This window comes from Thalassospira sp. (assembly GCF_030690045.1).
Lineage (GTDB): Bacteria > Pseudomonadota > Alphaproteobacteria > Rhodospirillales > Thalassospiraceae > Thalassospira.
On the sequence record NZ_JAUYHK010000018.1, the window covers coordinates 114,417 to 171,263 of the forward strand.

Below are 56,847 nucleotides of genomic sequence, written 5' to 3' on the forward strand. Positions count from 1 at the left end.
ATGCGGCAAAGAAATTCATCGATTATGTCCTGTCGGACAAGGGACAGGCGATGGTGGCGGCGACCTATCTGATGCCTGCCCGCAGCGATGTTGCGGCGGATCGTGCGCTGATTTCCGATTTGAAAATCCTGTCGGTTGATCCGGCTTCTGACCGGGCGGCGACACTGGCGCGGTTCAACAAGATTTTCGGGATCGAGTAACCGTTCCGTGCGACCTGATTTTTTCAAACGCGGTTTTTTTGACGGCGGCGGCTCCATTGCCGCCGTCGTTGCGCCTGTCCTGATCGTGCTGGTGGCGTTTCCGCTGTTATTTGTTTTGTTGCAGGCGGTCTTTCCCGATATTGCATTGGGGTCCTTTGCCGATCCTTTCGGGCGGTTCGTCGAAACCCTGTCGGACCCGCGTCTGGTGCGCTGGACGCTCAATACCCTGATGCTGGGCGTTTGTGTGGTGGTCGGGGCGTTTGTGGTGGCGGTGCCGCTGGGCATTTTGCGCGGATTGTTCCGGGTGCCGGGCGGCGGGTTCTGGGATCTGGTATTTCTGGTGCCTTTTACCATTCCGCCTTATATCGCCGCCCTGGGCTGGATCATGACATTGCAGCCACGCGGCTATCTTGAACAGGTTTCGGGGGTGAATGCCGGGGCATTCCTGTTTTCATTTCAGGGCGTCGTGTTTGTCATGACGCTCAATGTTTTTCCGGTGGTGTATTTCGCTGTGTCGCGCATGGTGGCGACCATTGGCGGGCGCTATGTCGAGGCGGCCCGCGTTGCCGGAAGCACACCCGTTCGCGCCTTTTGGCGGATTACCCTGCCGCTTTCGACCCCGGCGATTGCCGCCAGTCTGTTGTTGGTTTTCGCCATGGCGATCGAGGAATTCGGCACCCCGGCGGCCCTTGCCGCCCGCAGCGGCTTTCTGGTTCTTGTCACGGGCATTGAACGTCATTTGTCCGATTATCCCATCGATTTGCCCAGTGCGTCGCTGTTATCGACCATTCTGGTTTTGATGGCGATGACCGCCTTTATCATTCAGCACCGGGTGGTGTCGCGCCGGGATTTCCGGACCATATCGGGCAAGCCGGGCGCGCAGGATTTGCTGCCGCTGGGCGTCTGGCGCATTCCGGTTGTGATCCTGTTTGCCGTGGTTGGTCTGCTGGGGGCGGTAACACCGGTGGCGGCGGTTATGTTGACCGCATCGACCCGCACCATTTCCGGCGGGCTGGCGGTCGATAATTTTTCAACCGTGCATTTTGCCGAAATATTTGCCAATAGCGGCGGCGCCATGGAGGCCTTGGGCACCAGTCTTGGCCTTGGGGTGGCAGCGGCCCTGATTACCGGATTGCTGGGCACACTGACGGCCTATGTCGTGGTGCGCCAGCGTCACCTGGGCGCCCGCATTCTGGATTTTCTGACGATGATCCCCAATACCATTCCGGGCATTGTGGTGGCGGTGGGGTTGATTCTGGCATGGACGCAACCGTGGCTTCCGGCCACGCCCTATAACGGCATTGGCATTCTGGTTCTGGCTTATTGCTGTTTGTTGCTGCCTTATCCGGTGCGTTATGCCAATGCCGCCTTGCGACAGATCGGGCCCAGCCTTGAAGACGCCGCACGGGTATCGGGGGCGCGGCATATTACGGTCTTTTTCCGTATTCTGACCCCGCTGATATTGCCCAGTGTGATTGCGGCGATGTTGCTGGTTTTTGCGGTGGCGGCGCGCGAACTGGTGGCGACCATCCTGCTTGCGCCATTGGGCACCAAAACGGTGGCCTTGTTTATCTGGCGACAGTTTGAACAGGGGTCGGTCGGCCTTGGCATGGCGATGAGCGCGATGGCGATTGCCATTACCATGACCATTCCGATTGCTGTGGCGATCTGGACGCGCAAGCGCGGGCAGATGTTCTGATTGTGCAGAAAATCACTGCGTGCAAGGCTTTATCACGGCTTGATACTTGCTTCTGGCGGCCTGTGCCATTACGTTTCGGCTTGTCTTTCACATTGGACGATGTCCGACCCGGATTCGGAAACAAGGAGCGGTAATGGAGTCTGTACTTCTGCTGGTAAGCACGGTGATCCAGCTTTATATCTGGTGCCTGATCATTCAGGCGATTCTGAGCTGGCTGGTGGCGTTTAACATCGTCAATACCAGCAACCGTTTTGTCTATATGGTCGGGGATTTCCTGTATCGGATTACCGAACCGGCCCTGCGCCCGATCCGGCGTGTCCTGCCCAATCTGGGCGGGATTGATCTGTCGCCGATTGTCCTGATCCTGCTGTTGATCTTTGCCCGTAATCTGATGTTTGAACTGTTGGGGCCGGTTATTTACGGTTAAGTCCTGTGACGACAAAGCCGGTTTGCGACATTCTGCCCGATGGGTCGGGTGTTCGGCTGTATGTGCGCCTGACGCCCAGGGCTTCGGCCAATGCGATCAAAGGCATGGCGTGTGATGCCAGCGGCCAGCAACAGTTGCGCGTGATGGTGACGGCGGTGCCGGAAAACGGCAAGGCGAATGACGCCCTGATCAAATTGTTGTCCAAATCGGGAAAATGGCCTAAATCGGCCATCAACATCATCAGCGGGCATACGGACCGCAACAAGATTCTGGTGATTGGCGGCGATGCCCGTGCCGTGCAATCGCAGATCATTGAATGGACAGGCGATTAACCGATGAGCACCGCAAAAATCATTGATGGCAAAGCCTTTGCCGCACGTCTGCGTACTGATATTGCCGCCGAAGTCACCCGTCTGAAAGCCGCACACGGGGTGACGCCGGGGCTGGCGGTGGTGCTGGTGGGCGAAGACCCGGCTAGTCAGGTTTATGTCCGCAACAAGGGTAAACAGACCCTTGAATGCGGCATGAATTCGTATGAGCATAAGCTTTCCGCCGATACATCGCAGGAAGAGCTTCTGGCGCTGATTGCAAAGCTGAATGCCGATCCGAATGTGCATGGCATTTTGTGCCAGTTGCCGGTGCCAAAACAGATTGATGAAAATGCCGTTCTGGCGGCGATTGACCCGACCAAGGATGTCGATGGCTTTCACATCGTCAATGCCGGGGCGCTGGCAACCGGTGGCGATGGCATTGCCCCTTGCACGCCCTATGGCTGTTTGATGTTGCTGAAAGATACCCTTGGCGATTTGTCGGGCAAACGCGCCGTGGTTGTCGGTCGGTCCAACATCGTTGGCAAGCCGATGGCGCAACTTTTGCTGCGCGAAAACTGCACGGTGACGATTGCCCATTCGCGCACCCGCGACCTGCCCGAAGAAGTCCGCCGCGCCGATATCGTCATTGCCGCCGTTGGCCGCCCCAACATGATTACCGGCGACTGGATTGCACCGGGGGCGACCGTGATTGATGTCGGCATCAACCGCATCGAAGGTGCTGACGGCAAAATGAAACTGGTCGGCGATGTGGATTTTGACAGTGCGGTCAAGGTGGCCGGGGCGATTACTCCGGTTCCGGGCGGGGTTGGCCCGATGACGATTGCCTGTTTGCTGAACAACACCCTGATTGCGGCGTGCAAGGCCAATGGGGTGACGCCGCCGAAATTGGGTTTTGGTAACTGATCTGACGTTTGCCGGACATTATCGGGGCAGGCCGTTTGGCCTGCCCCTTTTGGTTTGGGTCACAACGGCCAGACCAGCAACAGCATCGGCACGCCCACCGCAACCACAATGATTTCAAGCGGCAGGCCCATTCGCCAGTAATCGCCAAACCGGAACCCGCCGGGACCCAGGATCAGGGTGTTGTTCTGATGGCCGATCGGGGTCAGAAAGGCGCAGGATGCCCCGACCGCGACCGCCATCAGGAAGGCATCCGGGTTGACACCCAGTTGCATAGCACTGCCAATCGCAATCGGGCACATGACCGCCGCCGTGGCGGCGTTGTTCATGAAATCGGACAGGGTCATGGTGACAATCAGGATCACGGTCAGGGCAATAATCGCATTGCCCTGCGCCACCCAATCCAGAAGCAGGCGGGCAATCAGATCGGCCGCCCCGGTGCTTTCCATCACGGATGCCACCGGAATCAGGGCCGCCAGCAAGACAATCACCGGCCAATCAACGGCATCATAAATGTTGCGCGGTGACACAACGCGCAACACCATGGCGGCCAAAACACCCCCGGCAAAGGAAATGGCCGCAGGCACCAGCCCGGCGGCGGCAAAAATCACGGACAGCGCCATAATGCCCGATGCCTTGATGGCCTGCCTTGTATCGGGAAGGCGCAAAGGCCGTTCGGCCAGCGGGACACAGCCCAGCTGATTGGCAAATTCATATAATGCGTCGGGTGATCCTTGCATCAACAAAACATCGCCCGCCTGCATTTGCATGGTGCGCAGCCGCGCCATCGACCGTTGCCCCTGCCGCGAAATCGCCAGCAAATTGATGCCGTAACGGGTACGCAGGCGGATATCGGTGGCCGAACGCCCGATAAAAGCCGAATTGGGCAATACCGCGACTTCCATCAACACAATGTCTTCGGACTGGATGGCGGGGCTTTTGTCTTGCGGCGCGTCTTCCGGTGCATCGTCTTTCTGCCCATCGTCTGGCCCGGTTTTTTCGGCGGGCTTGCCAGTATCTTTATCTTCATCGTCGCTGTTGGCGGTATTGGCCGGATCGGGGACTTCTTCTTCAAGTTTCAGGTCAAGGGCAGACAGGGCGGTGGCAATGCCTTCGGGGTCGGCTTCGATCACCAGAATATCGTGGGCGCGGACCTCGCGATACAGGTTGGGGGCCGGGATGCGGGTTTCGTTGCGGACCAGACCAATGATCTGCGCATCGGCTTTTTCCAATTCCCTGTTGATCGCCTGCAAGGTCATGCCTGCGGTTTTGCTGTTGTCGCCAACGCGGGCCTCGGTCAGATAGGCGCCGGTTTCAAAACCTTGCGCGCCGGACCGTTCGCGGGTCGGCACCAGCCAGCGGCTGAAAATCACGATGAAAACCAGCCCGGCAAGGGTGATGGCCAACCCGACCGGGGTAAAATCAAACATGGTGAAGCTGCCATCCCCCAACCGGTTGCGAAACCCGGCAACAATCAGGTTGGGCGGGGTGCCGATCAGGGTGGTCATGCCCCCCAGAATCGAGCCAAAAGCCAGCGGCATCAGGATTTTGCCCGGCGGCAGGCCCTGTTTGGTGGCAATTTGCAGGGCGACCGGCATCAAAAGGGCCAATGCCCCGACATTATTCATAAAGGCCGAGAGCAGGGCGGCCAGCAGGGTCAGGGCGGCGATGGTGACTGTCGGCCCCGCCGATTGTGGCAGGATGGTGCGGGTCAGGACATCGACCGCGCCCGATTGCTGCAAGGCGGCACTGAGCACCAGAATGCAGGCGACCGTAATCACGGCGGGATGACCAAAACCGGCAAAGGCATCGGAACCGGGCAGCAACCCGGTAATGACGGCCAGCAACAGGGCGGCCATCGCGATCATGTCGTGACGCCATTTTCCCCACAAAAACATTGCAATGCTGCTGGCAAGAATGGCAAGGATCAATCCCTGATCAAAGGTCATGGTGGCATCCGGTTATGGCCATCAAAATTGCGGTTTTCCGCATGTCGATCGCGAAAACAAAAGGGTAGGTCCGGGTATTGCGACCGGTCAAGATTATTCGGGGTTGTTTGGTTCTACTGTCAGAAATGTCAGGAGGATCTCATCGCATCCTTGTAGTTTTGCGGCATATGTGGCGGAAATCACGGGTGATTTTGTCCTGTTATCAAACCCCGTCCGAATGTCATTATCATGGTGGAACTGCGGCTTGACTGTGACCTGTATGTAACCTCCAAGGATGTGCGATGAGCAAAGAACATGATTTCACCTGCCAGATCGCCTGGACCGGCAATCGCGGCGAGGGCACGAAAAACTATCGTGGCTATGACCGGACCTGGAATGTGCAAACACCCGGCAAGCCGGTGATCAAATGCTCCAACGATCCCTTGCTGGGCGGTGATCCGACATTGCCAAACCCCGAAGACATGCTGATCGCGGCCCTGTCGGCCTGTCATATGTTGTGGTTTTTGCATCTGGCCAGCACGGCGGGCATTGCGGTGCAGGGATATGAAGACAATCCGGTCGGGGTGGGTGAAAGCAGCCCCAATGGTGCCGGGCGGTTTGTCCGCGCCACCTTGCGCCCGACGATCCGGGTGCCAAAAGGCACCGATTGCCAACAGGCCGATGCGATCCATCACGAAATTCACAAATATTGTTTCATTGCCCGGTCGGTGAATTTTCCGGTGGCGTATGAGGCGACCTATATCGAGGTTTGAGGATAATCATGTCTGAACGCAAACCGGTTGCGATAAGTGCCAGACAGGCCCGGCACCTTGCCCTGGGTGCGCAGGGATTCGAGGCAGAGGGTGGGAAGGCTGTTGATGCAAGGCGGATCATGAAGATGATCCGTAAAACCGGTTTGTTGCAGATCGACAGTGTGAATGTTCTGAGCCGTGCGCATTATATGCCGGTGTTTTCGCGCCTTGGGATTTATGACCGCGATATTCTGGATCAGCTCAGCTGGGGCCCGAAATCGCGGCGGCGGCTGTTTGAATATTGGGGCCACGAAGCATCCCTGATCCCGCTGGAAGATTATCCGTTATATCGCTGGCGGATGGAAAATGCCCGGTCGGGGGATGGCATGTGGGGCGGCATTGCGCGGGTGGCACGCGATCACCCGGAATTTGTGCGCAATATTCTGGATCACATCGCCACCAAAGGTCCGATGGCCGCCAGCGACATGGACGACGAACGCCCGGTATCGGGCGGCAAATGGTGGGGGTGGTCGAGGGCCAAGACCGCGCTGGAATATCTGTTTTGGAGCGGGCAACTTGCCGCCCGCACCCGGCGCAGTTCGTTTGAACGGGTCTATGATCTGCCCGAACGGGTGGTGGGTTCGGATTTTGTTGCGCAGCAAATCCTGCCTAGGGACGTCGCACAGCGTGCCCTGTTGCGCAAGGCGATTGCCGCAATGGGGGTGGCGACGACCACCGATTTGCGCAAATATTTCCGCATTCCGACCGATGATGCCAAACAGCGCATTGCCGAAATGGCCGAGGCGGGGGAACTGATCCCCGCCGATGTGCAAGGGTGGTCGCAACCGGGCTGGATTGCGCCGGACGCAAAATTGCGTCGCCGGGCAATTCCCAGTGCTCTTTTGGTGCCGTTTGATCCGGTGATGTGGGATCGTGACCGGGTGGAACGGATTTTCGGGTTTACCTATCGCATCGAAATTTATACCCCGGCGGAAAAACGCCAATATGGCTATTACGTGCTGCCTTTCATGCAAAATGGCGCGATGGTTGCCCGGGTGGATTTGAAGGCTGACCGGCAGGCGGGCTTGTTGCTGGTGGTTGCCGCCCATATCGAACCGGGATGCGTGCCGGGCGAGGTTGCCCCGGATTTGCATCATCATTTGCACCGGCTGGCGGTTTTTCTGGGGCTGGAAGATGTTGATATTGCCGGGGTGAATGATTTTTCGCGCTATCTGGCCGGGATCCGCAAGGCGGCGTGAAAAACGTCGGCAAAGGACGAACGGGGTGCAGGTCCCACAACCGCACCCCGTCCTTCCAAAGCCCTGACCCGGTCACCAACGTTCAGGACACCGTGACCGGACAAGTTCCAGCCGCTGTTACCAGCAGCTATAACCCCCATCTGCCAGGACGATGGAGCCGGTCATCAGGCTGGAGGCATCGGACGCCAGAAACAGCACCACCGACCCGATTTCCTCGGTCAGGCCCAGACGGGCCATCGGCGTGCCATTGATCCAGGCGTCATACATTTCCGGCTTGGATTTCACAAATTCATTCAGCGGCGTTGCGATATAGGTCGGGGCGACGGCATTGACCCGCACCCCGCGATTGCCCCATTCCGCGGCCAGCGATTTGGTCAGGTGATGAACCGCGGCTTTTGAGGCGTTGTAATAGGCCTGTTCCTGCGGCTTGTTGACGATAAAACCCGACATCGACCCGATATTGACGATGACACCGTTCTTTTTTGCCAGCATCTGTTTGCCAAATTCGCGGCAGCACCAGAACGTGCCGTTCAGATTGACATCAATGACATTCAGCCAGTGTTCGTCTTCAACTTTTTCCGCCGGGGTTTCCGACCGGGCGATCCCGGCATTGTTGACCAGAATGTCAATGCCGCCTGCCTTGGCCTGTTTTTCCGCACTCGCACGGACCTGATCGGTTTTGGTGACATCCATGATGTCGATATCGGCCTTGTATCCTTTGGATTTCAGGTAATCGCGGCCTTCTTCGGCGACGGCCTCGCTGATATCGCCAATCACAACATGCGCACCGGCTTCGGCAAGCGCTTCGCAGCAGGACAGGCCGATGGCGCGGCCGCCGCCGGTGACATAGGCGCGCCGACCGGTCAGGTCGAATTTTTTCAAATACATTTGTGTCTCGCAGTTTGCTGGTGGGCGTTTGGGCCGGTGGGTTTATGCCCGCACGGTCCGGTTTCAGTCAAAATCAGGGGGCGGTGATGGCCTGCCCGTGTGCATCGAAACGGTGCAGGCGCGTGGCATCGGGGGTCAGCCAGATGCGGTCATGTTCGCCCAGCGGCATTTCACCGGTGGCACGCACGGTCATCGGGCCGATGTCATCGGCCACCACATGCAAATAGGTTTCCGCCCCCAGATGCTCGGCGATTTTGACGGTGGCGGCGATTTCACCCGATTCCGTACTGACGGCGATATGTTCGGGCCGGATGCCCAGCGTATGGCTGTTGCGTTGCCCGGCATAGGCACCCTCGATGAAATTCATCTTGGGCGATCCGATGAACCCGGCGACGAATTTGTTGGCCGGGCGGTTATACAATTCCATCGGTGCGCCGACCTGTTCAACCCGCCCGGCCTGCAACACGACAATCTTGTTGGCCATGGTCATGGCTTCGACCTGATCATGGGTGACATAAACCATCGTGGTTTTCAGGGATTGATGCAGGGCGGTAATTTCAAGGCGCATATTGACGCGCAAGGATGCGTCCAGGTTCGACAAGGGTTCATCGAACAAAAAGGCCGCGGGATTGCGGACAATGGCACGGCCAATTGCCACACGTTGGCGCTGCCCGCCCGAAAGCGCACCGGGCCGCCGGTCCAGATAATCGGTCAGATTCAGGATATCGGCGGCATTGCGGACTTTTTCCTCGATCACTGCCTTGCTTTCGCCCGCCATTTTCAGGCCAAAGGCAATATTGTTGTAAACCGTCATATGCGGATACAGCGCATAGGACTGAAACACCATCGACAGTCCGCGTTTGGCGGGCGAGGCATCGACAACATCGGTGCCGTCAATCAGGATTTTGCCACCCGATACATCTTCCAGCCCGGCAATCAGCCGCAACAATGTCGATTTGCCACAGCCCGACGGGCCGACAAAAACAACAAATTCACCATCATTGATGTCCAGATCGACACCGGGAATGACATCCAGATTCCCGAATGTTTTTCGGACTTTTTCCAGTCGGATCGCACCCATTATGGTGTTCCTTCCTTACGATAATTCAAGGGTCCGGCCACAGGCTATTTCACCGCGCCGAAAGTCAAACCGCGCACCAGTTGCTTTTGCGAGAACCAGCCAATAATCAGGATCGGGGCCACCGCCATGGTCGAGGCCGCCGACAATTTCGCCCAGAACAGCCCCTCGGGGCTGGAATAGGACGCGATAAAGGCGGTCAGCGGGGCGGCATCCGATGTGGTCAGGTTCAGGGTCCAGAAGGCCTCGTTCCATGCCAGAATGATATTGAGCAGCATGGTCGATGCGATGCCCGGCACGGCCATCGGCAACAGCACAAAGAGAATTTCCTTGGGCATGGTGGCCCCGTCCATCCGGGCGGCTTCAAGGATGTCTTTGGGGATTTCCTTGAAATAGGTGTAAAGCATCCAGACCATGATCGGCAGGTTCATCAAAAACAGAACCATCATGATGCCAAACCGGTTATCCAGCAGGCCCCAGTCGCGGAACACCAGATAGATCGGCACCAACACCCCGACCGGCGGCATCATTTTGGTCGATAACATCCATAACAGGGCGTTTTTGGTGCGTTTGGTCGGCGAAAATGCCATTGCCCAGGCGCAGGTCACGGCAAAGACCAGCCCAATCAGGGTTGATCCCACCGACAGCACCACAGAATTCATCGCGAATTTGAAATAGTTCGACCGCGCCTGAACCTCGACATAATTGGCAAGGGTCCAGTCGAAATCGAAAAACATCGGCGGCATGCTGATGGCATCCAGTTCCGATTTGAAACTGGTCAGAACCATCCAGAAAATCGGGAAAAAGATCATCAATCCGACCAGCCAGGCAAAGACCGAAAACGCGATATGTTTCAGGGGCGATTTAAAGGTTTTTTCCATTTTCCCCTCATCTGTCCAGATTTTTGCCGATGAGGCGAACCAGAAAGATCGCGACAATATTGGCAAGGATGACCGCAACAATCCCGCCTGCCGATGCCCCGCCAATGTCGTATTGCAACAGGGCCTGGGTATAGACGAGGAAGGCGATATTGGTGGTGGCAAGGCCCGGTCCGCCGCCGGTGGTAACGAAAATTTCGGCAAAGACCGTCAGCAGGAAAATGGTTTCGATCAGGATGACGACCGTAATGGCGCGCCCCAGATGCGGCAGGGTAATGTAAAAGAAAATCGATATCGGCCCGGCCCCGTCCATCTGGGCGGCTTCGCGCTGATCACGATCCAGCGACTGAAGCGCGGTCAGAAGAATGAGAACGGCAAAGGGCAACCATTGCCAAGCGACCATGATGATAATGGCGGTCAGCGGTGCCTCGGAAAACCAGTCAATCGGTTGCAGGCCGAAACTGGTGGCGATCCAGGCGAACATGCCCGATACCGGATGCATCAAAAGATTTTTCCACACCAGCGCATTGACCGTCGGCATGATGAAAAACGGCGCGATGATCAACAGGCGTAAAATACCGCGCCCGAAAATCGCCTGATCCAGCATCAGGCCCAGCAAAATGCCCCCGACCACGGTAATGATCAGGACAGAACCCACCAGTAACAATGTATTGGCAAGAGAGGCAAAAAACGCCGGATCGGTCAGAAAGAAGTAATAATTGTCCAGTCCAGTCCATTCTTCCATTCCCGGCATCAGCAAATTATAGCGCAGGAAGGAAAAATAGATTGTCATGCCCAGCGGCACGATCATCCATAAAAACAGGATGATGATCGATGGTGCCGCCATGATGCGCCCGGTCAGGGTCGAAGACCTTGTTGACATGGTGCGCTCCCTGTTTGCAATCGTGGGACAGGGACCGGAAAGAAGGGTGGCAACGTCTGCCGCCACCCAGGCTCTCAGGTCACGAGGGAGAAGCGATCAGATCAATAATATCCGGCACGCTGCATGGTGCGGTCCGTGCTGGATTGCGCACTGGCAAGGGCATCTTCGATTGAAGACGATCCGCCCAAAGCCGCCGAAAACTGCTGTCCGACCGTGGTGCCAATCCCCTGAAATTCAGGAATGGCGGCAAACTGAACCCCGACATAGGGTTTGGGTTTCAGGGTTGAATTGATCGGATCTGCACTGTCGATTGCCAGCAGGGTTTCATCGGCAAACGGGGCGGCTTCAAGGTATTTCGGGTTGTTATACAGCGAGATGCGCGTGCCCGGCGGGACATTGGCCCAGCCTTCTTTCGATGCGACCAGTTCCAGATATTCCTTGGAGGTTGCCCATGCGATGAATTTCTGGGCGGCCTCAACCTTTTGCGAGCCGGTCGGAATGCCAAGATTCCATGCCCACAACCAGTTGGCACCGGTGCAGGTTTCGGCACAGGGGGCCTCGGTAAAGCCTACCTTGTCGGCAACGGTGGATTCTGCCGGGTTGCTGACAAAGGATGCGGCGACGGTGGCGTCAATCCACATGCCGCATTTGCCCGAATTAAACAGCGACAGGTTTTCGTTAAAGCCGTTCGATGTGGCACCGGGAGGACCATAATTGCCAAGGATATCGACATACATCGACAGGGCGGCTTTCCATTCCGGGCCGTCAAATTCCGGTTTCCATTCCTCGTTAAACAGGCGTGCGCCATAGGCATTGCCCATCGTGGTGATCAGGGCCATGTTTTCGCCCCAGCCCGCCTTGCCGCGCAGGCAAATGCCATAAACACCATTGGCCGGGTCATGCAGTTTTTTGGCGATGTCCAGGGTCTGGTCCCAGGTCAGGCGGTCGGTGATGGTGATGCCCGCCGCCTCGAACAGGTCGGTGCGATACATCATCATCGAACTTTCCGCATAAAACGGTGCAGCATAAAGTTGTCCGTCCTGACTGACGGCGGAACGAATGGCCGGCATGATGTCGGCTTCGTCATAATCCGCACCCAGTTGATCCAGCGGTGCCAGCCAGCCTTTTTCAGACCAGATCGGGACTTCATAGGTGCCAATCGTCATCACGTCATACTGGCCACCCTTGGTGGCGATGTCGGTGGTGACGCGCTGACGCAGGGTGTTTTCTTCCAGCGTGACCCATTCCAGCGAAATATCGGGATGTTTGGCGGTGAAGTCATCCGTCAGCTTTTGCATGCGGATCATATCGCCATTATTGACGGTGGCGATGGTCAGTTTGGTTTGCGCATTGGCAGTGAAAGACACGCCGCCCGCCAGTAACGCACACAGCGCTACGCCCATTACATGTTTCATGATTCCTCCCTAAAGGATTTTGTACCTGTTGGGTAACTGCGCTACCCGTTTTGATCATTTATTCAGTACGTGAACATTAGTTCAATTCAAGGATGGCTTGTCAAACAAATTCGTTGCCGCGCTGCAACACAAAAGCCCGTCAGACAGGCTGACGGGCCGCAGAAAACCGGGTATTCAAACAGCTGTGAAAAATCAGGACAGCAAAGCGATTGCCGTGGCCTCGTCGGTGATCAGGGCGGTGATCAGCTTGCCGGTCATGGCGCCGCGAATCGCTGCCACCTTTTTCTGGCCCTTGGCAACGCCGATGGTGTTTTGCGCCGGGATTTGCAAGGGCGCACTGGTCACCCGGCGATTGACATCATGATCCAGAATGGTGCCATCCCGGTCAAAGGACCAACTGATCAGTTCGCCAATGCCGCCCTTGTCTTGCAGGCTGCGCAATTCTGCCGGGCTGATGAAACCGTCAATAAACAGCGGGGCATCTTCGCCCAGATGCCCAACCCCGACAAACCGGACATCGGCCTTTGCCGCCAGATGCAGGATATTGTCCATCGGCGGCTGTTCCTGAAGGGGCTGGCGCAGGGCGGCGTTGCGCACAATCACTGGAATCGGCAACGGATAATGTGGCGCACGGGTCAGATCGGCCAGTTCGGTGACGGCATCATAAAAACTGGCCGCGCCATCGGTGGCGATGGTCCCGACCAGCGAAACAATTTTATGATGGCGGCCATCAATGCGCTGGGTCTCGTTGACCATGCCGCGCATGGCGCGGCCGGTGCCCAGTGCAATGATTTTTGGATCGGGGGACTGCAAAACACGTTCAAGCTGGGCGGCGGCGGCCTGCGCCATGCCAAACATTGCATCGGGGGCGGCCGGGTCGGTCGGCACCACATCGCAATTTTCCAGCCCGTATCGGTCGCATAATTGCGCGGCCAGTTCCATGCAACGGGCAATCGGATGATCCAGCCGGACCTTGACCAGACCTTCGCTGATCGCGGCGGATACCAGCCGCTGTGCCGACGGGCGCGAGACACCCAGTTTGGTGGCAATTTCATCCTGGGTATTGCCCGCGCAATAATACAGCCATCCGGCACGGGCGGCTTCATCCAGTCTGGCGGCTTCTTTCCGGGTACGCTTGACCATCCCTTTTCCCCGAAATCTGTTTTTATTTGGTTGTTTGCTGTTGCTTGACTAGCGTTTTTTTGCGGGAATGACCAGCAGGAATGAAACAAGCCGCCCGGAAACAGACGGCTTGTTTACGCAACAGACGATCAGGATACCGTCATTTTTTCGGCAGATATTCCGCCGCCAGCATTTCGGCGATCTGCACCGCATTCAGGGCCGCGCCTTTGCGCAGATTGTCGCTGACACACCACAGCGACAGGCCATAGGGTACGGTATTGTCCTTGCGGATGCGGGAAATGAAAACATTGTCCTCGCCCACGACTTCGTGCGGGGTGACATAGCCTTCATCCTGCCGGTGATCGACCACCGAAACACCCGGAAACGCTTTCAATGCCTTGCGGGCTTCTTCGACGGTAACGGGCATTTCAAATTCGATGGTGATGGCCTCGGCATGGCCGACAAAAACCGGGACGCGCACACAGGTGGCATGAACGGCAATATCGGGGTCCAGAATCTTGCGGGTTTCGACCGACATTTTCCATTCTTCGCGCGTGGCACCATCATCCATGAAATCGTCGATATGGGGAATGACGTTAAAGGCGATCTGTTTGGTAAAATGTTCCTTGGTCGGCAGATCGTTGACGTAAATGCCACGGGTCTGGTTGAACAATTCATCCATCGCATCGCGCCCGGCACCCGATACCGATTGATAGGTCGAAACGACCACGCGCTTGACCGGCTGCAAATCATGCAACGGTTTTAACGCCATCACCATCTGGATGGTGGAACAATTCGGATTGGCGATGATGTTCTTTTTGGCATATCCGGCCAGTGCGGCACCATTGATTTCCGGCACGATCAGGGGCACGCCCGGTTCCATGCGAAAGAAGCTGGAATTATCAATGACAACACATCCCGCCGCGGCAGCCTTGGGCGCATATTGTTTGGCGGTGGCACCATCGGCGGCAAACAGGGCGATATCGATTTTTGAAAAATCGAAATGCGCCAGATCGACCACGGTCAGATCCTTGTCGCCACAGGAAACCTCGCTGCCGATGGATCGCGACGAGGCAACGGCAAAGATTTCGTCGGCGGGAAAGTTGCGTTCCGCCAGGGTATTGAGCATTTCGCGCCCGACATTGCCGGTTGCGCCGACAACGGCGATTTTATAGCCCATCAAAAGCCTCTTTCATTCTCGGGGATGCGCCACGCCTGCACCAAAAGGTTTTTGTGCCATACGGGCGGATAATCTTGCCGAGATGTAAGCCCTGAGCCGCCCGGACGCAAGCAAGTCTTGTCGTTTTACCTCTTGAGATTGCATAAAATTGGGTTAATAATCGGTTCCGGTTGGCAGGGGCTGCGTGATTTGCAGCAGGGGATCGCATTTCCGGCATAAAGCTAAGGATTGCAGATGACATACCCGATGACACTGGACTGGAAACAAAAAAAAGTTCTGGATTTCTTTCAGACCCATATCACACGCGGGACACTGGTGTTTCGGGTGGATGGCAAGCACGAAATCGTGCTGGGCGACGGCAATTTGCCCCGCGCCGGGATCACATTGCCCGATTGGGCCGGGACCCTTAAAATGGCGATCAGCCCGGACCCCGGTTTTGGTGAAGTCTATATGCATGGCGGCTTTGATATGACATCCGACGAGCTTGAGGATGTGATCAAGGTGTTGCGCCTGAATTTTGAAGGCGGCCATTCAAAAAGCAGTTTCGGCCCGCTGATCGAACGCATTCAGGCCCTGAAATTCCAGATTGCACAATATACTTCGGTTCGCGCGGCATCGCGCCGGGTGCGGCATCATTATGATATCGGCAATGATCTTTATACCCGGTTCCTTGACCCCGACATGCAATATTCCTGCGCGTTCTGGGATGACGGGGCTCTGACCCTTGAAGAAGCCCAGCACCGCAAAATGAGCCTGACCACCCAGCGCCTGAAAATTGACAGGCCGGGTTTGCGGGTGGTGGATGTCGGTTGTGGCTGGGGCGGGTTAAGCCGCTTTATCCGCCGCCATTCCGGGGCCGAGGTGCATGGCATTACGCTTTCGACCGAACAACTGGCATGGGCGCAGGACCGCAAGGCGGAATTGCCCGCCGAATTTCATCAGGGGCTGGATTACCATTTGATGGATTACCGGCTGTATGCCGATGCCAATGCCGGGCGTTATGACCGGGTGGTGTCGGTCGGGATGTTTGAACATGTCGGGCGTCCGCAATTTCGCACCTATTTTAACAAAATCGCGCAATTGCTGAATGATGGCGGGCGGGCGGTGATCCATACGATCATCAAGCCGCGCCCGGATTTTACCTCGCCGTGGATTGACCGTTATATTTTTCCGGGCGGATATATTCCCGCCGCGCACGAGGTTCTGGCCGCCGCCGAACAGGCGGAATTGCGGGTCGAGGCCTGTCATTTCCATGATGGCAGCAATTATGCCCGCACCCTGATGGCGTGGCGCGACCGTTTCCGGGCAACAATCGATCAGCTTGACCCGCAAAAATATGACAACGAATTCAAACGCATGTGGGAATTTTATCTGGCCGGGTGCATCAATGCCTTTGACGCGGGCGACGGCGGGGGCGGTATGCGGGTCGGCCAATTTGTCTTTACCAAACCCGGTTACCGGCACACATGAAACGGCACAATAATTTTCGGGTGATCCTGTAACAAACGCCATCGCTGTCTCGTCCTGTTTGCAACGGGTGATTTTCACCTTCTGCAAACAGGAAAGATACCGTAATGAGCCGTTTTGAATTTCCCAAAGCCACGCCGAAACTGTTTCAGGCCATGTTGAAACTGGCCGATGCCCTGTCGGATAATGCAGCGATCCCGCCGGTTTTGCGCGATCTGATCGAAATCCGGGTATCGCAAATCAATAATTGTTCCCATTGCCTGCGCATGCATGCCAAAAGTTTTATCGAACATGGCGGCGACACCCGGCAACTGACGATGGTGGCGGTATGGCGCAATGCCAACGGGTTCGATGCGGCGGAACGTGCCGCCCTTGACTGGGCCGAATGCCTGACGCGCAATGCTGACAAGGACACAATTTCGCAAAGCTATCAGAACCTTCTGGCGCATTATGACGTTGCCCTGATTTCCGAAATCTCCTGTATCGTTTCGACGATGAATGCCTGGAACCGGTTGGGGATTGCACAACACGAACTTGCCTGAAAAACGGTTTTTTTGCCGGAATAATCATGATTGGCGATGTGGGTCCTTGCCCGCATCGCCGGTGCCATTTGTGGATTGACCCATGCAGGATGCGATATTCGAGGATCACCGGCCCCGTTTGATGGCGCTGTCTTACCGGATGCTGGGCAGTCATTCCGACGCCGAAGATGCGGTGCAAGATGTCTGGCTGCGCTGGCGTGCCGCCCGGCATGATGAATTGCGCGATGTCACCGGCTGGCTGGTGCGGGTCTGCGGCAATATCTGTCTGGATGTTCTGAAATCCGCCCGGCGGCAACGCGAAACCTATGTCGGGCAATGGTTGCCCGAACCATGGGTGCCCTCCATCCCGCCCGAGGCCGAAGACAACCTGATCCTGCGCGATGATTTGTCGCAGGCCTATCTTTTGATGCTGGAACGGCTTGATCCGGTGGAACGGGTGGCGCTGGTCCTGCATGAAGTGTTCGACTGGAACCACGATGCCATTGCCCCGGTGATCGATCGCACCGCCAACAATGCCCGGCAAATTCTGTTTCGCGCCCGGCGGAAAATGGCGGATGATGTTCCCGGCAGTCCGCTGCGTGCCGCCGATATCATGATGGCCGATCGTGATGATATTGCCGCCTTTGTCGAGGCGTTTGGCAGTGGCGATGTCACCCGGATCATGGCGCATCTGGCCCCGGATGTGACCCTGCATTCCGATGGTGGCGGCAAGGCATCGGCGGCGGTCAACCGGATTTACGGTGCCGATCATGTGGCACGCTTTTTTGCCGGAATCCGGCGCAAGGCCCCGGCGGGGTACATATCGGAAATCGTGCGGGGCGGGGCGGAATATTGGCTGTTATTGCGTATGAAGTCCGGCGAAATGCCGGTAACGGCCATCAGTTTCCGTCAGGATGACACCGGGTTGCATGACATTTTCATTCACCGCAACCCGGATAAAATCGCCCTGTTTGCCCGTCTTGCCGCCTGATCCTGTCAGGGATTGGCGGTAATGCCCAGTCCCAGCAATTCGGCTAGGGCGGGCGGCGGTAATTGCCCGCCTGCAAGGGCACCGATCAGCACAGGCTGTTGCGGGGCAAGGCCGATTTGCAAATGCTGCGGGGTGGCCAGCCATTCCGCCAACTGGCCCAGCGCATCGGCCAGAACCGGGCTTTGGGCAAAGGCCTGCTGGGTTTGCAAAACCGTCATCCCGGCCATCAATTGCATTTCGTCGGGTGCCATACCGTTTTGCAATGATGCCAGACCCAGCATGAAGGGCAGCAATTTTTCGCCCGACACTTCAAGATTGGCTCGGGCAAATTCAAGCTGCGTCATCACAATGATGCCCAGATTGCCAATATCGGCAACCTGCGTGTCGAGCAGGGCATGCATGGTGTCGGCAGGCAAGCCGGCCAGCACCAGTTCCAGTTTTGCCGCCCCGATATCGCGCAGTTCCAGATTGTCGATGGCATAAATATAGGTGCCGTCTTCCGGGTTCCAGACCTGATGCATTGCCATATCAAGGGTCAGAGTGTTGAGGTCGTCGATATCAAGCGTTTCCAAAATCACCGGGTCATTGGCAATCCTGTCGGGAAACCGGATTTTCAGGCCGGAAACCGTGCTATCCAATGACCGTGCATAGGCGAAACCGGCATTGGGTGGCGTTTCAATATCGCCAAATTTCCCGTCCAGAAGATCAATCATGGTGCCGAATTGCTCGTCATCGGAGATGTCGATATCGAGTTTTTCAAGGCGATAGGATTCAAACAGGGGGCGGCCCAGGGGAAAGCCCAGTTCGCCCATCGTCATTTCCTGCATGCGGGCCATTTGCGCCTCGGGATCGTTCAGGCGGCGCGTGGGAAAATGATTGTCCCATAAGGCAATCAGTTCCGGAAAATGGATGCGCCGGACATCCAGTGCCCCGACTTTCAAGGACACAGCCGGGCTTTCTTCAAGGGTGACAAGCCTGAAACCGGCCGCATCAAGTTGCCCCAGAATGCCTGCGTCCAAACCGTTCAGGGCAAATCTGCCAAGGCCAATTTCGCCTTCGGGTACGGTGATTTTCGGGTCTTGCAGGGATACGCTGGCAAAACGGATGGCCTTGATCGCGGCAATCATTTGATCCGGGTCGGGATTGGTTTGCAGATCGCGCCACATATCGGGGGTGATGTCGTGGTTAAAATCGCTGATTTCAATCTGCCCGACAGACATGCCACCACGATTACCACGATCGGCAATTGCCAGCCCGTCAAGACGGGCCATGCCAATGCTGCGCACCGTCAAATCCTTGCCGTCAAAGGCGGCAATATTGACGGTTGTGGTATCGTCAAGTGTCAGCGACAGGTCGGAAAAGGCGATTTCCCGGCACAGGGCGGCGTCGGTGGCATCAATCGTGCTGTCCAGTAACTGGCCGATCAGTTGCACCGGACCGGCACATTCGGCAAACGCGCCCTGGGCCATGTTGCCACTGACCGGTGTGGGGGCGGTTTTGCTGAAATTCCAGTCGGTAACGTTCAGGCTGCCAATCGTGTCATAGCCGATATTGGTGCCGTCCAGCCGGGCAAAGCGGTTTTGATGGACACCGTTTTGCAGGGTGACATCAATGATGTCGGCCTTGCCGGCAACATAACCCTGCGGCATCCATGTGGCGGTGTTGACCTGAACATTTTCAAGGGTGGCCTGCTTCATGGTGATTTTCAGGCCGTTGCGGGTGATGCGCGGATCATCAAGCCGCATTTTTGCGGCAATGCCGCTGCTGCCCGGTGTGATGCCGTAAAAGGCCAGCCAGTCCACGCCGTCAAATTCAATCCGGTCCGCTTCGTAATAGGAACCATCCTGATGGGCCAGTTTGATATTGTTGGCCGACAGGGTGCCACCAAACAGCGACATGCGAAAATCGGAAAATTCCCCGCGTACCTGCGATGCCGGATCGGTCAACGTCGCACGCAACTGGCTCAGCATATAGGCGGGGGCGGCAAAATGCAGACCTGCACCTACCAGTCCGGTGACGACAATCGCCCCGAGAATCAGCTCTTTTCTTCTGCTCATATGTCCGTGCTTTCCGTTGCTGTGTCGCGCAAGGGTATTTTTTTGAGGATTGCTATCCAGTTGTATGGTCTTGCCGCAATCTGTCAAGCACCCTTTCGCAAATGCGGGCAGCAAAAAAGCCGGGTTTCCCCGGCTTTTGACGTCAAAATGTTGCTGATGCGATATCGCAATCAGGCGATTTTGTTCAGTTCGCTGATCACCGATTCACCCATCACGGAGGTTGAAACCCGCGCCATACCCGGCTGCATGATGTCACCGGTGCGCAGGCCACCCTTCAGGACGTTCTGAACGGCGGTTTCGATCATGGTGGCGTCATCACCCATGTCGAACGAATAGCGCAGCATCATGGCAAAGGACAACAAGGTCGCCAGCGGATTGGCAATATCCTGCCCGGCAATGTCCGGGGCCGATCCGTGGACCGGCTCGTACAGCGCACGGCGTTTGCCATTGGCATCTGCCGCGCCCAGCGATGCCGATGGCAACATGCCCAGCGACCCGGTCAGCATGGCGGCACAATCAGACAGAATGTCGCCAAACATGTTGGTGGTGACCATCACGTCGAACTGTTTCGGGTTGCGGACAAGCTGCATGGCAGCATTATCGACATACATATGGCTGACTTCGACTTCGGGGAAATCCTTGGCGACCCGTTCGACCACTTCGCGCCACAGCACGGTGGATTCCAGAACATTGGCCTTGTCAACCGAACACAGGCGTTTGTTGCGCTTCATCGCCATGTCAAAGGCGACACGCGCAATGCGTTCGACTTCGGGTTCGGAATAAATCAGGGTGTTGAAACCAACCCGCACACCGTCGCGTTCTTCGATGCCGCGCGGCTGGCCGAAATAAATGCCGCCGGTCAATTCGCGCAGGATCATGATATCCAGACCCTTGACGACTTCTTCTTTCAGGGTCGATGCCCCGACCAGCGCATCAAAGACCAGTGCCGGGCGCAAATTGGCAAACAGGCCCATTTCCTTGCGGATTTTCAAAAGGCCGCGTTCCGGTTTGATATCAAACGGCAGATTATCCCATTTCGGACCCCCGACCGCGCCCAGCAAAACCGCATCGGCTTCCATCGCCATCGCAAGGGTTTCATCGGTCAGCGGATTGTTGTGGGCGTCAATCGATGCGCCGCCAATCAGGCCTTCGGTAACGTCAAAATTGACACCGCGTTTTTTGGTCATCCAGTCCATAACACGCTGGACCTGACGCATGACTTCGGGGCCGATACCGTCACCGGGCAGCATCAATACTTTTTTGGGGGTACTCATATCCGATACCTTCGCAATGTTATCAGCGCAGACGCGCCGGGCAGGTTATGCGGGACAAAAAGGCGGCGAAAAGAAAAACCCCTTTCGCCGCCGGGAATGAAGATTACAGCGCCAGCCAGGGCTGGCTTGCGGCCCGCTGGGCTTCAAAGGTTTTGATCGCATCGGCCTTTTGCAGCGTCAGGCCAATGTCATCAAGGCCATTCAGCAGGCAATGCTTGCGGAACGGTTCGACATCAAATGTGATGCAACCGCCATCCGGGCCATAAATTTCCTGTTTTTCAAGGTCGATGGTCACGGTGGCGTTGGAACCGCGTTCGGCATCTTCCATCAGTTTGGCGACATCTTCGGCAGGCAACCGGATCGGCAGAATGCCGTTCTTGAAACAGTTGTTATAGAAAATATCGGCAAAGCTGGGGGCGATGATGCAGCGAATGCCAAAATCCAGCAGCGACCACGGCGCATGTTCCCGCGACGAGCCACAGCCGAAATTATCCCCGGAAACGAGGATTTTGGCATTGCGATAGGCCGGTTTGTTCAGCACGAAATCGGGGATTTCATTCCCGTTATCGTCAAAACGCATTTCATCAAACAGGTTCTTGCCAAGACCGGAACGCTTGATGGTCTTGAGAAACTGTTTGGGAATGATCATGTCGGTATCGACATTGATCATCGGCAGTGGTGCGGCCACACCGGTCAGTGTTGTAAACTTGTCCATTGGCTTATCCCTTGCTTCCAAAGTCCCACGCACGTCCGAGGGCCTCGATCAGTTCGTCGGTCGGATCCACGTCATTGGCGACGAAATCCGGCAAATTGATCCCTGCGAGTTGCGGCAGCAATGTGTCAAGAATTGCGGCACGGCCATATCGCAGAACGCCATCTTCATGCATGATCAGGACTGATGCAGACATTGTTGTTTCGCCTTATCCGAGCTTGCGGACATCGGTCAGATGACCGGTGACGGCGGCCGCTGCGGCCATCGCCGGGCTGACCAGATGGGTACGACCACCGCGGCCCTGACGGCCTTCAAAATTGCGGTTGGATGTCGAGGCACAGCGTTCACCCGGTTCCAGACGATCCGGATTCATGGCCAGACACATCGAACAACCCGGTTCGCGCCATTCAAATCCGGCTTCCAGAAAGATTTCATGCAGGCCTTCGGCCTCGGCCTGTTCCTTGACCAGACCCGAACCCGGCACAACCATCGCATTGACATGCCCGGCCACCTTGCGGCCCTTGGCAATCACGGCGGCGGCGCGCAAATCTTCGATGCGGCCATTGGTGCAGGACCCGATAAACACCCGGTCGATGCGGATGTCTTCCATATTGGTGCCTGCGGTCAGGCCCATATAATCGAGCGACCGGGTAATGGCTTTTTTCTTGCCCTCATCGGTCACGTCATCGGGGCCGGGCACCTTGCCGGTCACCGGCACCACGTCTTCGGGGCTGGTGCCCCATGTGACTTGCGGCACCAGATCTTCAGCACTCAGTTCGACGATCTTGTCGTAATGGGCACCATCGTCGGACGGCAGGGTTTTCCAATAGGCAACAGCCTGTTCAAAGGCCGCACCCTTGGGCGCCATCGGGCGGCCCATGATGTAATCGAATGTGGTCTGGTCCGGGGCAATCAGGCCTGCACGTGCACCGGCTTCGATGCTCATATTGCAGACCGTCATGCGGCCTTCCATCGACAGGGCGCGGATCGCCGATCCGGCATATTCGATGACATAGCCGGTGCCGCCCGCCGTCCCGATCTTGCCGATGATGGCAAGGGTGATGTCCTTGGCGGTCACACCGGGCGGAATATCGCCTTCAACCCGCACCAGCATGTTTTTGGCCGGTTTCTGAACCAAAGTCTGGGTGGCAAGAACATGTTCGACTTCGGAGGTGCCGATGCCAAAGGCCAATGACCCGAATGCACCGTGGGTCGAGGTATGCGAATCGCCACACACCATCGTAATCCCCGGCAGGGTAAACCCTTCTTCGGGGCCGACAATATGCACCACACCCTGACGCAAATCATTCATCGGGAAATAATGAATGCCGGTGTCGCGCGCGTTGGTATCAAGGGTTTCAACCTGAATGCGGCTGTCTTCTTCCTTGATGCCCTGCGACCGGTCGGTGGTCGGCACGTTATGATCGGGCACGGCCAGGGTCAGTTCCGGATGAAGCACCTTGCGCCCGGCATTGCGCAGCCCCTCAAAGGCTTGCGGGCTGGTGACTTCATGGACGAGATGGCGGTCAATATAAATCAGGCAGGTTCCGTCATCCTGCCGATCCACCACATGACTTGCCCATATCTTGTCAAAAAGGGTTTTCGGGTTACCCATCTCGACCTCCTCTCTTAATCGATCCGTTTATGCAGCACGGCACACATCAGGGCGGCAGTTTTGGAAAATATTGTCCGGGTCAGGGGGCTGTTATCAGTCGGGCTGATATCGTATCCGCTGATTGCGGTCATGGACCGCCTGTTCCTCCGGTGCGACAGGTTGGCCTGTCTTGCGAAATATTATTATCCAGAAACGCCTGCCCTTGGCCGTTTTTGCCGCGGGACTGCTTTTATACACGCCCGCCCCCAAAGCGCAAGCGCGAGAACGGGTGTTTTTTCGGTCACCGGCACCCCAAAATAGTATTTGGAAAAATCCGGCATCTTTGGGTGGTTGTAAGGGCAAAAAACCCGGACGTCAGGATAAATCATCAATACCTGATATACGGCGTTCTGATAGAAAGACCGCATTGTTTCCGCCAAACAGACCGTGCCGGGCATGAATTTGGGGCGATTCGATAATTGCACGCAAAAAGTGTGTTGCGCATCGGGTCGTCGCCCGGTTTACCGGAGGGGTATGAAAAACGGGCCCGTTTTGCAACGGACCCGTTTGATCTGGCATCTTGCGACCCGGAACGCAGATTATTTCTGGCGTTCAGCGGCCGTCAGTTTGCCTTTGTGGCCGGTGGTCTGTTCGGCGATACGTGCCGACTTACCGGTACGACCACGCAGATAGTACAGTTTCGCACGGCGAACATCGCCACGACGCACGACTTCGATTTTGTCGATGGCCGGGGAATAGTTCTGGAAGATACGCTCGACACCTTCACCCGATGCGATTTTACGCAGGGTAAAGGACGAATTCAGGCCACGGTTTTTACGGGCGATGCAAACGCCTTCAAACTGCTGAATACGGTCACGGGTACCTTCGGTGACTTTCAGGTAAACACGAATGGTGTCACCGGCGTCGAATTCCGGGACTTCGCGTTTGGCGGAGATTTTATCAAGCTGATCTTTTTCGATCTGCTGAATGATAGCATTGGTCATGATTAAACCCTCTTTGGAATACCCCCGGCGACATACTGATCCCACAGATCAGGACGTCGTTCGCGGGTGATTTCTTCTGCCTGTGCGACGCGCCAGGCCTGTACCTTGGCATGATGACCGGAAAGCAGAATTTCCGGCACTTCACGTCCGTTCCAATTGGCCGGGCGCGTAAAATGCGGATATTCAAGCAACCCGGTTTCGAAGCTTTCCTCGTCGATGGAATCGGTTTTGCCGACCACACCGTCGATAAGGCGAATGCACGATTCGATCAGCACCATGGCCGGCAGTTCGCCGCCCATGAGGATGTAATCGCCGATGCTGACCTCTTCGGCCTGATGTTCGTCCAGTACACGCTGGTCGATACCTTCGTAACGACCGCACAACAGGATGACACCCGGCCCCGCTGCCAATTCGCGGCAGCGTTTCTGGTTCAGCATTTTTCCCCGCGGGCTGAGATAGATCAGCGGTAATTCCGGATTGGGCGTCCGGATTTCACGCAGGGCGGCGTCAACGATGTCCGGGCGCATGACCATACCGGCCCCACCCCCGAACGGATTATCGTCAACAGTGCGGTGACGGTCGGTTGCCTGATCGCGGATGTTGATCACATCAAGCGACCATTTCCCGTTTTCCAAAGCCTTCCCTGCCAAAGACTGGCCAAGAGGACCGGGGAACATTTCCGGGAAAAGCGTTGCAACCTTGGCCTGCCACACTGACATCGTTCAGGCCTCCTTTCCGCTGCCGGTCGCGGGTTCCGCGCCTGCCGCATCTGCGGTCACGGCATCAGAGTCGCGGTCGGCCTGAGGATTTTTACGGGAAGGGGGGCGGCGGGTACGATTGCCCGGTCCGTCTTCTTCCTGCAAAAGCCCCTCGGGCGGATTGACTACCAGTTTGCGTTCCGACAGGACCACGTCAGGAACCATTGCCTTGGTAAAGGGCAGAACAACGACTTTTCCCCGGCCTTCTTCCAGTGCGATTTCAATAACATCGCCTGCACCAAAATCGGCCACGCCGCGTACCGTCCCAAACACCGATCCATTCACATGGAACGCTTTCAGGCCGACAAGATCGGCAAGATAAAATTCGTCTTCATCACCCGTTTCGGGCAACGCCTCACGCGGGACATGCAGCCGGGTACCCCGCAGCCGCTCGGCACCATTGCGATCATCGACGCCGTCGATCTTGGCGATCAACTGGTCGCGAACATGTCCGACAGGGGCCAGAGTATATTTCTGTTTCCCTTTGGCGTCGAACAACGGGCCGTAGCTGACCAGATCATCCGGATCAACGGTATAGCTTTTGACGCGGACGGCACCACGCACCCCATGCGGGGCGGTGATCATGCCGACGCAGACAAAAGCGTCGCTGGATTGGGATTTACGGGTTTCAGCCATGTCGGTTCACAGATGTCCAATGTCTGATCAAAGCGTGCGTACGTCTTATTCTTCGCTGGCAGCTTCTTCAGCAGCCGGAGCAGCAGCAGCGGCGGCTGCGGCAGCAGCAGCTTCAGCAGCGTCGGCGGCTTTCTGTTCTTTTTCACGGGTACGTTCCTGGGCTTTCGCCTTCGGAGCGGACTTTTTCGGCTGTTCGGTCGGTTTGAACGCTTCGGCCAGGCCCATCTGGCCCAGGAAACGTGCAACACGATCGGTCGGCTGTGCGCCAACGCCCAGCCAATATTTTACGCGCTCTTCCTTGAAGGTTACGCGGTTACCGGCTTCCTTCGGGAGCATCGGATCATATGTTCCGATTTTCTCGATGAAGCTGCCGTCACGCGGGGCACGGGCGTCCGCAACTACGATACGGTAGTACGGGCGTTTTTTGGCACCGCCACGGGAAAGACGAATCTTGACAGCCATTCGGATCAGTTCCTTTCAGCTTTTTAAACAAGTAGTTCTGGTGTCATGATCCCGAAGGATCATTTTAGTGCGGTTCAATGAACCGTTCGTTCTGGTTCTTGCGAACCGGGTTTTGGCTATTTCTTTTTGCCAAAACCCTGAAATCCCGGCGGCAAACCGCCGCCGCCGCCCAATCCCGGAAACCCGGGCGGAAGACCGCCCCCGGCACCGGGAAAACCTTTGGGAAGGCCACCAGCGGGCATGTCGCCCCCTTGCAGCATGGCCGGGTCCATGTCGGGCATACCGCCGCCCATCATCTTGCCGAACATTCCCTTTTTGCCCATCTTGCCCACCTTTTTGATCATGGTGGCCATGGTCTGATATTGTTTCAGAAGCTTGTTGACATCCTGCACCGACAAACCGCAACCCGCCGCGATCCGCACCTTGCGCGATGCCTTGATCAGCGCCGGGTTTTCGCGTTCTTTCGGGGTCATCGACTGGATGATTGCTTCCTGATGTTTCAGCAATTTCGGGTCGATCTTGGTCTGTGCCATCTGTTTTTTCAGACCGCCCATACCGGGCAACATCCCCATGATGCCCGACAGATCACCCATTTTCTGAAGCTGTTTAAGCTGCGACAGAAGGTCATTGAGGTCAAACTGACCCTTTGACAGCTTCTTCGCCATTTTCTCGGCGTCTTCTTTTTCGATCGTCTCGGCGGCGCGTTCGACAAGGCTGACAACGTCGCCCATGCCCAGAATGCGTCCGGCCAGACGGTCCGGATGGAAGGGTTCCATCTCGGTGATTTTTTCACCAACGCCCAGCATCTTGATCGGGCAGCCGGTGATTTTGCGCATCGACAGGGCGGCACCGCCACGGGCATCGCCATCCACACGGGTCAGAACGATGCCGGTCACGCCGACCTTGTCGGCGAATTCCTTGGCGACATTGACCGCATCCTGACCGGTCATCGCATCGGACACCAGCAGGGTTTCGGCCGGATTGACGGCATCGCGGATCTGCGCGACTTCGCTCATCAATTCCATGTCGATATGCAGGCGACCGGCGGTATCAAGGATAACGACGTCAAACCCTTCGCGCCGACCCATATCCATGGCGCGCTTGGCAATCGCCACCGGCTTTTCGCCCATGATGATTGGCAGGGACGCCAGACCGTTATCATCGGCCAGAATTTTCAATTGCTGCTGGGCGGCCGGGCGATAAACGTCCAGCGATGCCAGCAAAACCTTTTTGTTGCGCTTGCCGGTCAGATGCAGGGCAATCTTGGCCGAACTGGTGGTTTTACCCGATCCCTGCAAACCGACCATCAGGATCGGCACCGGGGCGACGGCGGCCAGATTGATATCCTCGCCTTCGCCCAGCATGTTTTTCAGTTCGTCATGAACGATCTTGACGACCATCTGACCCGGCGTGACCGAGCGCAAAACATCCTGACCAACCGCCCGTTCGGTGGCATTGGCGATGAATTCCTTAACGACCGGCAAGGCAACGTCAGCCTCAAGCAAGGCGACACGCACCTCGCGCATGGCTTCCCGTACGTCGGATTCCTTTAACGCGCCGCGTTTCCGCAGTTTGTCAAAAACCCCGCCAAGACGATCGCTTAGTCCTTCAAACATCCGTCATCCCGTCTGTTTTTCCGGCTTTTCCACCGAGCACGCACAAAATAAATTAACCCAGTGCCCGATTCTCGGGGACTGGGGGAGTCATCCCGCCGGGACGACCAAGTGCGTGGTGTTTAATGGACAGGGTCGGCAGAGTCAAGCGCAATCGGGTGCCAAGGCGCGGCATTCCGGGCTTTTGCCCGAATGTTTCCGATCATCGCATTGCAATCGGCGATTCTGCTATCTGCCGGGACTTTTATCCGACAGATTGCGGCGGCGTTATCGCCAGATTGTCAATCAGCCGGGCCTTGCCCAGACGGGCGGCAACAAAAATGCGGGCCGGGCGGGCAAGGGTGCCGGTGACCGGTTGCAGGTTTTCGGCATCACGGATTTCAAGATAATCAATCTCGCCAAACCCGGCGGCCTTAATATCGGCCTTGCCCTGTGTGATCAGGGGGTCAATCAGATTGCCCCGGTTTGCCGCCGTGGCAATGTCTTGCAGGACATGATGCAGGGTCGGGGCGATGGCGCGTTCCTGTGCGGTCAGATACCGGTTGCGCGATGACATCGCCAGACCATCGGCCTCACGATGGATGGGGGCGCCGATAATATCGACCGGGATGTTCAGATCGGCAACAAAACGCCGGATCACCATTAATTGCTGATAATCCTTTTCGCCAAACAGGGCGCAATCGGGCAGGGCCTGTAACAGCAATTTGGTGACGATCAGCGCCATGCCGTCAAAATGGCCGGGCCGGGTTGCCCCGCACAACACATTGGTCAGGCCTTCGACATGGATGCTGGTGGCGAAATGGTCCGGATACATTTCGCTGACATTAGGCGCGAAACACATCTCGACCCCGGCGGCATCCAGTCGGGCCTGATCATCGGGCAGGGTGCGGGGATAGGCCGCGAAATCTTCGTTCGGGCCAAACTGCGCCGGATTGACGAAAATACTGACGACCACACGGTCGGCGTGGCGGCGGGCCAGATCGGTCAGGCTGATATGGCCCTGATGCAGGGCACCCATGGTTGGCACCAGCGCAACCCGCAGGCCTTCGGCACGCCAACCGGCAATGATTGCGCGCATTTCTGCAACGCTGTGAACGGTTTTCAGGGTCATGGACCGTATTCGCTGCTTATTTCACGGCGCGGAGAGGGCCGGTTTTGGGAATGCCAAAGCAATGTTCCTCACCGGGAAACTGGCGGGCCCGAACTTCGGCGGCATAGGTTGCGGCGGCGTCCGATATCTGATCGCCCAGATTGGCATAGCGTTTGACGAATTTCGGGGTGAAATCCGAAAACAGCCCCAGAATATCCTCGGTCACCAGAACCTGCCCGTCGCAGGCCACCGATGCCCCGATGCCGATGGTCGGAATATCGATTTCGGCGGTGATCTGGTGGGCGACAGCCTCGACCGTGCCTTCGATCACTACGGCAAAGGCCCCGGCACGGGCAATGGCGCGGGCATCTTCGATCAGGCGGGCAGCGGCGGCATCATCGCGGCCCTGACTTTTGAAACCGCCCATGGTGTTGACCTGTTGCGGCATCAGGCCGATATGCGCCATCACCGGAATGCCACGGCCCTGCAAAAACGCGATGGTGTCGGCCATTTCAGCGCCACCTTCAAGTTTGACGGCCGCACAGCCGGTTTCGGCCATGATGCGGGCGGCGGTGCGAAACGCCTGTTCCCGTGATTCCTGATAACTGCCAAAAGGCAGGTCGATGACCACGCAGGCATGCTTGCTGCCGCGCATCACGGCAAGGCCATGATTGATCATCATATCGACGGTGACGGCCAATGTGCTGTCCATGCCGTAAACCACCATGCCCAGCGAATCCCCGACCAGCAACAGGTCGCAATGCGGGTCAAGGCGCTGCGCCATGGGCGCGGTATAGGCGGTCAGGCAGACAATCGGATCGCCACCCTTGCGGGCACGAAGGGCAGGAACCGTGATGCGGCCCTGTTTGTTCTTGGTGGCACTCATGACGTTTCTCCCCCGGATATTACCGGTGCTTGGGGGCCGGAACGCAGTCCGGCTCTGGGTCATGTTTACAATATGATGACGCCGGGCGGGAAATGTTTTTTCGCAGTTGCAAAAATCATGGTCCGAAAAACCCGGTTTTAAAGCCCTTCGGCCAGATCTTCGAGCATACCCATGCCAATGGCTTCGATATGTTTGTTGTCTTTCAGCACAATTGTGGATTCTTTTTTCAATTGTGTCAGGGTCCGCGACACGGTTTCAATCGTCAGGCCCAGATAATCGGCAATGTCGGACCGGCTCATCGGGACTTCGATCAAATCTTCGTCGGCACCGCGATGATGCTGACGGCGGGCCAACATCAACAGGAACGACGCAACCTTTTCCTTGGCGGTCTTGCGGCCCAGCAACAACATCTGGTCCTGGGCGGCGGCCAGTTCATCAACCGCCATGCCCAACATGCGTTTTTCAAGGCGCGGATATTCGTCAAACAGCTTTTCCAGCTTTTGCCGGGAAAACCGGCAGGCGGTTACCGGCTCAATCGCTTCGGCGGTATAGCTGTAGGTTTCATTAAGGGCGAGGCCCAGAAAATCCCCGGCAAACAGAAAGCCGGTAATCTGTCGGCGGCCATCGCCCAGCAATTTGTAAAGCTTGACCGAGCCGGACGTGACGTTGAACACGTAATCGGCGGTTTCGGTTTCATGGAAAATGGTGCTGTGACCGTCGTACTGAACATGGGTCAGTATCTGGCGCAGACGGGTATGTTCTTCGCCCTGCAAGGAGGAACAGAATGTCAGTTCCTTGATATCACAGGCCTCGCAGAGTTGGGACCGAACCGCCATATTATCCTCCGGAGACCGAAAAAGTTGCACATTCACAAACTGGAATTACTTTAGACGATCCCGATATGATGTGACAAGCAGATCAGGCCATCCTCATTTTTTTTCGGACGGTTTTTTATCGGGGTGATCCAGATCATCATCGAACAGGATACGATTAGCCGCCCCTTCCATATCGTCAAATTGCCCGGATTTCAAGGACCACAAAAAGGCCGCCAGACCCAAAAGGCCCAGAAACAGGGCGACGGGGATCAACAGCAACAGATTGCTCATGACGGTTTTTTCCAGTTCAGGCGCAGGGCATTGGCAATCACCACCAGCGACGATGTTGACATGGCGATGGCGGCAATCAGCGGTGTGACCATACCACCGACAGCCAGCGGGATGGTGATTATATTGTAAGCAAAGGACAATCCGAAATTCTGCCGCACCAGCCGGTCGGCAAAGCGTGCGGTGTCAAACGCCTCGACCACCGCGCCCAGCCGGTCGCCCTGAAAGACGATATCGGCGGTGATCTGGCTGATCTCGGCGGCGGTGGCAGGGGAAACGGAGACATGGGCGGCGGCAAGGGCGGGGGCATCATTAATGCCATCCCCGACCATCAAATCCTTTTTGCCCATATCGGCGCGCCGGGTGATTTCATCGGCCTTTTGCGCCGGGGAAAATCCGGCGTGCCAGTCGGCAATGCCGACTGTTGCGGCCAGATCGGCGACGGTTTCCGGGCGGTCGCCGGAAATCAGGGTGACCGTCAAATCGCGGGATTTCAGGCGGGCAACGGTTTGTGTGGCATCCGGGCGTGGCTGATCGCGAAAGCCAAACCGCACCGCCTTGCCATCGGGTGGCAACAACCATAATTCCGGCCCGGTCTGGTTTGCATCGGCTGTTTTTGCAATGTCGCAAAAGGCACGATTGCCCAGCTTTGTTTCCCCCTCGATCCCGGTTTTGCGCAGGCCCAATCCGGGATGTTCGGTGACACCTGCCGCCGGAACAACATCGGGTGCGGCCAGACACAGGGCACGCGACAGCGGGTGGGTGCTGTTCGCCGCAAGACTGGCGGCCAGTCGCAGGGATCTGGAATCGGGATGATCAACCAGTTCGGGGCGTCCAATGGTCAGGGTGCCGGTTTTGTCAAACACCACGCCGTCAATTTGCGTCAACCGTTCCAGCGCGGTCGCCGATTTGACCAGAATGCCCGATTTCAACAGGCGGCCGGTCGCCACCACCTGCACCACCGGTACGGCAAGGGCCAATGCACAGGGGCAGGTGATGATCAGAACGGCAATCGCATTCATCAGGGCATCCTGCCAGCCGATCCCGCCCCACAGCCACCAGCCCAGAAACGTGATGGCCGACAGAAAATGCACAACCGGCGCATAGGATTTTGCCACCCGGTCGGCAATCGCAACATAACGTGCCCGGCCCTGTTCGGCATTTTCCATCAGGCGGACAATTTCCGATAACAGCGTTGCCTCGCCGGTGGCTGTCACCCGAATGCGAATCGGGGCCGACAAATTGACCGTTCCGGCAAAAACCCGGGTGCCGCGGGTGGCAACTGCCGGGATGCTTTCGCCGGTGATGATGCTGGTATCGATGTCCGATTGACCATCAATGATGTCGCCATCAATGCCGATGCGTTCGCCCGCTGCGACCAGAACCACCATGCCCGGTTGTGCCTTTTGCGGGGCCAGCAGGCTTCTGGTGCCGTCTTGGGCCAGAACCGTGATCGACCGGGCATTGAGCGACAGCAGATGTTCGGCGGCGGATCGGGCCTGCCCGCGGGCGCGACTGTCCAGATACCGCCCGATCAACAGGAAAAACAGCAAGGTCAGGGCGGAATCAAAATAGGCGTGCGGCGCACTGCGCATGGTTTCGGCCAGACTCATGGCAAGGGCCAGAATAACCCCCAGCGTGATCGGCACATCCATATTGACCCGGCGATTGCGGATTGCACCAATCGCCGACCGTAAAAAAGGCCGCCCGGCATAGGCCGCCGCAGGCAGGGCGATCAGGGCGGAAATCCAGTGAAACAGATCGCGGGTCGCCCCGCCCATGCCCTGAAAATACCCGGCCCACACCGATACCGACAGCAACATGACATTACCGGCGGCAAAACCGGCAACCGCCAGACAGCGCAGCAATTCACGATTGCGCTGATCGGATGCCTGTTCAAGGGCGGCCGGGTCAAACGGCACCAGCCGGTATCCCATCTGCAAAACCGGATGAATGAGGGTGTCGATATCCGATGCCGCCCCGCGCCATGCCAGATGCAGGCGGCGGGTTGTCATATTGACCCGTGCCTTTTCCACGCCCGGCTGACGCGCCAGCAAGGCCTCGATCAACCAGACACAGGCCGCACAATGAATGCCATCAACCATCATGTCGATCTGGCAGATACCACTGTCATCAACACGCACCAGATCACTGAAATCAAAGGCGGTGGTGGCGTCGTCGTCGGGTTTTAACGGGCGGATTTTCGGGTCAATACTGCGCCGGTTATAATAGGAATCCAGCCCCATATCGCCCAGCAATTCATACGCGCCCGCACATCCCTGACAACAGAAATCAGGTTTGGCCGGTGACCGGGCGCTGACCGGATCGCCGCAATGACGGCAGGCGGTGATCGCGTTCATTCGGTGATCAGAATATCTTCGACTGTCTGGTAATCATCGCCCATGGCATGGGCGATCAGGCGCATTTGCCAGCGACCATACACGGCAAAATGCGCACTGGTGCGATATTCACCCGGCGCAATTTCCACCAACGGCACCGTCTGATCCAGATTGTCGCGGTCCTGACGGGTCAGAACCGCCTGCATTTTGGCCCCGGTGATCGGGTTGCTGTCGCGGTCGCGAAACAGGACGGTGATGGTGGCATTGTTATTGAGGATGCCGGAAACCGTGGTCTTGCTGCGCCAGCCCAGTTCGGCCTGCCGCTGGGCGCCGGACATGGCGGCATTGTAATTATTGCCTTCTTCAAACGCCTTTTTGGTCACAAGACCATTCCAGCTGGTCATCGAAAACGTGATCAGCGAAATATTGGCAACCAGCATGACGGCAAAGCCGCCGACAAAATACCACGGAATCAGACGATCCGATTTGCGCTTGTCAGACAGGTTCGGGGCGGCGGGGCTCATATTGGGTTCTCCGGATGACGTTTCAGGACCGTTACTTTTTAGGTCCGGCAAAAACAGTATCATAGGTCTTGGTGGCACCGGTTACCTTGTCTGTCACGGTGAAATCCATCGGTGTTGCTTCATCTTGCAACACAGCCGGATCGGCGGCGACAAAAACCCGGAAACTGCCCACACGGTCAGGCGCGACATCCAGTTCAAAGTCGCCATTCTGGTTCGGGGTCAGGCCAATCACCTGAAAATCCCGGACATCAACGCCGGTGGCCGTCAGGATAAAGGTTTTTTCGGCCTGTTCCTTGTTCAATATCTTAAGGGTATAGCCATTGCGGACATCGCCATTGGACAGCGGGACAAACAACGGATTGCGATCACGCAGCACATTGACTTCAAGGGTTTCGCGGTTAAACAGGCCAAAGGCCATGACAGCCGACACCAGCACGACAAGGAAACTATAGAAAATCGTGCGCGGGCGGATGATGCGTGTTCTGGTGGCCTGGCCATGTTCACGCAGGCGGGTGTTTTGAATCGAATCAAACCGTACCAGATCACGGGGGAACCCGACCTTGTCCATCATTTCGTTACAGGCATCGATGCACAGACCACAGCCAATACATTCCAGTTGCAAACCATCGCGGATATCAACACCGGTCGGGCAGACATTGAAACAGGCATAACAATCAATGCAATGTCCGGTTTCCGGGACTTCACCGCGGGCCAGATTTTTACGCTTGATCGGGCCGCGTGTTTCCCCGCGCCAGCCTTCATAGGTCACGATCATCGATTCTTCATCAAGCATCGCCGACTGAAACCGCGGCCACGGGCACATATAGGTACAGACCTGTTCACGCGCCCACCCGGCCAGCAAATAGGTTGAACCGGTCAGAAAGGCGATGGTCGAATAAACCCCGACCGAGGCATTGCCGGTAAAAACATCCCTGACCACCGTGGCGGCATCGTGGAAATACAATACAAACGCCCCGCCGGTCGCCGCCGAAATCACCAGCCACGCCAGATGGGTGGTGCCCAGTTTCCAGATTTTTTCAAAACCCCATGGCGATTTGTCGAGTTTCATGCGGGCATTGCGGTCGCCCTGGATATACCGTTCGACCAGCATGAACAGGTCGGTCCACACCGTTTGCGGGCAACCATAACCACACCAGATGCGCCCAAACAGCGACGTCGCCAGAAACAGCCCGACCGCCGCCAAAATCAACAGGCCGGTAATGTAATAAACTTCCTGCGGCCAGATTTCGATAAAGAAGAAATAGGCACGCCCCAGATCCATATCGATCAAAACGGCCTGATCGGGCGCACTTGGCCCGCGATCCCAGCGCAACCACGGCACAACCCAGTAAATCAGCAGCAAAACAATCAGCGCAACCCATTTCAGGTTCCGGAATTTGCCCGAAACCCGTTTCGGATAAACCTTTTTACGAGTCTCGAATAACGGATGGTCGCGGTCGTCTTCGGCCAGTTCGGCGGCGGGCTGAAGATTGCTGATTGCCGGATTTGCAGGATCAGAATGTTGTGTGCGGGGAATGGCCATGATCGTAACCTGACTGTCTGTCGTGCCATGCAGTCCGTCTGTTCTCTCGCAACGGGCTCCCGCCTGCTGCCATCCGGTTCTGCGTGTTTTCCGAAAGAGCGGCACGTCTGCCCGCCCGGAAATTGGGATGGTTCAAATCTCGGATGCAAAGTAAAAGAAACCCGCCGGGCTGTTCCATGACACATATCAATATCAGACAGATGTCATGGAAAATACAGCGCGGCGGGTTTCAAAGGTTTGTGTTACTGACCGCCACCCAGCGAATGGACATAAACCGCCAGCATTTTGATGGTTTCTTCGTCCAGACGGCCTTCCCATGCGGGCATGACGCCCCCGCGGGAATTGGTCACAGTTTCCGTAATCGTTGCGACATCACCACCATACAGCCAGATGCCGTCGGTCAGGTTGGGCCCGCCCAGTTCCTGAATACCCTTGCCATCTTCGCCGTGGCACGATGCGCAGTTAAATTCAAAAACCTCGGCACCCCGCCTTGCTGCGGTCGCATCGGTTTCCCGACCGCTAAAGGCCAGAACATATTGCACAACGTCGCCAATTTCGTCGCGTGACAGCAATTCGTCACGGCCAAAAGCCGGCATTTCGTTAAAGCGGGTATCGGGGTTTTCAGTCCAGCGAACCCCGGCATGCAGGGTCTGGGAGATATCGTCCAGAGTCCCGCCCCAAAGCCAGTCATCGTCCAGCAAGGACGGATAACCGGGATTGCCAACGCCGCCGGTGCCATGACAAGGCGCGCAATTATCGGCGAAAACCGCTTTGCCCCCGGCCATCGAGAAATTCAGCAATTCGGCATCATTGGCGACTTCATGAAGATCAAGGGCAGCCAGACGTTCCATATAGGGGGCGCGTTCGGCGGCGACATTGTTCAGGGTTTCGTGCAACTGGGTCCGGTTGGTGGTGCCAAACGTGCCCTTCAGGTAATCCGTGGCGCTGGGCCAGGATGGATAAACCACCCAATAGCCCACCGACCAGACAATACAGGCCCAGAACACATAGACCCACCAAGACGGCAGCGGCGTGTTCAGTTCCCGGATGCCATCCCATTCATGACCGGTGGTATCCGTGCCCGTTACGGCGTCTTTTTCGACATGTGTCGACATAACTCTGTTCTCCCTAGTCCTGGTCCTTGAAGGGAATCCGGGCGTGATCATCCATTTCCTGTTTGCGCTTCTTGCTGGGCCACAAGGCCCAGGCAAGAATGCCAACAAAGAAAATCATCAGCCACAGACCCCACAAGGGCCGGAGAAAATCAGCGAGTGCGCTAAAAAATTCCATGATGTTCCCCTTGCCCTAACGCAGGTTCAGTTGCGGGTTGTAGGTGGTGAAATCCACCATACGTCCCAGAACCTGAAGATAGGCAACAAGAGCATCCATCTCGGTCAGGCGGTCCGGATTGCCGTCAAAGTCCCCGGTGGCGGCATTCGGATAACGGGCGAGGAAATCATCGTAATCCTCGTTCGCGGTGGCCTGAAGATGGAGGTCGGCAACCGCCAGTTCGATCTGTTCGTCGCTGTACGGAACGCCAACAACGCGCAGGGTCGAAAGGTGGGCCGCCGCATCATCAAATTTCAAATCGCGATTGGCCAGAAACGGATAGCCGGGCATGATCGATTCCGGCACGACAGAACGCGGGTCAATCAGATGGGCAACATGCCAGTCATTGGAATATTTGCCCCCGACCCGTGCAAGGTCAGGACCGGTACGTTTCGATCCCCACTGAAACGGATGGTCATACATCGATTCCGCAGCCAGGCTGTAATGACCATACCGTTCAACTTCGTCGCGGAACGGACGAATTTGTTGGGAATGGCAGTTATAGCAGCCTTCGCGCAGATAGATGTTACGGCCAGCCTGTTCGAGCGGTGAATAGGGACGGACCCCGTTCACCTTCTCGATGGTCTGTTCCATGGTGAACAACGGCACGATTTCAACGATACCGCCGACAATCACGGTCAGGAAAATCCCCAGAACGAGAAGAAATACGTTCTTTTCAACAAGGGCGTGTTTTTTAAGAAGCATTTTCGTTCCCTCCTTACCGTGCTGCCGCAGCGGCGATAGCATCGGCCTCGCCAATCGGTTCTGAACGGCGGACATCACCCCGGATCGTCTTGTAGACGTTCCAGACCATGATCAGGGCGCCGAGCAGGAACAGGAACCCGCCAAATGCCCGGATGATGTAGTAGGGATGCATCGCCTCGACAGTTTCGATGAACGAATATTGCAGGAAACCAAGGTCGTCATAGGCGCGCCACATCAGACCCTGCATGATCCCCGACACCCACATCGAGGTGATGTAAAGAACGATGCCAATCGTGCCGAGCCAGAAGTGATAGGCCACCAGCCGCATCGAATACAGCCGTTCACGATTCCACAGAACCGGGATCAGGAAGTAGATCGCCCCAAAGGAAATGAATGCGACCCAGCCGAGTGCGCCGGAATGAACGTGACCAACGGTCCAGTCGGTATAGTGCGACAGGCCATTGACCGCCTTGATCGACATGACCGGGCCTTCAAAGGTTGACATGCCATAGAAACCAATGGCGGCAACCATGAAACGCAGAACCGGATCGGTACGCAGTTTGTCCCATGCGCCCGAAAGCGTCATCAGGCCGTTGATCATCCCGCCCCAGGATGGCATCCACAACATGATCGAAAAGGTCATGCCAAGGGTTTGCGCCCAATCGGGAAGGGCCGTGTAGTGCAGATGGTGCGGACCGGCCCAGATATAAAGGAAAATCAGCGCCCAGAAATGGATGATCGACAGGCGATAGGAATAGACCGGGCGGTTGGCACGTTTCGGCACGAAATAATACATCATGCCAAGGAAACCGGCCGTCAGGAAAAAGCCCACGGCATTATGGCCATACCACCATTGCGTCAGCGCATCCTGCACGCCCGAAAACATGCTGTAGGATTTTGCGCCAAAGAACGATACCGGCACCGCAAGGTTGTTACCCAGATGCAGCATGGCAATCGTGACGATAAAGGCCAGATAAAACCAGTTGGCGACGTAAATGTGGGGTTCCTGCCGTTTCAGCAGGGTGCCGACAAAAATCGCCAGATAGCAAACCCAGACCAGCGTCAGCCACAAATCGACGAACCATTCCGGTTCGGCATATTCGCGACCCTGGGTCACGCCGGTGACATAGCCGATGGCGGCCATGACGATGAACAGCTGATATCCCCAGAAGACAAAGGCCGGCAAGGCCTTGCCGCCAAACAGGGACGCACGACAGGTGCGCTGTACGACGTAAAATGATGTTGCCAACAGGGCGTTACCGCCGAAGGCAAAAACAACAGCCGAGGTATGAAGCGGCCGCAAACGGCCGAAATTCAGATACTCGATGTCAAAATTCAGTACCGGAAACGCCAACTGCCAGGCGATGACATCGCCCACCAGAAAACCGACGACGCCCCAAAAGACGGTCGCGATTGCGCCCCAACGTACGACGTCCATGTTGTAATCAACGCTGGACGAAGCGGACTGTGCCATGCTCCCCTGGCTCATTCTAGACTCCCGTTCAAGATGGTCGGGTGGATTGCCAAAAGCGGGCTGGCAATCCGGTCTGCCCTGGCGACATCCTGCATGGCATTCGCCATCCCCCGTGTCGCCTGCAACAAAAGCCCCGCCTGTCCCGGTTTCTTCCGGGGTTAACCGGACAAAAAACAGGTACAACAGGCAGGGATATCAAATCTGGCCTTATTATGCGGACAGTCCCCGTTACATCCATTGATCCACATCAATATCAGTACGAATTCCGCATAACCCTGCGTCCCCCGCCTGTCAGACGGCCTTGTCACCTGTATCTTATGCGCTTTTATTGTCTTGGTTGTTGTTGATGCAAGTCAACGCCGACATGTTTTCTTTACGGCATCCTGATCGCCATAACTCAGGATACCAACATTATGCCAGATACATATTCAGCACGCCCCCTGACCGACAAAACAGCCGAGATGACCTATCCGCTGGTGCAGATGATGCAATCTGGACTGACGCAGGAAGACTGGCGGAAATTCGTCGATAGCTATAGCGATGTCGAAATTGAAAAGACCAATGCGCGGCAACGCCTTCGGGATCCGTGGTTGCGTCGGCAGGGAATCATCGTCGTCTGCAACGAACGCGGTTATGTGCACGGACTGTTTTCCTATGAAATCCGGCGCGACATTGGCGGCGGGCCGGTCTTGCATGTCGATAATGTGATTGCGGTGGAAATTGTTGCACGCGGCTATGCGCTCAGTGCGATGCGTCGGGCGATGACGCGGCTGGTGGAATTGCATGATTGCAAGGCGGTGCATGTCGCACTGTCCGACACGGACAGCAAATTGAAATCCTATTTCACCGATGCCGGATTTGTGGCGCAAAAAACCCGGTATTGTGCGTCGGTATCGCGGCCCTGAGACTGTCAATGGCGCTGGACGCCGTGTGTTTTGGCCATTATAAGCAAGGCATGAACAATATCCCGTTTGTCAAAATGCATGGCCTTGGAAATGATTTCGTTGTCTTTGACGGACGACGCGATCCCGCCATGCTGGATCTTGATAATGCCAGTGCGGCCCGCATTGCCGATCGCAAAACCGGGGTGGGATGCGATCAGTTGATCGTGATCGAACCGCCGCGTGACCGTGACGCCGACGCCTTTATGCGGATTCGCAACAATGATGGCGGCGAGGTCGGGGCCTGTGGCAATGCCGCCCGCTGTATCGCCGATATCCTGATGACCGAATTGCAACGCCGCGATGTCACCATCCAGACCGTGGCAGGCCTGCTGGAGGCCAACGGCCTTGAGGATGGCCGGGTGACGGTCGATATGGGCATTGCCCGGCTGGACTGGCGCGATATTCCCCTGGCCGAGGCTGCCGATACCAATCATATCCCGGTTGCACTGGGTGATTTGCGCGATCCTGTCGGGGTGAATGTCGGCAATCCGCATGCGGTGTTTTTTGTCGAAAATGCAGAACGGATTGATATCGAAAAACTGGGTCCTGTTCTGGAACATCATGCGATGTTTCCCGAACGTGCGAATATCGAGGTGTGCCACATCATCAGCCCGGACCGCATCCGCATGCGGGTCTGGGAACGCGGTGTGGGTGTGACGCGGGCCTGTGGCACCGGTGCCTGTGCGGTGGGTGTGGCGGCGGCGCGTCGCGGCCTGACCGGGCGCAAGGTTGATATTGTTCTGGATGGTGGCGAACTGACCATCGAATGGTTGCCCGATGAACATGTTTTGATGACCGGGCCGGTTTCCACCAGCTTTTCCGGCTTTTTGCACCCGTCGTTGCTGGGGCTGCACTGACCGGCTTTTCGTCCTGTATTCCAGCCGGGCATCCCTCCCACCCGGTTTTTGTAAAATCCAAAGGCAGGTTTCATAATGGCTGATTTCAATACGCTTGACGGTGTCAATGTCGCAGGCAAGCGCGTGTTGCTGCGCGCTGATCTGAATGTTCCGATGAAAGACGGCGTGGTGGGCGATACCACCCGCATTGACCGCACGGTGCCGGGCCTGATCGAACTGGCCGATGCCGGGGCCAAAGTTATCGTCATGACCCATTTTGGCCGCCCCAAGGGGCAACGGGTGCCGGAAATGTCGCTCAAACCGGTCGCCGACGTGCTGGCGCGTCATCTGGGTCGCCCGGTTGCCTTTGCTGATGATTGCATTGGCGATGCCGCCCAAAATGTGATTGCGGCGATGAAGGATGGCGATATCGCGATTCTGGAAAACCTGCGCTATCACGCCGCCGAAGAAAAAAACGATCCGGCCTTTGTCGCCGAACTGGCGAAACTGGGCGATATTTACGTCAATGACGCCTTTTCCTGCGCGCATCGCGCCCATGCCTCGACCGAAGGTCTGGCGCATCAACTTCCGGCCTATGCCGGACGATTGATGCAGGCAGAACTTGAGGCACTGGAAAAGGCGCTTGAGGCACCGAAACATCCGGTAATGGCGATTGTCGGCGGGGCCAAGATTTCGACCAAGCTTGATTTGCTGGGCAATCTGGTATCGCGGGTTGATCAGTTGGTGATTGGCGGGGGCATGGCCAATACGTTTCTGGCGGCCAAAGGCGTCAATGTTGGCAAATCCCTGTGCGAACATGATCTTCTCGATACCGCCCGCGAGATTTTTGGCAAGGCCAAAGCCGCCGGGTGCGAAATCGTCCTGCCGGTCGATGGTCTGGTGGCAAAGGAATTCAAGGAAAATGCCGCCTATGACACCGCCGGTCTGGATCATATTGCCGCCGATGGCATGATTCTGGATGCCGGTCCGGCCACCATTGCCGATCTGAACAAACGCCTTGAAAGCTGCAAGACGCTGGTCTGGAACGGGCCGCTGGGCGCGTTTGAGATCAAACCCTTTGATACCGCCACGGTATCGGTTGCCCGACAGGCCGCCAAACTGACCAAATCCGGTGCGTTGCTGTCGGTGGCCGGGGGCGGGGATACGGTTGCGGCCCTGCGCCACGCCGGAGTCGATGCGGATTTTACCTATGTCTCGACCGCAGGCGGGGCATTTCTGGAATGGCTGGAAGGCAAACCCCTGCCGGGCGTCGCTGCCCTTCGGGTGGCCTGAACCGCCAACGTCTATCCATATATCCGACATTTCCAAAACCCCGTCCTTGTGGCGGGGTTTTGTTATTCCGGCAGGCTGTTACCGGCGGTTTCGCGGATGATTTTGGCACGTTCGGCCAGAAATGCGCCATAACCGCCGGTCATCAGACTGGCAAGTTCGATATAGACGGTGAACAGACGCGACAGGGTATCGGTTTCATCGGCGTCCAGAAACGCCAGCAATTCCGCACTGCGGGCCTGTCCTGTTTCAAAATGCTCCCACGCCTTTTCCAGCATCAGATCGGCCAGCGATTGCAGGGCGTCATACTGTTTCTGGCCGATGGCATTGCGAATTTCGCCAATGCTGATATCGGCCCCGGCCAGAATTTCGCCGGGGATGGTCACAAGGCGATCGGGGCCTTTGATATCGTCGGGCAAATCGCGCAGGATATGCACGATGTAACAGAAAATCGCCATGTCGCGGGCGTAATAAAGCGGCGAGTCGCCCAGTGGCGAGACATAGCCGATGACATCGTCATACCGCGCCGACAGCAAATAGACAAAAATCGAGGCCGGGGCGGCGGTGGCCCCATCGCAATAACGAATGAAATCATCCCATTCATCCAGCGGTTCTTCGGCAACATCCTTGCGCAGGGCATCGGCCAGATGCACCCAAGGGTCGGCGGCAAGGTCGCTTCTGCCCAATGTCAGGCGCAGGGCACGAAACACCGCATGATCCAGCGGCCCGTCATCGGGATGGGGATTATCGATATTGGCCTTGGCGGCCAGAATTTGCGCCTGCCAACGATCAATTGCCAGCAATGTATCGGCGCGGTTTTCGGCCCGTTCGGCATCGGGCAATTCCAGAAAACCGTCATCGACAATGTCGTCAATCACCCGCATCGAGGCATAAGACGCCAGAAAAAACCGCTGCCGGTTTTCATTCAGCAGCATTGCCGCCCGGTACAGATTGGCATTTTTGGCCGCGGCCAACGCCTTGCAGACGGTAAACGGGTCTTCGGGAATGCCGTTGGTCGAAGAATGCGGGGCGGTCATGAAAGGCAAACCCGGTGTTGTGGAAACAAAGAAGCGCAGGCAGGGCCGGGCGCAACCGACCGAACAGGCAAAATGCAGAAAGCCAGCGAAGCTTTCAAGCTTTCCTGTGTTTTGGGCAGCGGAAAAGTGAAAAGGGGGGCTGAAAAATCAGAATTCCAGACGATAACCGGCCGTCAGGCCCAACATGGCATCAACCCCCGGAAGGGTTGATCCGGGGGCAGCGTTGAAATCGCTGGTCACACGGCCATGCACGCCAATCCAGATATCCTGCAAGGGCATGTAAGACAGGCTGGCAGCCAGTCCGGCATTATCCTGCCCGGATGGCAGGGAAGATGTCAGGCGCAGGCGTTGGGTGCTGCCGCCCTGGCGTTGCGTCGGGGTGACGCTGTAATCATCGGCATAACCCGCCCCCATGCCTTGCCCAAGGGTGCCGTTCAATTCAACAACCGGGCCAAAGGACAGGCCAAGATCGCTGCTGGGCGCATAACCCAGCCCCAATTGGGCCGAAACGCCGTTGGACGTTGTCGGACCCATGCCCATTTCCAGCCACATCAAGCCGTCATCCGCAGACGGATCCTGTTCATCGGGGCCAAAAACCATCAGATTGTGCCGGGTGCCGCCAGACATGCCGGGCATTGGTAAAATCCCCTGAACCAGCGCATGGGATGATTTTTTTGCAGGAACACCGGTTTCAGGCACGGTTTGCTGTGCATATGCCGGGGCGATGTTCGCCATCACGGGGATAGCAAAGGCAAACATCAAACTCAGAACGGGCAGAATGCGGTGTTCCATGTCCTGTCATCCCAAAGGGGATAAAACCTTGTTATGGGTTTGTGGCGATTTTTCGCCGGTCTTGTAAAAAATCATGCACGGCACTGATCTGGTCATCTGTATTCAGATAGGGAGCATGTCCGCATTCGGCGATGCTCAGAACCTGCATTTCCGGCTTCATCACGCACATTTTACTGACGATGGCCGGGGTGATCAGATCAGATCGCGCCCCATGTATCAGTAATATCGGGCATTGCAAGGCCGAAAATATGTCCCAGCCGTCAAATTCATCAATATGTGCGGCAAAAACCGTCATCACCGCCGGATCATAATGGAAAGCAAACCGGCCGTCTGTGACGCGGCGCACAGATCGCGCCGCAAGATGGGCCCATTGCGCATCACTGGCGATGCCAAACGGCGCATAGATAAACCGCAACAGGTTTTCTGCCGCCTTGACGGTCTCAAACAGCGGCGGGGTGCCGACATAGGCCTTGATGCGGGCAACCGCACCGGTATCGAGTTCCGGCCCGATATCGTTTAAAATCAGTCTTCTGATCCGTTCGGGGGCCAATGCCCCAATGCCCATGCCAATCAGCCCCCCCATCGAGGTGCCCAGCCAGTCGCATTGCTTGATGCCAAAATGATCGAGCATCGCCAATGCCTGTTGCCCGTAAAAGGGCAGGGTATATTCGGAATCCGGGTCTTTGGCCCAGCCCGACAGGCCGCGTCCGATGGTATCGGGGCACAGAATGAAATAATCATCGGCCAGACGGGATGCGATAATATCAAAATCATCGGCGAGTCGCGCCAGCCCGTGCCACATCACAAGGGCGGGTTTGTCCGGGGTGCCCCATTGGCGGATATGTATTTCATAGCCGCAACAATCGATAAAATGCGTGCAAACCATCGGCGATCCTTGTGCAAAGGTCGCCCGGCAGCCCTGATCAGCGCTTGCGGGCGATCATAAACAGACGATTGAAGGGAAACAGCGTGACACCATCGGGGCGCGGGGGATAGGCCTGTTTCATCAGGGCCTTGTAACGACCGCAAAAAATCTCGCGTGCGGCATCGTCGGGCAGGGCGGCCAGAATTGGCCGCAAGGTGGTGGAATGAACCCAGTCAAAAACCGGGTCTTCGCCGCGCAGCAGGTGGCAATACTGGGTTTGCCACAAATCAATGGCATCGCAATCCACCGACAACGCCTCAAAATAATCGCCCGGACGCATGATGCGGCTGTGTTTCTGCGCTTCGGCTACCGCATCCTGCCATTCCTTGCCCGCACTGCCGATCATGTTATGGCTGGGGGCCAGAAAATTATTGGGAATCTGAATGGCAATCAGGCCGCCGGGGCGCAATTGCCCGGTCAGATGCGGGATCAGGGCGGCATGATCGGGCACCCAGTTCAGGGCGGCATTGGAAAAAATCAGGTCCAGCGGCACCGGCGATTGCCATGTGGCAATATCGTCCTGTTGCCATGTGATGGATTCGGGGCGGGTGCGGGCAATCGCCATCATGTCGGGGGATGTATCAATGCCGGTAATTGTCGGGGTGTGACCGGCGGTGGCAAAGGCCCCGGCCAGAAGGGCGGTAACGTCACCGGGGCCACAACCCAGATCGACAATATGATCGGGGGCAAAACCATCGCCGGGTTTGGGCAGACGGGCAATCAGATCGACTGCCGGGCGGCGGCGTTCATCCCCGAAAAGGCTGTAACGGGCAGGGTCCCAGCTTGTCTTGCTCATTCTGTATGTCCTGCCTGTACGATATGCGGATCAGTGGTTTTGCTTTTCCTGTTCGTCATAAAAGTTTTTGATCAGATGGAACAGGAACAACACAGCGGCAATAAAAACGATCAGACCAATAAAATACGAATACCCGTCCACCGAGCCGGAGGCATAAAACAGGCCGCCAATGGCAACAAGGATGGTGAGAACACCGAAAATAATGCGATCAAGGCCCATTCTGGAACTCCTCTAAACTTATGGTACAGGATAATGGCGGCAATTTACCGATTTATGCGCCTGGATCAATCGCCAATTCAGCCGGACTGCTCTGTTTGATCATTTGCGGGATGTTTTTAAAGATTCCGACCAGCTGGGCATAGACCGGACGTTTGAACGGCACGATCAGATCGGGCAGAGTCAAAAAATCGTTCCAGCGCCAGGCGTCAAATTCCGGATGTTTGGTGGCAATCACAATATCGCTGTCTTCACCATCAAAACGCATGGCAAACCATTTTTGTTTCTGGCCGCGATATTTGCCGCCAAACGCCTTGCCGATCAAATGATCAGGCAAGTCATAGGTCAGCCAGTCCGGGGTATGGGCAACAATCGTGGCGCGATTTGTGCCGATTTCCTCGTGCAATTCGCGCAAGGCGGCCTGTTCGGGCGTTTCGCCATCATCAATGCCGCCTTGTGGCAATTGCCATGCCCCTTCAAATCCGAACCGGTTCCCGATCCAGACTTCGCCGCGATCATTGAACAACGCAATGCCGACACAGGGCCGATAAGGCAGATCAAGACCCGGCGGCACATTCTGTTCGGGGGTATCGGTCATGCCGACCGGCGCACCTGCCCGGTGACGCGCACCGGATTTTTTCTTTTTCCCCGACTTTTTCTTTTTGTCGGGTTTATCCAGGGTGTCGGGCGCATGTTTGCTCATGATCGATCAGTTCCCTTCGATCGTATCTTCGTCGGCGGCAGTTTCCGCAGGGGTGCTTTCTTGTTCGGCACGGGCGGCGGCACGCGCGGCATCGGCTTCTGCCGTTGATTGCGCGGCGACCTGACGGCTGCTGATGGCTGAAATCGGGGCCAGTTTGACGCCCTGACGTTCCAGCCGCAACGACCAGTTCCGCAACCGTTGTATGGTAACGGGATAGGATCCGGCAATGCCAACCGCAACCCCGTTGCGTTTCGCCTGTGCCACCAGATCATTCAGGCGGTCATCAATGTAACGGCGGCTGGGCACTTCGTCGATGACGATATTGCTGATCGCATTGGGCGCCCCGGCATTGGCGGCCAGTTGGGCGGCAAGACTGACCGATACGGTGGTGCCGCCATCAACATACATCAGGCCGGACTGGTTGATAAACTGGATCACCGGGCGGATGCCGGTGTCAAGATTGCTGAACTTTGATCCCAGATGGCTGATCACCCCGACATAACCGGGAAACCGCGATAACAGCCATTCCAGCCGCACCAGATTTTCACCTTCGGACAGGCCGGTCATCAGGGCACGCGGACCGGGATCGGACAATGGAAAATCATCGGGTTCCATCGGCATTTGCAAAAAGACTTCATGGCCCATTTCGCGGGCCGCCGCCGCCGTTTGCGGCAGATCGGGCCCATAGGGCGACAGGCCCAGCGAAATGTTCAACGGCAATTCGCGAATGGCGGTATCGGTGCGTTCGCGGTTCATGCCCAACCCGGTCACGATGACCGCAACATAGGGCTGGTTTTCCACCAGTTCAAACGGGCGGGCATAGGCACGGGCCGGGGTGGTGCCATCATCGCCAATTTTCGGAATGCGCCCGAAACTGCCCGCGGTGTCCAGTCCGGGGAACGGGGCCGGGCGTAAGGGGTCGGGGGTGATCGGTTCGTCAAGTCCCCCTTCATCGGCCATCGCGGCGAGTTGTTCGGGGGTGAAAACTTCACCTTCGGTCGTTTCGCCCGCTCCGTCCTCGCCGGTATCCTCGGGGGGCGGTGCGCCCATCAGGTCGGCGACGGCGGCAAGATCGGCCTCGGACGGGGCTTCGCCGCTGGCGGTGGCGTCGTCGATGCGTTCCTGTGCCGCGCGGGCGCGGGCCTCCATATCCAGAACGCCTTGGGCGATTTCATCTTGCAATTCGCGTTCGGTGCCGGGGATCGCAACAGTACTGCGCGGCGATCCGGCATGAAACAGACGCCATCCGGTTTCCGGATCAATGACCGGTATCGCGCCAAACGACAAAACCAGAAAAGGCAAAAACAGCAAAACAACCAACAGCGCCTTGGACAGGTTCCAGCGGCGCGATGGCGGATGCTTGGGCAGTAATTGATATTGAAGGTCGTAAGGCAGTTCGGTAAACGGCAAATCCTCCCCGCCCGATGGCGACACATCCATGTCGTCATCAAACGGAGAGGTTTCTTTGTTCCTGCGAAAACGCAGCGACTTGATCAGTTTGCCGATCACCGGTTTTCAGTCTCTTGCCGTAATAATGGCCTTGCCTTTAGCCTTTCGGGCGTGTGTTGAACAGGGAAATGCCGCGAATCATATCAAGGGCACGCGACAATTGATAATCCGTTTCCGCCAGTAACTGGGCGGCGTCCCGTTTTTCATTGGCCTGGGTCGCGGCATCATCCGTTGTGCCGTTTTCATTGCGCAGCGCACCGCTCAGATCGGCTTCGGACAGGCGTTGCAGGGCTTCGATGGTTTCAAGTTTTGCCTGCGGTACGATGATGTCCGGCACAATGCCGACTTCCTGAATCGATGTGCCCGACGGGGTATAATACCGCGCCGTTGTCAGGCGCAAGGCGACATTGCCGGGCATCGGCAGGATGGTTTGCACCGATCCCTTGCCAAAACTGCGTGTGCCCATGATCACCGCCCGGCGATGATCCTGAAGGGCGCCCGCGACAATTTCCGATGCCGATGCCGACCCGTCATTGATCAGCACCACCACCGGGTAATTTTCCGCCAGATCGCCGGGACGGGCGTTGTAACGTTCGGTGTTTTCGCTGTCACGCGGGCGGGTCGAAACAATTTCGCCCTTATCAAGGAATGAATCCGAAACCGCAATTGCCTGATCCAGCAAACCACCGGGATTGTTGCGCAAATCAATCACGAAACCCTTGAGGTTTTCCGGGCCGATTTCGGTGGTCAGTTCACGGATGGCGCGTTGCAGGCCGCTATTGGTTTGTTCGTTGAATTTGGTGATGCGGACATAGCCAACATCGTCTTTTGCTTCGGAACGCACCGACTGGATCTTGATCACCGCCCGGGTCAGGGTCACGTCAAACGGGGCCGGTTCGCCCTTGCGCTGGATGGTCAGCAGGATGTCGGTATTGACCTTGCCGCGCATCATATCGACCGCGTCGGAAAGATTAAGGCCCCGGATCGGCTTGCCATCGATATGGGTGATGAAATCGCCCGGCTGCAATCCGGCCTTTTCGGCAGGGGTGTCATAGATCGGGGCGATGACCTTGACGAAACCCTCTTCCATCGTCACTTCGATGCCCAGCCCGCCAAATTCGCCGCGGGTATCGACCTGCATCTCCTGGAAATTATCCATGTTGAGGTACGACGAATGCGGGTCAAGCGATGTCAGCATGCCGTTGATGGCGGCCTCGATCAATTGCTTGTCGTCCACTTCTTCAACATATTTGGCTTTGACCTGTTCAAAGACATCGCCAAACAGATTAAGCAGACGATAGGTTTCCGCCGAGTTGCTTGAAGATTGCGCAAATCCCGGAGAAGCCAGGCCAAGGCTCAAGCCGGTAGCCAGTGCGAGTATTGCCAATCGTGAGGTTTTCATCCACTTACCTTGCCGTTTTGTGAGGCCAGCCATGGAAGCGGATTAATCGCTTCGCCGTTCTGGCGTATTTCAAGATACAGTTTCGGCCTGCTGGTGCCCATTATCCCGACCGGTTCGCCCGCCAGCAAGTATTGACCTGCAATACTGTCCAGACGTTCAAAGCCGGCAACGAGGCTATGGTATCCTTCGCCGTGTTCGATAATCAAGAGGCGGCCATATCCGCGGAACGGTCCGGCGAACACAACCTTGCCATCAAAAGGCGATACGACCTGCGCATTTTCGCGTGTGGAAATCTCGATTCCCTTGGAATGCGTGGCACTCAGCCCGTCGGGGCGCTGGGCGCGTTGTCCAAACAGGGTAACAATTTTTCCGGCGGCGGGCATGCGCAAATGTCCGCGTGAAAGCGTGATCGACGCCCCAACTGACACATCTTCGTCATCATTCTGATTCTTTTGGCTCTTTTCCGGCGGCGTCGCGGCCGGTCGGGATGGTGACGGGGATGGCGACGGGGATGACAAGGCAACTTGCTGGCTGCCGGTGTCATCTTCTGTCTGTTGGCTGCGTCGGGCCAGTGCGATTTCGGGTTTGGATCGCGGTTCAGGCAGGCCTTCGGCGCGTCTTTGCAAACTTTCCAAAAGATCGGTCAGAGTGTTGGCTTCTTTTGCCAGTTGATCGACGGCGCGTGCCGCCAGCCGGGCTTCTTCCTCGGTTTCGGATCGCAGGCGGCGCTTGTCGGCCAAAAGATTGGCAAGGGCAAGGCGTTCCTGCTGTAATTCGGTGGTGACATCGCCCAGTTCGCCGCGCCGGGCAATGATTTCGGCGCGCAAAACGGTGATGCCACCCAATTCGGCCTTCAGATCGCGGGCGTGCTGTTCAACGCCGGGCAGGGCCGCTTTCAAAAGAATGGCCGATCGCAGGGTTTCCTGCGGGCTGCGCGGCAGGGCGATCAGGGCTTCGGGCGGGGTGGTCGAAAGACGCTGTAACGCCATCAGGATGCGGGCATATTGCCCGGCCTTGTCTTCAAGGCTGGTGGCGGCGTCTTTTTCGCGGTTTTCAAGGTCGATCAACTGGTCTTCAAGGCTGGTCAGTTCACTTTCCAGCCGCTGGGTACGGCGGGCCACCGAAATCGCTTCGGATTGCAGGGCCTGTTCTTCGGTCCATAATTCACGCGATTTGCGCGACAGGAATTCTTCCTGCTTTTTCTGTTCTGAAAGCTGCGATTCCAGAACATCCAGCTTGTCGCCGACTTTTTCCGCCGATTTCCCTGCCCCCTGGGCCAAAACCGGCGACATCCCGCCGGTCAGCATCGTGAAAATCACGACACAGACCAGCAGGATCAACCGGTTGCAAGGATCAGCTTGCCGCGCGCAGCGCATCATTGCCTTTCAGACCTTCGATCAGGGGCGTGCCAGTCATTTCCGAGGGTTGCGGCAGGCCCAAAAGCTGCAACAGGGTCGGCGCAACATCGGCCAGCCGCCCGTTTTTAAGATGCACATCCGCCGGTCCATTGACCAGAATGGTCGGAACCGGGTTCAGGGTATGTGCGGTGTGGGGTTCCCCGGTTTCCGGGTCGGTCATCATTTCGCAATTGCCATGATCGGCGGTGACAAACATCACGCCGCCAACCTTTTTGACCGCCGTCACGACCTGTCCCAGACACTCATCGACGGCTTCGGCGGCTTTGATTGCGGCTGACAAAATGCCGCTATGCCCCACCATGTCGGGATTGGCGAAATTGACGATGATGGCGTCATATCGTTCATCTTCAATGGCCCCGACCAGTTTGGCGGCCACTTCATAGGCCGACATTTCCGGCTGCAAATCATAGGTCGCAACCTTGGGCGAGGGGACCAGAATGCGGTCTTCGCCCGGATAAACCTGTTCTTCGCCGCCATTGAAAAAGAACGAAACATGCGGGTATTTTTCGGTTTCGGCGATGCGCAATTGCGTCATCCCGGCCTGTGACACCACCTCGCCAAAAATCCGGGTCAGTTTTTGGGGCGGGTAAATGGCATCCATATATTTGGCATGGTCGGATGAATATTCGACCATCCCGGCCTGAACGGCAAATTTGACCGGGGTACCCCGATCAAAACCGTCAAATTCCGGCGCACACAGGGCGGACAGAATTTCCCGCGCCCGGTCGGCGCGATAATTGGTCAACAAAATTCCGTCGCCATCTTTCATGCCGTCATAATCGCCAATCACGGTTGGCAGGACAAATTCATCGCCGGTATCGGCGGCATAGGAGGCGTCAATCGCGGCTTCGGCGGTGGCAGCGCGGTGCGCCTGCGCATCGTTTTGGCCTTGCGTCATGGCGAACACCGCCTGCGATACCCGTTCCCAGCGATTGTCGCGGTCCATGGCATAATAACGCCCGGTCACGGTAACGATTTCGACATCGGCATCGCCCAGATCGGCGCGGAACAGTTTCAGGAAATGTCTGGCGCTGCGCGGTGGCGTGTCGCGGCCATCCAGCCAGGCGTGAATTTTAACCGGCACACCGGCCCCGGCAATGATTTTGGCAAGGGCGGCCATATGGCCCTGATGCGAATGCACCCCGCCATCCGACAACAATCCGGCAATATGACAGACGCCGCCGCTTTCGCGCAATCTGGCGATCAGTTTTTGCACGGTGGCGGTGTGCGCGATGTCGCCGGTTTTGACCGCCTGATCGATTTTCGGCAATTCCTGCATGACCACACGCCCGGCACCCAGATTCATATGGCCGACCTCGGAATTGCCCATCTGACCTTCGGGCAGGCCAACATCCAGCCCGCAGGCGGTCAGAAACCCGGTGGGGTTGTTGGCATACAGCCCGTCCCACACCGGCGTTTTGGCCAGTGCCACGGCATTATCCTTGCTTTCCGCGCGATAGCCCCAGCCATCCAGAATACACAGCACCACCGGACGGGGACGCTTTGCGGTCGTTTTTTCGGTCACGTTCATAACCCCACTTCTAGGTCAAAAGCCTGAATTACCGGTAAAGATCATCCTGTATCGGCAAGGCGGCGTTCATATCACACAGGCACCGGGCGCGGTGGGTCCGCCTTCTGGTGCAAAACTTGTGATGTAATCTAGCATGAATGGCCGTGATGAACAGCTACCGCCGCGAAATATTCCGCATCTGCGTTGCGGCTCTTTGACAAGCTTCCCCGCAAACAGGTACGATGGCGCACTTAACGGTGATACCTCGATATACCGCAGTGGGAGAGACCGGCAAGGCGCAAGCCCTGTTGGCGCCGAAGGAGCAATCTGCCCCGAAAACTCTCAGGCACAAGGACCGCGGCGGGATGAGGCTCTGGAGAGTGAAGGTTTGCCCGCGCAAATCTTCCACCGAAGGATGAAGCCTGTTGCAAATTGCAGCATGGCGCACAATCTCAGGTCAAGGGACAGAGGGGGCAGACGCCGGTTCGTGAACGCCACGGCATTTTTGCCGTGACTCAGAGCCGAGGGAGGCCCATGACCGATACTTCATCCATGACGTCGAAAGACGTCAATCTTTCCGTTGTTGATCTTTACACCATCGGGATCGGACCATCGAGTTCGCATACCGTCGGCCCGATGCGGGCCGGATACCGGTTTTGTCTGGAACTTGACGCCCGCGACCTTTTGGAAAAAACCGGCACGATCATTGTCGATCTGTATGGATCACTGGCGCTGACCGGCAAGGGGCACGCCACCGATACGGCGGTGTTGCTGGGCCTGTCGGGGCAACGGCCCCGGTCGGTGGACCCCGATCAGGTCGGCCCGATCATGAAGGCAATCACCGCGACGGGAAAATTGCAGTTGTTCGGGGCGCATCCGGTTGATTTCAACCGGGCGCATAATCTGCTGTTTCATTATACCGAAACCCTGCCGGGCCATCCCAACGGCATGCGGATTTCGGCCTTTGACCGCGATGGCGTTGCCCTGCATCATCAGGAATATTTTTCGGTCGGCGGCGGTTTTATCGTGTCGGGCGATGATCGCGGCGCGGAATATTCCGGCGACAACATTACCTTGCCCTATCCGTTTTCATCGGCCGATGAATTGATGGCGATCTGCAAACACCATGGTTTGTCGATTGCCGACCTGATGATGGAAAACGAAAAATCATGGCGCGATCCATCGGAAACCAACGAATTTCTCGATAATGTCCATGCCGCGATGATGGATTGCGTGGATCGGGGCTGTCAAAATGACGGCATTCTGCCCGGCGGGCTGAATGTCAAACGCCGGGCGCGTAAACTGTATCTGGAACTGACCGAAAAACCCGAAGCCGGCCTGAAAGACCCGTTAACAGTGATTGACTGGGTCAATCTGTATGCCCTGGCGGTTAACGAGGAAAATGCCGCCGGTGGCCGGGTGGTGACGGCACCGACCAACGGGGCGGCGGGGGTTATTCCGGCGGTGTTGCGGTATTACGAACGGTTTTGCGCCAATGTCGATCAGGATAAAATCCGGCAATTTTTGCTGACCGCGGCGGCGATTGGCTCGATCTATAAAAAACGCGCCTCGATCTCGGCTGCCGAGGTCGGCTGTCAGGGCGAGGTCGGTGTGGCCTGTTCGATGGCGGCGGGGGCATTGTGCGCCGTTCTGGGCGGAACCCCCGAACAGGTCGAAAATGCCGCTGAAATCGGGATGGAACATAATCTGGGCCTGACCTGTGATCCGATTGGCGGGCTGGTGCAGGTGCCCTGCATCGAACGCAACACCATGGGGGCGGTCAAGGCGATCAATGCGTCGCGTCTGGCCTTGCGCGGCGATGGGCATCATACCGTGTCGCTGGACAAGGTGATTGAAACCATGCGCCAGACCGGCGCGGATATGCAAAGCAAATACAAGGAAACCAGCCAGGGCGGCCTTGCCGTCAATGTCAATGTGGTCGAATGCTGACCGTCTGACGGATGGGGCCGGTTCGGGGCCGCGGCAGGCGATTGCCCCATCCCCGCCTGATTCTTGCCACCATGTCCGGCCAACCTGCTATTGTAAAAACAACAAACAAGGGGCAACGACCCCAAAAGATGGTTGGTGACACAGATGAAAAAAAAGCTGTTCCGCATTTACGTTGCGGCCAGTCTGGACGGATATATCGCCCGCCCCAGCGGGGCGGTAGACTGGCTGGAGGATTACGACCCGGCCGAATTTGATTTTGACGGCTTTCTGTCGCAAATCGGCACCCTGATCATTGGCCGCAAAACCTTTGATCAGGTGATGGCTTTTGACGACTGGCCCTATGGCGAACGGCGCACCATTGTTCTGACGTCGCATCCCCTGACTGGCGATATTCCGGAAAACACCACGGCCTATGGCGGCAGTCTGATCGAACTGGTCACGCAATTGCGCGACGATAAATCCAGTCAGGGCGATATCTGGATTGTCGGCGGCGCCAGTGTCGTGACGCAATTTCTGTTTGCCGGTCTGGCTGACCGGATGGAAATTTTTGTCATCCCGGTCATTCTGGGCGAAGGCCTGCCGCTGTTTGGCAAGGACGCCGCCCAGGCCACACCGAAACTGGTATCATCGGGGCATTATACCTCGGGCGTGGTGCGGATGGAATATAACCTGCGCTGATTACCGGATAGAGGACGGCAGATGATCCCGCAATTGCGCCAGGACATCTTCGGTATCTTGCGGATTGATATGGCCGATCTGTTTAAGAATGTCGGTCTCGATGGTGGCGATTTTGGCGGTGCGCACCACCGACGGGCTTTTTAATCCGGCCTGATCAAGGCCCCGTAACATCACATCGCCGGGCCAACGGGCATTGACCGCCGATGTGATCATCAAAACCCAGACCAGATTGCTGTGCGCCGGGGTGGCAATCACCAGACAGGGGCGTCTGCGCACCACCGGGCGTTCAACATAGGGAAAAGGTGCCGCAACAACGTCAAACGGCCTAAAGATCGGCATAGGCATCCTCGTCGGCGGGGGATTTCCATTCGTCAAACAAATGGAACGGATCATCGGTTGCCGGTTCTGACGGTTTGCGTTTCAGCAAAACCGCGTCGCCCCGGATTTCATAAATAATCTCGTCCCCCGGCCCGACATGCAGGAAATCCCGCACGCTGCGCGGGATGACCGTTTGCGATTTTGTCGTCAGTCTGGATGTGATCATCGCTTTCTCGCGGTAAGAATAATTCTTCCCGGATATGGTAAGAAAAATATCTTACCATATCAAGCCGGATCATTCCCGATGATAGGGATGGTTGGTCTGGATGGCGTGGGCGCGGAATAATTGTTCGGCGATCAGGGCCCGGACCAGCATATGCGGCCAGGTGGCCTTGCCCAGCGACCACAAGGTATCGGCGCGGGCTTTCAGGGCGTCGCCATGCCCGTCGGCACCGCCAATGACAAAGGCGATATTGCCGCCATTCCGGTCGATCCAGCCTTCGAGTTTTTGGGCAAAATCGATGGAGCCATATTCCTGCCCGCGTTCGTCAAGGGCAACGACAAAGGCCGCATCGGGAATAACGCCCAGCAGCAATTCCGCCTCGCGCGCCTTAAGCTGGGCGGCGGGCAGTTTTTTCTTTTCTTCCACCTCGCGCACGACAAAGGGCCAGCGCAGGCGGGCTGCGTAATGGTCAAAAAGATCTTTCTCGGGGCCGTTTTTCATCCGGCCCACTGCGGCAAGGGTAATTTGCATCTTCCCCCACTGCCCGCAACAAACGGGTCGGCTGTCAGTACAGCCGGGCCGCCTGTTGTTTCAGTGCCGGATTTTCAACGCCCCACATCTGTTCGATGTTGTAAAAGGCGCGAACTTCCGGACGGAACAGATGGACAATCACATCGCCGGTATCGACCAGCGCCCAGTCACCCTGTTCAAGGCCTTCTGCCAATGCGCGGCCCTGACCGGCATTTTTGAGGGCTTCGACAATGTGCTCGGCCATGGAAGACACCTTCCGCGAGGATGACCCCGTGGCGATGACCATATGATCGGCAATGGCTGTTTTGTCGGTAAGATCAATGGTGACAAGGTCTTCTGCCTTGTCATCTGCGAGGGTACTCTGGATAAGCGCGAGCAGTTCGCCCGGGGTCAGAGTCTTTTTTGCGGTACCTATTGTCGCCACCTTAAGAATATGGGCGGGGTTGTCTGCCGCACCATGCGAATGCAGATAACCGCCGTCGGTCAAACCTGCCACCGGCCTTCGGCGCGAATCGCGGTCGAAGAAGCCGGATGGCGTCTTATTGGCAGGTACACCCAGGCCGGGGCATCAAAATCGGCCAGCAAACCCGCCCTGTCCGAAGCAACGCGCCAGCGCGCCATGCGCCGTGCCGCCGTCCCGGACAATGCCTTGTTAGAATACCCCTCGCGATCAAGAACCGCAATGGGGGCGAGTGATATCAGTCTTTGCCACCATTTCCATTGATGGAACTGGGCCAGATTGTCCGCCCCCATCAGCCAGACAAACCGCGTTTTGACAAAACGCTGCTGCAAGGCCGCCAGAGTAT

At 56.9% G+C, this 56,847-nt stretch carries 59 protein-coding genes and 2 riboswitches (2 of these 61 running past the window's edge); of the genes, 15 read left to right on the top strand and 44 right to left on the bottom strand.

From position 1 onward, the window contains the following. The 5 genes from Q8O73_RS15565 to folD all read left to right on the top strand — a co-directional run. Nucleotides 1-200 carry the end of an ABC transporter substrate-binding protein gene (locus tag Q8O73_RS15565; protein WP_305559108.1) on the top strand. Its footprint begins 757 nt before the window's first position, so the window shows 200 of its 957 coding nt (coding positions 758-957); its start codon lies off the left edge, out of view; the stop codon is at nt 198-200. A 7-nt stretch (nt 201-207) separates the two neighbouring features. After that, nucleotides 208-1,899: an iron ABC transporter permease gene (locus Q8O73_RS15570; RefSeq protein WP_305559109.1), complete on the top strand. Its 1,692-nt coding sequence runs from the start codon at nt 208-210 to the stop codon at nt 1,897-1,899. Between the two features lie 133 nt (nt 1,900-2,032). Next, entirely contained in the window at nt 2,033-2,326 is a 294-nt protein-coding gene (locus tag Q8O73_RS15575) for a YggT family protein (RefSeq protein WP_305559110.1), read from the top strand. 5 nt (nt 2,327-2,331) lie between these two features. Next, a complete protein-coding gene (locus Q8O73_RS15580) occupies nt 2,332-2,658 on the top strand; it encodes a DUF167 family protein (RefSeq protein ID WP_305559111.1) in 327 nt (108 codons plus the stop codon). 3 nt (nt 2,659-2,661) lie between these two features. Beyond that, nucleotides 2,662-3,561, top strand: a complete 900-nt coding sequence (gene folD, locus Q8O73_RS15585) for a bifunctional methylenetetrahydrofolate dehydrogenase/methenyltetrahydrofolate cyclohydrolase FolD (RefSeq protein WP_305559112.1) — start codon at nt 2,662-2,664, stop codon at nt 3,559-3,561. A 59-nt stretch (nt 3,562-3,620) separates the two neighbouring features. On the opposite strand, the gene Q8O73_RS15590 is transcribed toward folD, so the two are convergent. Then, nucleotides 3,621-5,507, bottom strand: a complete 1,887-nt coding sequence (locus tag Q8O73_RS15590) for an SLC13 family permease (RefSeq protein ID WP_305559113.1) — start codon at nt 5,505-5,507, stop codon at nt 3,621-3,623. Nucleotides 5,508-5,788: 281 nt separating this feature from the next. On the opposite strand from Q8O73_RS15590, the gene Q8O73_RS15595 reads away from it, so the two are divergent. Next, nucleotides 5,789-6,259 carry an OsmC family protein gene (locus tag Q8O73_RS15595; protein ID WP_305559114.1) on the top strand — a complete coding sequence of 157 codons (471 nt, stop codon included), beginning with the start codon at nt 5,789-5,791 and terminating at the stop codon, nt 6,257-6,259. Nucleotides 6,260-6,267: 8 nt separating this feature from the next. After that, a complete protein-coding gene (locus Q8O73_RS15600; protein ID WP_305559115.1) occupies nt 6,268-7,497 on the top strand; it encodes a winged helix-turn-helix domain-containing protein in 1,230 nt (409 codons plus the stop codon). A 117-nt stretch (nt 7,498-7,614) separates the two neighbouring features. Here the strand turns inward: Q8O73_RS15600 and Q8O73_RS15605 are convergent, their stop codons facing one another. From Q8O73_RS15605 to Q8O73_RS15635, 7 genes are all read right to left on the bottom strand, one after another. Beyond that, the gene (locus tag Q8O73_RS15605) at nt 7,615-8,385 is read right to left on the bottom strand and encodes an SDR family NAD(P)-dependent oxidoreductase (RefSeq protein ID WP_305559116.1); all 771 of its coding nucleotides are present in this window, start codon (nt 8,383-8,385) and stop codon (nt 7,615-7,617) included. Between the two features lie 73 nt (nt 8,386-8,458). After that, nucleotides 8,459-9,466 (bottom strand): ABC transporter ATP-binding protein, encoded by a 1,008-nt coding sequence (locus Q8O73_RS15610; protein WP_305559117.1) that lies wholly within the window; start codon nt 9,464-9,466, stop codon nt 8,459-8,461. 44 nt (nt 9,467-9,510) lie between these two features. Continuing rightward, complete coding sequence (locus Q8O73_RS15615) at nt 9,511-10,344, bottom strand: carbohydrate ABC transporter permease (protein ID WP_305559118.1); 834 nt, start codon at nt 10,342-10,344, stop codon at nt 9,511-9,513. A 7-nt stretch (nt 10,345-10,351) separates the two neighbouring features. Further along, nucleotides 10,352-11,224 (bottom strand): carbohydrate ABC transporter permease, encoded by an 873-nt coding sequence (locus Q8O73_RS15620; protein ID WP_305559119.1) that lies wholly within the window; start codon nt 11,222-11,224, stop codon nt 10,352-10,354. 101 nt (nt 11,225-11,325) lie between these two features. Beyond that, nucleotides 11,326-12,639 (bottom strand): sugar ABC transporter substrate-binding protein, encoded by a 1,314-nt coding sequence (locus tag Q8O73_RS15625; RefSeq protein ID WP_305559120.1) that lies wholly within the window; start codon nt 12,637-12,639, stop codon nt 11,326-11,328. Nucleotides 12,640-12,831: 192 nt separating this feature from the next. Continuing rightward, a complete protein-coding gene (locus Q8O73_RS15630) occupies nt 12,832-13,782 on the bottom strand; it encodes a sugar-binding transcriptional regulator (protein ID WP_305559121.1) in 951 nt (316 codons plus the stop codon). Nucleotides 13,783-13,921: 139 nt separating this feature from the next. After that, entirely contained in the window at nt 13,922-14,941 is a 1,020-nt protein-coding gene (locus Q8O73_RS15635; protein WP_305559122.1) for an aspartate-semialdehyde dehydrogenase, read from the bottom strand. Between the two features lie 234 nt (nt 14,942-15,175). On the opposite strand from Q8O73_RS15635, the gene Q8O73_RS15640 reads away from it, so the two are divergent. The 3 genes from Q8O73_RS15640 (at nt 15,176) to sigJ (ending at nt 17,920) form a co-directional block, all read left to right on the top strand. After that, nucleotides 15,176-16,411: a class I SAM-dependent methyltransferase gene (locus Q8O73_RS15640; protein ID WP_305559123.1), complete on the top strand. Its 1,236-nt coding sequence runs from the start codon at nt 15,176-15,178 to the stop codon at nt 16,409-16,411. Between the two features lie 104 nt (nt 16,412-16,515). Beyond that, the gene (locus Q8O73_RS15645) at nt 16,516-16,950 is read left to right on the top strand and encodes a carboxymuconolactone decarboxylase family protein (RefSeq protein WP_305559124.1); all 435 of its coding nucleotides are present in this window, start codon (nt 16,516-16,518) and stop codon (nt 16,948-16,950) included. An 82-nt stretch (nt 16,951-17,032) separates the two neighbouring features. Beyond that, a complete protein-coding gene (gene sigJ / locus Q8O73_RS15650; RefSeq protein ID WP_305559125.1) occupies nt 17,033-17,920 on the top strand; it encodes an RNA polymerase sigma factor SigJ in 888 nt (295 codons plus the stop codon). A gap of 5 nt (nt 17,921-17,925) precedes the next feature. Here the strand turns inward: sigJ and Q8O73_RS15655 are convergent, their stop codons facing one another. The 21 genes from Q8O73_RS15655 to ccoN all read right to left on the bottom strand — a co-directional run bounded on the left by Q8O73_RS15655 (nt 17,926) and on the right by ccoN (nt 39,038). Beyond that, nucleotides 17,926-19,977: a hypothetical protein gene (locus Q8O73_RS15655; RefSeq protein ID WP_305559126.1), complete on the bottom strand. Its 2,052-nt coding sequence runs from the start codon at nt 19,975-19,977 to the stop codon at nt 17,926-17,928. 170 nt (nt 19,978-20,147) lie between these two features. Continuing rightward, nucleotides 20,148-21,251 (bottom strand): 3-isopropylmalate dehydrogenase, encoded by a 1,104-nt coding sequence (gene leuB, locus Q8O73_RS15660; protein ID WP_305559127.1) that lies wholly within the window; start codon nt 21,249-21,251, stop codon nt 20,148-20,150. 103 nt (nt 21,252-21,354) lie between these two features. Continuing rightward, nucleotides 21,355-21,966: a 3-isopropylmalate dehydratase small subunit gene (gene leuD, locus Q8O73_RS15665; RefSeq protein ID WP_305559128.1), complete on the bottom strand. Its 612-nt coding sequence runs from the start codon at nt 21,964-21,966 to the stop codon at nt 21,355-21,357. A 4-nt stretch (nt 21,967-21,970) separates the two neighbouring features. Beyond that, on the bottom strand, nt 21,971-22,159 hold the full coding sequence (locus tag Q8O73_RS15670) for a hypothetical protein (RefSeq protein WP_305559129.1): 189 nt from the start codon (nt 22,157-22,159) through the stop codon (nt 21,971-21,973). Between the two features lie 12 nt (nt 22,160-22,171). Beyond that, nucleotides 22,172-23,578, bottom strand: a complete 1,407-nt coding sequence (gene leuC, locus Q8O73_RS15675) for a 3-isopropylmalate dehydratase large subunit (RefSeq protein ID WP_305559130.1) — start codon at nt 23,576-23,578, stop codon at nt 22,172-22,174. A 578-nt stretch (nt 23,579-24,156) separates the two neighbouring features. Further along, nucleotides 24,157-24,561 carry a 50S ribosomal protein L19 gene (gene rplS / locus Q8O73_RS15680; protein ID WP_305559131.1) on the bottom strand — a complete coding sequence of 135 codons (405 nt, stop codon included), beginning with the start codon at nt 24,559-24,561 and terminating at the stop codon, nt 24,157-24,159. A 2-nt stretch (nt 24,562-24,563) separates the two neighbouring features. Beyond that, nucleotides 24,564-25,280: a tRNA (guanosine(37)-N1)-methyltransferase TrmD gene (trmD, locus tag Q8O73_RS15685; RefSeq protein WP_305559132.1), complete on the bottom strand. Its 717-nt coding sequence runs from the start codon at nt 25,278-25,280 to the stop codon at nt 24,564-24,566. A 3-nt stretch (nt 25,281-25,283) separates the two neighbouring features. Then, nucleotides 25,284-25,955, bottom strand: coding sequence for a ribosome maturation factor RimM (gene rimM, locus Q8O73_RS15690; RefSeq protein ID WP_305559133.1), 672 nt, complete (start codon nt 25,953-25,955; stop codon nt 25,284-25,286). Between the two features lie 45 nt (nt 25,956-26,000). Next, nucleotides 26,001-26,417, bottom strand: a complete 417-nt coding sequence (gene rpsP, locus Q8O73_RS15695) for a 30S ribosomal protein S16 (RefSeq protein WP_305559134.1) — start codon at nt 26,415-26,417, stop codon at nt 26,001-26,003. A 116-nt stretch (nt 26,418-26,533) separates the two neighbouring features. Beyond that, a complete protein-coding gene (gene ffh / locus Q8O73_RS15700; RefSeq protein ID WP_305559135.1) occupies nt 26,534-28,033 on the bottom strand; it encodes a signal recognition particle protein in 1,500 nt (499 codons plus the stop codon). Between the two features lie 241 nt (nt 28,034-28,274). Further along, complete coding sequence (gene panC / locus Q8O73_RS15705; RefSeq protein ID WP_305559136.1) at nt 28,275-29,141, bottom strand: pantoate--beta-alanine ligase; 867 nt, start codon at nt 29,139-29,141, stop codon at nt 28,275-28,277. A gap of 16 nt (nt 29,142-29,157) precedes the next feature. After that, nucleotides 29,158-30,006 carry a 3-methyl-2-oxobutanoate hydroxymethyltransferase gene (panB, locus tag Q8O73_RS15710; RefSeq protein ID WP_305559137.1) on the bottom strand — a complete coding sequence of 283 codons (849 nt, stop codon included), beginning with the start codon at nt 30,004-30,006 and terminating at the stop codon, nt 29,158-29,160. 137 nt (nt 30,007-30,143) lie between these two features. Next, nucleotides 30,144-30,842, bottom strand: coding sequence for a cyclic nucleotide-binding domain-containing protein (locus Q8O73_RS15715; protein WP_305559138.1), 699 nt, complete (start codon nt 30,840-30,842; stop codon nt 30,144-30,146). 93 nt (nt 30,843-30,935) lie between these two features. Further along, nucleotides 30,936-31,112, bottom strand: a complete 177-nt coding sequence (gene ccoS, locus Q8O73_RS15720) for a cbb3-type cytochrome oxidase assembly protein CcoS (RefSeq protein ID WP_305559139.1) — start codon at nt 31,110-31,112, stop codon at nt 30,936-30,938. Next, entirely contained in the window at nt 31,109-33,469 is a 2,361-nt protein-coding gene (locus Q8O73_RS15725; protein WP_305559140.1) for a heavy metal translocating P-type ATPase metal-binding domain-containing protein, read from the bottom strand. The genes ccoS and Q8O73_RS15725 overlap by 4 nt, the downstream gene beginning before the upstream one ends. After that, nucleotides 33,466-33,972 (bottom strand): FixH family protein, encoded by a 507-nt coding sequence (locus Q8O73_RS15730; RefSeq protein ID WP_305559141.1) that lies wholly within the window; start codon nt 33,970-33,972, stop codon nt 33,466-33,468. Before Q8O73_RS15730 ends, Q8O73_RS15725 begins: the two co-directional genes overlap by 4 nt. 31 nt (nt 33,973-34,003) lie before the next feature. After that, complete coding sequence (ccoG, locus tag Q8O73_RS15735; protein WP_305559142.1) at nt 34,004-35,515, bottom strand: cytochrome c oxidase accessory protein CcoG; 1,512 nt, start codon at nt 35,513-35,515, stop codon at nt 34,004-34,006. Between the two features lie 242 nt (nt 35,516-35,757). Further along, on the bottom strand, nt 35,758-36,630 hold the full coding sequence (ccoP, locus tag Q8O73_RS15740; protein ID WP_305559143.1) for a cytochrome-c oxidase, cbb3-type subunit III: 873 nt from the start codon (nt 36,628-36,630) through the stop codon (nt 35,758-35,760). A 13-nt stretch (nt 36,631-36,643) separates the two neighbouring features. Then, nucleotides 36,644-36,805 (bottom strand): cbb3-type cytochrome c oxidase subunit 3, encoded by a 162-nt coding sequence (locus Q8O73_RS15745; protein WP_305559144.1) that lies wholly within the window; start codon nt 36,803-36,805, stop codon nt 36,644-36,646. Between the two features lie 15 nt (nt 36,806-36,820). Beyond that, nucleotides 36,821-37,549 (bottom strand): cytochrome-c oxidase, cbb3-type subunit II, encoded by a 729-nt coding sequence (gene ccoO / locus Q8O73_RS15750; protein WP_305559145.1) that lies wholly within the window; start codon nt 37,547-37,549, stop codon nt 36,821-36,823. Between the two features lie 13 nt (nt 37,550-37,562). Continuing rightward, on the bottom strand, nt 37,563-39,038 hold the full coding sequence (gene ccoN / locus Q8O73_RS15755) for a cytochrome-c oxidase, cbb3-type subunit I (protein ID WP_305559146.1): 1,476 nt from the start codon (nt 39,036-39,038) through the stop codon (nt 37,563-37,565). Nucleotides 39,039-39,436: 398 nt separating this feature from the next. Between ccoN and Q8O73_RS15760 the strand changes: the two genes are divergently transcribed. From Q8O73_RS15760 to pgk, 3 genes are all read left to right on the top strand, one after another. Next, nucleotides 39,437-39,928 (top strand): hypothetical protein, encoded by a 492-nt coding sequence (locus tag Q8O73_RS15760; RefSeq protein ID WP_305559147.1) that lies wholly within the window; start codon nt 39,437-39,439, stop codon nt 39,926-39,928. Between the two features lie 8 nt (nt 39,929-39,936). Further along, nucleotides 39,937-40,824 carry a diaminopimelate epimerase gene (dapF, locus tag Q8O73_RS15765; RefSeq protein ID WP_305559148.1) on the top strand — a complete coding sequence of 296 codons (888 nt, stop codon included), beginning with the start codon at nt 39,937-39,939 and terminating at the stop codon, nt 40,822-40,824. 75 nt (nt 40,825-40,899) lie between these two features. After that, the gene (gene pgk / locus Q8O73_RS15770; protein WP_305559149.1) at nt 40,900-42,096 is read left to right on the top strand and encodes a phosphoglycerate kinase; all 1,197 of its coding nucleotides are present in this window, start codon (nt 40,900-40,902) and stop codon (nt 42,094-42,096) included. Nucleotides 42,097-42,158: 62 nt separating this feature from the next. Here the strand turns inward: pgk and Q8O73_RS15775 are convergent, their stop codons facing one another. The 10 genes from Q8O73_RS15775 to gpmI all read right to left on the bottom strand — a co-directional run bounded on the left by Q8O73_RS15775 (nt 42,159) and on the right by gpmI (nt 52,362). Continuing rightward, complete coding sequence (locus tag Q8O73_RS15775) at nt 42,159-43,130, bottom strand: squalene/phytoene synthase family protein (RefSeq protein ID WP_305559150.1); 972 nt, start codon at nt 43,128-43,130, stop codon at nt 42,159-42,161. Nucleotides 43,131-43,277: 147 nt separating this feature from the next. Next, on the bottom strand, nt 43,278-43,922 hold the full coding sequence (locus tag Q8O73_RS15780) for a hypothetical protein (protein ID WP_305559151.1): 645 nt from the start codon (nt 43,920-43,922) through the stop codon (nt 43,278-43,280). Nucleotides 43,923-43,953: 31 nt separating this feature from the next. Then, on the bottom strand, nt 43,954-44,808 hold the full coding sequence (locus Q8O73_RS15785; RefSeq protein ID WP_305559152.1) for an alpha/beta fold hydrolase: 855 nt from the start codon (nt 44,806-44,808) through the stop codon (nt 43,954-43,956). Nucleotides 44,809-44,845: 37 nt separating this feature from the next. Further along, nucleotides 44,846-45,643, bottom strand: a complete 798-nt coding sequence (locus Q8O73_RS15790) for a methyltransferase domain-containing protein (RefSeq protein ID WP_305559153.1) — start codon at nt 45,641-45,643, stop codon at nt 44,846-44,848. 30 nt (nt 45,644-45,673) lie between these two features. Further along, nucleotides 45,674-45,862 carry a hypothetical protein gene (locus Q8O73_RS15795; protein WP_305559154.1) on the bottom strand — a complete coding sequence of 63 codons (189 nt, stop codon included), beginning with the start codon at nt 45,860-45,862 and terminating at the stop codon, nt 45,674-45,676. Nucleotides 45,863-45,914: 52 nt separating this feature from the next. Further along, entirely contained in the window at nt 45,915-46,457 is a 543-nt protein-coding gene (locus tag Q8O73_RS15800) for an RNA pyrophosphohydrolase (protein WP_305559177.1), read from the bottom strand. Between the two features lie 111 nt (nt 46,458-46,568). Then, nucleotides 46,569-48,071: a divergent polysaccharide deacetylase family protein gene (locus Q8O73_RS15805; RefSeq protein WP_305559155.1), complete on the bottom strand. Its 1,503-nt coding sequence runs from the start codon at nt 48,069-48,071 to the stop codon at nt 46,569-46,571. A gap of 37 nt (nt 48,072-48,108) precedes the next feature. Then, nucleotides 48,109-49,413 carry a S41 family peptidase gene (locus tag Q8O73_RS15810; protein ID WP_305559156.1) on the bottom strand — a complete coding sequence of 435 codons (1,305 nt, stop codon included), beginning with the start codon at nt 49,411-49,413 and terminating at the stop codon, nt 48,109-48,111. Continuing rightward, nucleotides 49,410-50,792, bottom strand: a complete 1,383-nt coding sequence (locus Q8O73_RS15815) for a murein hydrolase activator EnvC (protein ID WP_305559157.1) — start codon at nt 50,790-50,792, stop codon at nt 49,410-49,412. Before Q8O73_RS15815 ends, Q8O73_RS15810 begins: the two co-directional genes overlap by 4 nt. Next, nucleotides 50,767-52,362 (bottom strand): 2,3-bisphosphoglycerate-independent phosphoglycerate mutase, encoded by a 1,596-nt coding sequence (gpmI, locus tag Q8O73_RS15820; RefSeq protein ID WP_305559158.1) that lies wholly within the window; start codon nt 52,360-52,362, stop codon nt 50,767-50,769. Before gpmI ends, Q8O73_RS15815 begins: the two co-directional genes overlap by 26 nt. Before the next feature lie 248 nt (nt 52,363-52,610). After that, a riboswitch (glycine riboswitch) is annotated at nt 52,611-52,709 on the top strand. Nucleotides 52,710-52,712: 3 nt separating this feature from the next. Further along, nucleotides 52,713-52,811, top strand: a riboswitch (glycine riboswitch). Between the two features lie 64 nt (nt 52,812-52,875). Here gpmI and Q8O73_RS15825 point away from each other — a divergent pair. Together Q8O73_RS15825 and Q8O73_RS15830 are read left to right on the top strand one after the other, a co-directional pair. Then, nucleotides 52,876-54,291: an L-serine ammonia-lyase gene (locus Q8O73_RS15825; RefSeq protein ID WP_305559159.1), complete on the top strand. Its 1,416-nt coding sequence runs from the start codon at nt 52,876-52,878 to the stop codon at nt 54,289-54,291. 144 nt (nt 54,292-54,435) lie between these two features. Next, nucleotides 54,436-54,969, top strand: coding sequence for a dihydrofolate reductase family protein (locus Q8O73_RS15830; protein ID WP_305559160.1), 534 nt, complete (start codon nt 54,436-54,438; stop codon nt 54,967-54,969). Here the strand turns inward: Q8O73_RS15830 and Q8O73_RS15835 are convergent, their stop codons facing one another. From Q8O73_RS15835 to Q8O73_RS15855, 5 genes are all read right to left on the bottom strand, one after another. Further along, nucleotides 54,970-55,308, bottom strand: coding sequence for a type II toxin-antitoxin system PemK/MazF family toxin (locus Q8O73_RS15835; RefSeq protein ID WP_305559161.1), 339 nt, complete (start codon nt 55,306-55,308; stop codon nt 54,970-54,972). Then, nucleotides 55,295-55,513: a type II toxin-antitoxin system PrlF family antitoxin gene (locus Q8O73_RS15840; protein WP_305559162.1), complete on the bottom strand. Its 219-nt coding sequence runs from the start codon at nt 55,511-55,513 to the stop codon at nt 55,295-55,297. Before Q8O73_RS15840 ends, Q8O73_RS15835 begins: the two co-directional genes overlap by 14 nt. Before the next feature lie 69 nt (nt 55,514-55,582). Next, nucleotides 55,583-56,041 (bottom strand): 23S rRNA (pseudouridine(1915)-N(3))-methyltransferase RlmH, encoded by a 459-nt coding sequence (rlmH, locus tag Q8O73_RS15845; protein ID WP_305559163.1) that lies wholly within the window; start codon nt 56,039-56,041, stop codon nt 55,583-55,585. 34 nt (nt 56,042-56,075) lie between these two features. After that, complete coding sequence (gene rsfS, locus Q8O73_RS15850; RefSeq protein WP_305559164.1) at nt 56,076-56,537, bottom strand: ribosome silencing factor; 462 nt, start codon at nt 56,535-56,537, stop codon at nt 56,076-56,078. Beyond that, a protein-coding gene (locus Q8O73_RS15855) for a nicotinate-nucleotide adenylyltransferase (protein ID WP_305559165.1) crosses the window boundary here: on the bottom strand, nt 56,525-56,847 show its 3' portion. It continues 295 nt past the right edge of the window; only the last 323 of its 618 coding nucleotides appear in the window; the start codon falls outside the window, past its right edge; the stop codon is at nt 56,525-56,527. The genes rsfS and Q8O73_RS15855 overlap by 13 nt, the downstream gene beginning before the upstream one ends.

Coding starts and splice junctions, on each gene's coding strand:
- Q8O73_RS15655 (WP_305559126.1), bottom strand. CDS start 19,977: ATGAGCAGAAGAAAAGAGCTGATTCTCGGGGCGATTGTCGTCACCGGA.
- sigJ (WP_305559125.1), top strand. CDS start 17,033: ATGCAGGATGCGATATTCGAGGATCACCGGCCCCGTTTGATGGCGCTG.
- trmD (WP_305559132.1), bottom strand. CDS start 25,280: ATGTCAGTGTGGCAGGCCAAGGTTGCAACGCTTTTCCCGGAAATGTTC.
- panB (WP_305559137.1), bottom strand. CDS start 30,006: ATGAGTGCCACCAAGAACAAACAGGGCCGCATCACGGTTCCTGCCCTT.
- Q8O73_RS15785 (WP_305559152.1), bottom strand. CDS start 44,808: ATGGTTTGCACGCATTTTATCGATTGTTGCGGCTATGAAATACATATC.
- Q8O73_RS15775 (WP_305559150.1), bottom strand. CDS start 43,130: ATGACCGCCCCGCATTCTTCGACCAACGGCATTCCCGAAGACCCGTTT.
- Q8O73_RS15615 (WP_305559118.1), bottom strand. CDS start 10,344: ATGGAAAAAACCTTTAAATCGCCCCTGAAACATATCGCGTTTTCGGTC.
- Q8O73_RS15600 (WP_305559115.1), top strand. CDS start 6,268: ATGTCTGAACGCAAACCGGTTGCGATAAGTGCCAGACAGGCCCGGCAC.
- Q8O73_RS15830 (WP_305559160.1), top strand. CDS start 54,436: ATGAAAAAAAAGCTGTTCCGCATTTACGTTGCGGCCAGTCTGGACGGA.
- Q8O73_RS15590 (WP_305559113.1), bottom strand. CDS start 5,507: ATGACCTTTGATCAGGGATTGATCCTTGCCATTCTTGCCAGCAGCATT.
- folD (WP_305559112.1), top strand. CDS start 2,662: ATGAGCACCGCAAAAATCATTGATGGCAAAGCCTTTGCCGCACGTCTG.
- rpsP (WP_305559134.1), bottom strand. CDS start 26,417: ATGGCTGTCAAGATTCGTCTTTCCCGTGGCGGTGCCAAAAAACGCCCG.
- ccoN (WP_305559146.1), bottom strand. CDS start 39,038: ATGAGCCAGGGGAGCATGGCACAGTCCGCTTCGTCCAGCGTTGATTAC.
- Q8O73_RS15835 (WP_305559161.1), bottom strand. CDS start 55,308: ATGCCGATCTTTAGGCCGTTTGACGTTGTTGCGGCACCTTTTCCCTAT.
- Q8O73_RS15825 (WP_305559159.1), top strand. CDS start 52,876: ATGACCGATACTTCATCCATGACGTCGAAAGACGTCAATCTTTCCGTT.
- leuC (WP_305559130.1), bottom strand. CDS start 23,578: ATGGGTAACCCGAAAACCCTTTTTGACAAGATATGGGCAAGTCATGTG.
- rimM (WP_305559133.1), bottom strand. CDS start 25,955: ATGGCTGAAACCCGTAAATCCCAATCCAGCGACGCTTTTGTCTGCGTC.
- Q8O73_RS15745 (WP_305559144.1), bottom strand. CDS start 36,805: ATGGAATTTTTTAGCGCACTCGCTGATTTTCTCCGGCCCTTGTGGGGT.
- leuD (WP_305559128.1), bottom strand. CDS start 21,966: ATGGACAAGTTTACAACACTGACCGGTGTGGCCGCACCACTGCCGATG.
- Q8O73_RS15790 (WP_305559153.1), bottom strand. CDS start 45,643: ATGAGCAAGACAAGCTGGGACCCTGCCCGTTACAGCCTTTTCGGGGAT.
- Q8O73_RS15605 (WP_305559116.1), bottom strand. CDS start 8,385: ATGTATTTGAAAAAATTCGACCTGACCGGTCGGCGCGCCTATGTCACC.
- ccoP (WP_305559143.1), bottom strand. CDS start 36,630: ATGTCGACACATGTCGAAAAAGACGCCGTAACGGGCACGGATACCACC.
- Q8O73_RS15840 (WP_305559162.1), bottom strand. CDS start 55,513: ATGATCACATCCAGACTGACGACAAAATCGCAAACGGTCATCCCGCGC.
- ccoG (WP_305559142.1), bottom strand. CDS start 35,515: ATGGCCATTCCCCGCACACAACATTCTGATCCTGCAAATCCGGCAATC.
- Q8O73_RS15620 (WP_305559119.1), bottom strand. CDS start 11,224: ATGTCAACAAGGTCTTCGACCCTGACCGGGCGCATCATGGCGGCACCA.
- Q8O73_RS15575 (WP_305559110.1), top strand. CDS start 2,033: ATGGAGTCTGTACTTCTGCTGGTAAGCACGGTGATCCAGCTTTATATC.
- Q8O73_RS15625 (WP_305559120.1), bottom strand. CDS start 12,639: ATGAAACATGTAATGGGCGTAGCGCTGTGTGCGTTACTGGCGGGCGGC.
- Q8O73_RS15760 (WP_305559147.1), top strand. CDS start 39,437: ATGCCAGATACATATTCAGCACGCCCCCTGACCGACAAAACAGCCGAG.
- rplS (WP_305559131.1), bottom strand. CDS start 24,561: ATGACCAATGCTATCATTCAGCAGATCGAAAAAGATCAGCTTGATAAA.
- Q8O73_RS15795 (WP_305559154.1), bottom strand. CDS start 45,862: ATGGGCCTTGATCGCATTATTTTCGGTGTTCTCACCATCCTTGTTGCC.
- ccoS (WP_305559139.1), bottom strand. CDS start 31,112: ATGAGCAATCTGTTGCTGTTGATCCCCGTCGCCCTGTTTCTGGGCCTT.
- Q8O73_RS15800 (WP_305559177.1), bottom strand. CDS start 46,457: ATGACCGATACCCCCGAACAGAATGTGCCGCCGGGTCTTGATCTGCCT.
- Q8O73_RS15670 (WP_305559129.1), bottom strand. CDS start 22,159: ATGTCTGCATCAGTCCTGATCATGCATGAAGATGGCGTTCTGCGATAT.
- Q8O73_RS15640 (WP_305559123.1), top strand. CDS start 15,176: ATGACATACCCGATGACACTGGACTGGAAACAAAAAAAAGTTCTGGAT.
- Q8O73_RS15780 (WP_305559151.1), bottom strand. CDS start 43,922: ATGGAACACCGCATTCTGCCCGTTCTGAGTTTGATGTTTGCCTTTGCT.
- rlmH (WP_305559163.1), bottom strand. CDS start 56,041: ATGCAAATTACCCTTGCCGCAGTGGGCCGGATGAAAAACGGCCCCGAG.
- gpmI (WP_305559158.1), bottom strand. CDS start 52,362: ATGAACGTGACCGAAAAAACGACCGCAAAGCGTCCCCGTCCGGTGGTG.
- panC (WP_305559136.1), bottom strand. CDS start 29,141: ATGACCCTGAAAACCGTTCACAGCGTTGCAGAAATGCGCGCAATCATT.
- Q8O73_RS15645 (WP_305559124.1), top strand. CDS start 16,516: ATGAGCCGTTTTGAATTTCCCAAAGCCACGCCGAAACTGTTTCAGGCC.
- ccoO (WP_305559145.1), bottom strand. CDS start 37,549: ATGCTTCTTAAAAAACACGCCCTTGTTGAAAAGAACGTATTTCTTCTC.
- Q8O73_RS15730 (WP_305559141.1), bottom strand. CDS start 33,972: ATGAGCCCCGCCGCCCCGAACCTGTCTGACAAGCGCAAATCGGATCGT.
- Q8O73_RS15595 (WP_305559114.1), top strand. CDS start 5,789: ATGAGCAAAGAACATGATTTCACCTGCCAGATCGCCTGGACCGGCAAT.
- Q8O73_RS15725 (WP_305559140.1), bottom strand. CDS start 33,469: ATGAACGCGATCACCGCCTGCCGTCATTGCGGCGATCCGGTCAGCGCC.
- pgk (WP_305559149.1), top strand. CDS start 40,900: ATGGCTGATTTCAATACGCTTGACGGTGTCAATGTCGCAGGCAAGCGC.
- dapF (WP_305559148.1), top strand. CDS start 39,937: ATGGCGCTGGACGCCGTGTGTTTTGGCCATTATAAGCAAGGCATGAAC.
- Q8O73_RS15810 (WP_305559156.1), bottom strand. CDS start 49,413: ATGAAAACCTCACGATTGGCAATACTCGCACTGGCTACCGGCTTGAGC.
- Q8O73_RS15815 (WP_305559157.1), bottom strand. CDS start 50,792: ATGATGCGCTGCGCGCGGCAAGCTGATCCTTGCAACCGGTTGATCCTG.
- Q8O73_RS15715 (WP_305559138.1), bottom strand. CDS start 30,842: ATGGCGGTTCGGTCCCAACTCTGCGAGGCCTGTGATATCAAGGAACTG.
- Q8O73_RS15630 (WP_305559121.1), bottom strand. CDS start 13,782: ATGGTCAAGCGTACCCGGAAAGAAGCCGCCAGACTGGATGAAGCCGCC.
- Q8O73_RS15610 (WP_305559117.1), bottom strand. CDS start 9,466: ATGGGTGCGATCCGACTGGAAAAAGTCCGAAAAACATTCGGGAATCTG.
- ffh (WP_305559135.1), bottom strand. CDS start 28,033: ATGTTTGAAGGACTAAGCGATCGTCTTGGCGGGGTTTTTGACAAACTG.
- leuB (WP_305559127.1), bottom strand. CDS start 21,251: ATGAGTACCCCCAAAAAAGTATTGATGCTGCCCGGTGACGGTATCGGC.
- Q8O73_RS15635 (WP_305559122.1), bottom strand. CDS start 14,941: ATGGGCTATAAAATCGCCGTTGTCGGCGCAACCGGCAATGTCGGGCGC.